The organism is Streptomyces sp. NPDC059002 (assembly GCF_042740435.1).
GTDB lineage: Bacteria > Actinomycetota > Actinomycetes > Streptomycetales > Streptomycetaceae > Streptomyces.
The window spans coordinates 170516-226686 of sequence record NZ_JBHYJI010000003.1; the positions used below are offsets into that span (position 1 = coordinate 170516).

Consider the following 56171-nt stretch of genomic DNA (forward strand, 5'->3'; position numbering starts at 1 on the left):
CATCAGCAACGCACTCCACCCTCTTCCCGCAGGTCCCGGACTCTGCCGACGCGGTGCTCGCCGGGCTCGACCCGGAGCAGCGCGAGGTGGCCACCGCCCTGCACGGGCCGGTGTGCGTCCTCGCGGGTGCCGGCACGGGCAAGACACGGGCGATCACGCACCGGATCGCCTATGGCGTGCGCGCGGGGATCCTCCAGCCCGCCAGCGTCCTGGCCGTCACCTTCACCAACCGCGCGGCCGGTGAGATGCGCGGTCGCCTGCGCCAGCTCGGCGCCTCCGGCGTGCAGGCCCGCACCTTCCACTCGGCGGCCCTGCGCCAGCTCCAGTTCTTCTGGCCGAAAGCAGTCGGCGGCTCGCTGCCCCGCATCGTCGACCGCAAGATCAAACTCGTCGCCGACGCGGCCGCCGCCTGCCGCATCCGCCTCGACCGCAATGAACTGCGGGACCTGACCAGCGAGATCGAGTGGTCCAAGGTCACCCAGACTGTCCCCGCGGACTATGCGGCGGCCGCCGCCAAGTCCGGCCGCCTCGTCCCCCGCGATCCGGCCGAGATCGCCCAGCTCTATGCGGCGTACGAGGACCTCAAGCGCGACCGCGCCGTCATCGACTTCGAGGACGTCCTGCTGCTCGCCGTCGGCATCCTCCAGGACCGGCACGACATCGCGGAGCAGGTCCGCGCCCAGTACCAGCACTTCGTGGTCGACGAGTACCAGGACGTGAGCCCGCTCCAGCAGCGCCTCCTGGAGCTGTGGCTCGGCGACCGGGACAGCCTCTGCGTCGTCGGCGACGCCAGCCAGACGATCTACTCCTTCACCGGCGCGACCCCCGACCACCTGCTGAACTTCCGCACCCGCCACCCGGGGGCGACGGTCGTCAAGCTGGTCCGTGACTACCGCTCCACGCCCCAGGTGGTCCACCTCGCCAACGGCCTGCTCTCCCAGGCCCGCGGCCGCGCCGCCGACCACCGCCTGGAACTGATCTCGCAGCGCGACCCGGGCACCGAGCCGGTCTACGTCGAGTACGCGGACGAGCCGGCCGAGGCGGAAGGCGCCGCCCGCCGCATCCGCGGCCTCCTCGCCGACGGCGTCCCCGCCAGCGAGATCGCGGTCCTCTTCCGCACGAACTCGCAGTCGGAGATCTACGAACAGGCCCTCGCCGACGCCGGAGTGCCCTACCAGCTGCGCGGCGCCGAGCGGTTCTTCGAGCGCACCGAGGTGCGGGAAGCGGGCGCTGCCCTGCGCGGCGCGGCCCGCTTCGGCGGGAACGACGCCCTCCTCGACGACGTGGTCGACCTGCCCTCCCAGGTGCGGGCCGTGCTCTCCACCAAGGGCTGGACGTCCCAGCCCCCCGCGGGCTCCGGCGCGGCCCGGGACCGGTGGGAGTCCCTTGCGGCGCTCGTGCGCCTCTCCGAGGACTTCGCGCGGGCCAAGCCGGAGGCAACCCTCGCGGACCTCGTGGCCGAGCTGGACGAGCGGGCGAGCGCCCAGCACGCCCCCACTGTGGAAGGCGTCACACTGGCCTCGCTGCACGCGGCCAAGGGCCTGGAGTGGGACGCCGTGTTCCTGGTCGGCCTCGCCGAGGGCATGATGCCGATCACCTACGCCAAGACCGACGAGCAGATCGAGGAGGAGCGCAGGCTCCTGTACGTCGGCGTGACCCGCGCCCGCGTCCACCTCTCCCTCTCCTGGGCCCTGTCCCGCTCACCGGGCGGCCGGCCGAACCGCCGCCCCAGCCGCTTCCTCGACGGCCTGCGCCCGGGCTCAGGGGCGGGTGCGGCGGCCCGCGCCGCGGGCGGCGGCCCCGGCGGTGTCGAGCGCGGCAGCGGCGGCGAGGGGACCGCCGCTGCGTCGGGCCGCCGTCAGCGGAAGAACCGCACCCCGGCGCGCTGCCGCGTCTGCGGCCGGACGCTGACCGAGGCGGGCGAGATGAAGCTCATGCGGTGCGAAGACTGTCCGTCCGACATGGACGAAGGGCTCTACGAGCGTCTTCGGGAGTGGCGATCGGGCCAGGCGAGCCTGCTGGGACAGCCCGCCTACTGCGTCTTCACGGACAAAACCTTGATCGCCATCGCGGAGGCCGTGCCCGACGACGAGGGTGAGCTGGCTCGCATCCCCGGGGTCGGCGTGCGCAAGTTCAACCGGTTCGGCGCCGACGTCCTTGCTATTTGTGCAGGTCAGGAGCCTGTAAGGGGCGCCGATGAAGAATGATTCAAACTCGTCGAAAAAATAGTTTGCGCATGCGCAAGGAAGACCCATAGGTTCTTAGCACGGAAACAGCGGCTTCTCCGAAGCCCTGGTTCCGTGCTGTACTTGACAGTCCGCAGGATCGGTTCCGGCCGATCCCCTAGACGCCGAGAGGAGGCGAATTCCAGTGATCAGCATCAACGAGAGCTTCATCAGCACCGCCAAAATGACCGATCGCTCGGTCGTCGCTTCCTGCCTGCTCGGCTTCTCGAACCAGGGCACCGGTCTGTCCGGCGGCATCTCCGCCGTGCGTCCGATGCCTGCCTCCCTGCCTCTCGCCGGTCTTCCGATCGTCGAGGCCAATGAGGGCAATGAGCGACCGACCAAGGCACCGGAAGCAGCAGTAGCGAAGGGACAGGCCCAGGCCTATGCCTTTGCGGCAGCCGGTGCCGGATTCCGGAAGCAGACGACGCAGCACCACACGATGTGGGCCTTCCGTGGGCTCGAACCCTGGAGTGATCCAGTCTGATCCTCGATCAGACCGGCGCCTTCAGGGCCGCGGAACCCCACCCGGGATCCGCGGCCCTTCTGTTTTCCCCAGAACAGGGAGAACAGAGCGAAGGGGCCAAGAGAAAGACCCGGTACCAGCCGCCAACCGGCCGACCCAGGCCGGCACGACCAGACGAGGAAAACACCACCGTGCAACTCGAAGCGCACGCCCCGTCCGTACCGCCTTCACAGACGCTCCCCCCGCCCGCACCCACGGAGGACCCGACCTTGACTCCCCTCACCGCGCTCACCGCGCTCGACGACGCCATCGAGAACCTCGGCGTACCCGTCCCCTGCCGTGCCTACGACCCGGAGGTCTTCTTCGCGGAGTCCCCGGCCGACGTCGAGTACGCCAAGTCGCTCTGCCGTACCTGCCCGCTGATGGAGGCCTGCCTCGCCGGCGCCAAGGAGCGGCGTGAGCCGTGGGGCGTCTGGGGCGGCGAGCTCTTCGTCCAGGGCGTGGTCGTCGCTCGCAAGCGGCCCCGTGGCCGTCCGCGCAAGAACCCGGTCGCCGCATGAGCACCGCCGGAACGATCGATCGCCCCCTGACGCACGACCCCAAGAAGCAGGCCCCGATGAAGGCAGCCACCAGCGAGCCCGCAGGCTCCGCGACCACAGACTTCACCACCACCGGCGCGAACACCTCGCGCCAGAACAGGACCCGAGAGATGCAACTCATCCCAGAAGCCCTGGCTCGTGCGCATATGCACGAACGCCTGCGTGAGGCCGAGGCTCAACGCCCGGTCGAGCGCCTCCTGGCGGCCCGCCGCATGCAGCGCCGCGCGGAGCGCGCGTCGATGCGTGCCCGGCGCGCGCTCGCCATAGCGGTCATGCAGTAAGACCCGCTCACGAGGCGCAACGCGATGACAGAACCAGGCGGGGGCCGGTCCGAACGGACCGGCCCCCGCGGTGCGTTGTGCTCACCGATCTTCCCCGCACGGCGATATGGTCGCCGGGTGGACCAGCAGAATCCTCAGCCCGCGGGCACGGAGAATGCGGGCACGGAGAATCTCGTGTGCTCCCGCTGCGGCACCATCGCCGAAGGCGCGCCGCCAACCTGGACCTGCTCCGTGGAGAACGGCACCCGTCACTACTTCTGCGACTCCTGCGCGCGCGACAACATCAGAGCCATCGAGGGCCGCCTCGACTCGGCCTGGTGGTGAGCCGCACCACCCAATGGGCGCGGCCCGTCAGAACTCAGGCCTCGGCAGAACTCAGGCCTCGGCCGCGGCGTCGCTCTCCGCCGTCTCCACCTCCTCCTCCATGTCCTGCGCCGCCTCCACGGCGAAGCCGGGCAGCCACTCCTCCAATTCGTCCCGCATCCGCACCGTCGAGCCCAACTGGCACAGCACCCCGATCGTGCTCAGCGTCACGCGGTGTATCAGCAGATACGACGGCGGCAGGTTCAGCTGCTTGCCCAACTGGTAGGCGGGGGAGCGCGGGTCGGCCACTCGGGCCGCCTGGCTGCGCATCCAGCCACGCGTGAACGTGAACTCCTCGACCAGCATGGGCTCGATGATCGGCAGCAGATAGTCGAGCACCGCGTCCGGCTGCAGCTCGACGGACTCCTTGACGAAGCCCTCCTCGCACAACATCTCGTAGACCGCGTCGGCCTCGCCCTCGAGCGTCATCCGCAGTGACTCGCCGATGGTCACGGGCAGCCCGCCGGGCAGCCGGTCCACCGTGCCGAAATCGAGGACCCCGAGCCGCCAGCCGCTCTTCTCGTCGGGCAGCAGCCGGAAGTTGCCGGGGTGCGGATCGGCGTGCAGCAGGCCGGTACGCGCCGGGCCCGAGAAGAGGAAGCGGGCAAGGAGCTGCCCCGCCCGGTCGCGCTGCTCCTGAGTGCCGTCCGCGATCACCTCCGACAGAGGCGTCCCATCGATCCACTCGGTCACCAGAACCTGCTCGCTCTGGTGCACCACCTGGGGCACCACCACATCGGGGTCGTCCGCGAACTCCTCCGCATGCGCCTGCTGGGCCTGGGCCTCCAAGCCGTAGTCGAGCTCCTCCGACACCCGGTCGCGCAGCTCCGCGATCAGCGGCTTGATGTCCATCCCCGGGATCAGCGGCCCCAGGAGCCGGGCGAACCGGCTGAGTTGATTGAGATCGGACAGCAGCGCCTCGCCCGCGCCCGGGTACTGGACCTTGACCGCGACCTCGCGGCCGTCCGCCCAGACCGCCCGGTGCACCTGGCCGATCGACGCGGCCGCCGCGGGCTTGTCCTCGAACTCCAGGAAACGGTCGCGCCAGTCCTCGCCGAGGCGCTCCGCGAGAACGGAGTGCACCGTGCGGGTCGGCATCGGTGGCGCCGCTTCCTGCAACTTCGTCAGCGCCGCCCGATAGGGACCCGCGACCTCCTCCGGCAGCGCCGACTCGAAGACGGACAGCGCCTGCCCGAACTTCATGGCCCCGCCCTTCAGCTCGCCGAGGACCTTGAACAGCTGCTCCGCCGTGCGCTGTTGCAGCTCGCGCCCGACGATCTCCGCGGACTTGCCCCCAATCCGCTTGCCGAGCCCCCAGGTCGCGCGCCCCGCGAAACCGAGCGGGAGCGCGGCCAGTTTGGCGGTACGGGTGACCGCCTTCCGGGGAAGATCAGACATGCGCCCCTCCAAGTCCCAGACAGCCGCGCCTTGTCAGGCGGTTACCCGGCCATTGTGTCGTGCGGCTCCTGGCCCACGGTGACCTGATCCCCCTTAACTTGCGCACCCGCTCCGCAGGGGCACGCGGGATGCGGCCAAACCGGGCGCGCGTGCCACTCGAAACCCGGCACGGACGCCTCCCAGCGCGCGCCCGCACAGGCCGAGGAGACTCCGTCCAGAAACGCGAGCGCATGCCCTGCGGCCAGCCCGGCGACAGCGGTTGAGAGGGCCAGATCGCAGGCGGGCACATGCCGGGCGTGCCCCGAGCGCCACTGCGCCAGCATGCGGGGCCAGGTGGGGTCGCGGTCCGTGCGCTGCTGGAAGAGACAGCCCGCACATGCAGTCGCCCCGGGCAGGACCAGGGGGCCCACCACGCCGGTGCCCTCGATCACCCCGGCGTACAGATGGGGTGTGCCCGAGGCGAGCAGGTCTTCGACGGTGGCGGGATCGGGGGCATACGCGGCAAGGCCGTCCCGTGGGGCGATGATCACGAGCGAGAGCCCCGCCTCTCCCTCCCGCGTCCCGGGCACAGCGGTGACGGCGCCGGGTGACGACGGTGCGACCGGTGCCGAACGGCTCGGCCGGGGCGGGCGGTCGGGTGCCCATTGCCGCACGAACCGGCGCGCGGTCGTGTCCCTGCGCTCCCCGATCGACTCGATGGGCAGTCCGCACGGCGCGACGTCCCACGGCTCGACCTGTCCGCCGTCCATCACATCGACCCGGCCCACCCCCGCCCCCGCGAGCACCGAGGCCAACGCCGCGCCCACCCGTCCCGCGCCCTGGACCCGCACGCGCATGGCCCGGCGCGCCGCCAGCTTGTCGATCGCCTCGCCCGGTCCGGGGGACAGCAGCGACAACGAGGCCAGGTCGGGCCGCAACCGGTCCATCACCGTGCCCCGCTTGCGCAAGGAATCGGCCGCGGGACCGCCGCCTGTCGAATCGTCCAGCAGACCGGCCCGGGACAGTTCGCCGAGGAGCTTGTCCACGTGCCCGTCGGGCAGACCCATCCGCTGCGCCTCCGCACGCAGCATCGGCAGCCCGCGGGTCCCGTCGAGGAGGGTCAGAAAGCTGCTCGTCGCCGTGTCCATCGGGCCGAGCGTCAAGGCGTGTGCCGGTGCGACGCCGAACTGCACGGTGCTCAGGTCACGCCAGCCGCGCCGCAGCGCGGGCTTCAACATCGGATGCATGGTCGTCCCCCGTAGGCCGGTCGCCGCGGCCCCGTCCGCCGCGTCGATCGAATGCCAGAATGCCCGTCCTGCCGAACGGCCGCTTCGCGTTGTCCACAGGCGGTGGATGCTTGTCGTACTAATCAAGCGCACGGGGATCGGAACAGCGCCGAACCGTCCCGGAGGCGGGACTTCCCCCACGTCCAGCGGGTAACGTCGGGGCGTGCCCGCCGACCCGTCCCCTCGCGTCGCTGGGGAGACCTCGGCGCGTCGCGCCGGAACTCCGCAGCGCAGCACGACCAGTCCGCCGCCGTCCGGCGCGGTTGCCAGCGCGGTCGAGGTGAGACGGAGCGCCCGCCGTCGCAGAACGGTCTCCGCCTATCGCGAGGGCGATCGCACCGTCGTCCTCATCCCCGCCCGCATGTCCGAGGCGGAGGAGCAGCGCTGGGTCAACGTGATGCTGGACAAGCTCGCGGCGCAGGAGAGCAAGCGGCTCCTCGGTGACGCGGAGCTCGCCGAGCGCGCCGGGCAACTGTCCGAGCAGTACTTCGAGGGCCGGGCCAGGCCCGCCTCGGTTCGCTGGGTCACGAACCAGAACACCCGCTGGGGTTCCTGCACCCCGTCGGAGGGCAGCATCCGTCTTTCGCACCGCCTGCAGGGCATGCCCGAGTACGTCGTCGATTACGTCCTCGTCCATGAACTCGCGCATCTCCTCGTACCCGGACACGGGCCCCGGTTCTGGCGCCTGCTCGAGGCCTACCCCCGTACGGAGCGGGCCCGGGGGTACCTCGAAGGGGTGGTCGCCGCCGACCGGCTGCCCCACCTGCCCGCCGCCCGCGAGGAGTGAACGTCCGCCGGATCCCGCGGTTGTGTAGCGGGTCTGTACCGGCTTCGCTCGCTGTCGGACTTTGCGGTTAGCCTGACGCGACGCATTCACATTCGGGATGGGGGACGGTCGTTACGTATGGCCAGGGAATTCCAACGCGGCCACAAGGCCAAGATCAGTGACCTCACCGCGGGCACCGATCTGTACGTCGGCGTACAGATCTCGGCCCCCGGGCTGACCTTCGACATCAGCTGCTTCGGCCTGGACGCGAGCGAACGGCTCTCGGACGACCGGTACTTCATTTTCTTCAACCAGCCCAAGTCGCCCGAGGAGTCGATCCAGCTCCTGGGCGCGCAGGCGGGCGACACCGAGTCCTTCCGCGTCACGCTCGACCGCATCCCGCAGCAGATCCAGCGGCTTTCGTTCACCGCGACGATCGACGGTGCCGGGCAGATGTCGCAGGTGGCCTCCGGGTACATCCGCATCGTCGCGGGCGGCGAGGAAGTGGCGCGCTACGCCTTCAACGGCGCGGAGTTCTCCACGGAGCGCGCCGTCATGCTGGGCGACTTCTACCTGAAGGACGTCTGGCGGTTCGCCGCGATCGGACAGGGCTTCGACGGCGGGCTCGACGCGCTCCTGCGCAACTTCGGCGGCGAGGTCGCCGAGGAGGAGCCCGCGGCTCCGCAGCAGCAGTCCGCCGCGCCCTCCTTCGCGCCGCCCGCGCAGGCCGCCGCGCCGCCCGCCTTCGGCGCCCCGGCGGCGGCCGCGCCTCCGCAGGCACCTGCCCCGGCCCCCGCTCCCGCTCCCGCTCCCGCGCAGAATTTCGCGCCGCCGCAGGGCGCCACCCCGCCGCCCGCCCCCGCTCCCGCGGACCCCTCGGTGCACGCGGCGCAGACCATCGTGGCCCCGATGAACCAGCCGCCCGGCGGCGCCGTGCCGCCCCCGCCGGCCCCCGCCCCGTACGGCCAGCCGGGCCAGCAGCCCCCGCAGCAGCCGCAGTTCGGCCAGGTCCCCGGCCAGCAGCAGGCGCCGGGCCAGACCGCGCCGCTGCCGCCGGGATACGGCCAGCAGCCGCAGGCCCCGATGCCTCCGGGGTACGGCCAGCAGCCCGCCGCCCCGATGCCGCCCGGCTACGGACAGCAGCCGAGCGGCCAGTTCCCCGGTCAGGCCCCGGCCCCGCAGGGTGCACCGCAGGGCGCCGCTCCCCAAGGCGCCGGTGTGGCAGCAGCCCTCCAGAAGTACCGCGAGGCCCCCACCGGACAGCGCTGGACGCAGCAGAACGAGAAGCTGATCCGCGTCGATCTGGGCGTCGCCGACCAGCCGATCCTCGCCCGCCAGGGCAGCATGGTGCTCTACCAGGGCAAGGTCGAGTTCAGCTACAAGGGCGCGGGCTTCGCGGGCCGCATCGTGGGCAACGCCACCGGCCAGGAGATGCAGCTGATGCGCTGCTCCGGCCGCGGCCAGGTCTTCCTCGCCGAGGAGGGCACGCACCTGCACCCGATCGAGCTCCAGGGCGACGCGATCTGCGTCTCCGCGGAGAACGTCCTCGCCTTCGACGAGTCGCTGCAGCACGAGGTGCGCAGGATCGAGGGCCACGGGATCCCCGGCGGCGCGCTGTTCGTCATGCAGTTCCAGGGCACCGGCACGGTCATCCTGAAGACCCACGGTGTGCCCGTCGTGCTGCCCGTCACGCCGACGACGTTCGCCGACTGCCACGCAGTCGTCGCCTGGTCGGCCGCCGCACAGGCGATCGTTTCCAGCCAGGTCCGGATGCGCAGCAACGCCTACGCGGGCTCCACGGGGGAGAGCGTGAACCTCCAGTTCCGTGGCGCGCCCGGCAATTTCATCGTCGTCCAGCCGTACGAGGTCTGAGGGAGCCCGTCATGAATCAGCAGCTCGCGGGCTTTGCTCCCGCACCCGTCGCCGCCCGCATGGAGAACCACGGCCACCACATGGTCAAGGTGGCCATGCAGACCGGCAACGACCTCTTCGCGCGCGTGGGCTCGATGGTCGCCTACGAAGGGTTCGTGCAGTACGAGCCGAATCCGCCCGCCGTCCGTCAGGTCGCGCGCGAGTGGATGACCGGTGAGGGCGCGCCCCTGATGAAGTGCTCCGGAGACGGCCTTCTCTACCTCGCCGACTACGGAGCGGACGTCGTCGTCATCAACCTGGCGGGCGACTCCCTCTCGGTGAACGGCACCAACCTGCTCGCCTTCGACGCGTCCCTCCAGTGGGGCGTCGAGCGGGTCAAGGGCATGGCCAAGTTCGCCGGACAGGGCCTGTGGAACATCAAGATCTCCGGTCAGGGCTGGGTCGCGCTGACCTCCCGCGGCACCCCGATCGTCGTTGACTGCGGCCGCGGTGACGACGAGACGTACGTCGACCCGGACGCCCTGATCGCCTGGTCCCCGAACCTCAAGGTGAAGGGCAAGCGCAGCTTCAAGGCCGGCTCGCTCATCGGGCGCGGCAGCGGCGAGGCCTATCAGATGGGCTTCTCCGGAGAGGGCATCGTCGTCGTACAGCCCAGCGAGGACAGCACCGACCGTCTCCGAGCACGGGGCTGAGGGGGAGCAACACACCATGCAGAGCCCACTTTTCGCGCATGCCGAGCAGCAGACGCAGGAGCGCTACTCCGTGCAGAACCCGCAGATGCTGCGGGTCGCCCTGGAGGGCCACGACGACGTCCTGGCCCGCAAGGGCGCCATGGTCGCCTACCAGGGTCTTATGGAGTTCGACGCCGAGTACCAGAGTCAGGGCAACCAGCGTGCCCGCGCGCACACCGGCGAGGGCCTCGACCTGATGCGCTGCCACGGGCAGGGCACGGTCTACCTCGCCAACCTCGCCCAGTACATCCACGTGGTGGACGTGGACCAGGACGGCCTGACTGTGGACAGCAGCTATGTCCTCGCGATGGACTCGTCGCTGACCCACCAAGTCATCGCCGTGGACAGCCAGTACGGGATCTCCGGCTCCGGCAAGTACCAGCTCAACATCTCCGGGCGCGGCAAGGTCGCCCTGATGACGTCGGGCCAGCCGCTGATGCTGCAGGTCACTCCGGACCGGTACGTCAACGCGGACGCCGACGCGATCGTCGCCTGGTCCAACGGCCTGCGCGTCCAGATGCAGGCCCAGACCCACTCCTCGGGCGTCTGGCGGCGCCGCGGCAACACCGGTGAGGGCTGGGAGCTCAGCTTCATGGGACAGGGCTACGCGCTCGTCCAGCCCAGCGAGATGCTGCCGCCGCAGAACGCGAACATCGGGCAGGGTGCCCGGGCGCAGTTCGGGATGGGCCAGCAAGGTGCCCGGGGGCAGAACCAGGGCAACGTCTGGAGCTAGTCGCTCTCGCGAGGACGAGCAGAAAAAAGAGGCGCGGGGATCTGTGTGCGGGCCGTATGTGGCTTGTCGCGCAGTTCCCCGCGCCCCTTTCAAGGGCGTGCCTTCACCTAGAGGCGTGCCCTTGTTGCCTCTACGAGGCGTACGACCGATTCGTCGGCCACGTCCGCCACCTCGTCGTATGCGAACCAGCGCAGGTCCAGTGACTCGTCGCTGATCGCCTCGACGGCGTCGGCCGGGGCCAGCGCGGCGTACTGGACGTCGAGGTGCTGGGTGCAGGGGCCCGGGATCGAGTGCCGGTCCAGGCGGACGGGGCCGCCGGGGAGCAGGGTCAGGCCGGGTACGCCGGACTCCTCGGTGGCCTCGCGCAGTGCGGCCGCGGTCAGCGTGGCGTCACCCGGCTCGCAGTGGCCGCCCATCTGGAGCCACATGCGCAGCTTCTTGTGCAGGGTCAGCAGCACGCGCCCGCGGGGCGGGTCGATCACCAGGGCGCTGGCCGTCACATGGCCGTCCGTGCAGGACTTCCACATGCCGTCCGCGGGGTGCGCGGCGAGGTGGTCCAGGTAGTACTGGCGCAGTTCGTCCTGGTCCTCGTAGCCCTTCAGCACGAGGACCGCGTCGTCGTACAGAGTCACTTGCCGTCGTCGTCCTTGGCGTCGTCGCCCTCGTCCTTGGTGAGGTCGGGCTTCGCGGCGCCGCCGCCCGCCGCCTCGCCGAGCATCTTGTCCAGCTCGGAGAAGTCCAGCTGCTCGCGGTGCACGAAGCCGTCGGGGTCGTCCAGGTCGGAGGCCGTCGGCAGCATGTCCGGGTGCTCCCACAGGCCGTCGCGGCCGTCGACGCCGCGCGCGTCGGTGAGCGAGGCCCACAGGCGCGAGGCGTCCCGCAGGCGGCGCGGGCGCAGCTCGAGGCCGATCAGGGTGGCGAAGGTCTGCTCCGCGGGGCCGCCCGTGGCGCGGCGGCGGCGCAGCGTCTCGCGGAGGGCGTCGGCGGAGGCCAGCCGCGGCTTGGCGGCGGCGTGCACCACGGCGTCCACCCAGCCCTCGACGAGAGCGAGAGCCGTCTCGAGGCGGGCCAGGGCGGCCTTCTGCGCGGGGGTGTCCTCCGGCTGGAACATGCCCTGCTGGAGTGCCTCCTGCAGCTGCTCCGGGTTCTGCGGGTCGAGCTGGCCGACGACGTCCTCCAGCTTGGACGTGTCGACCTTGATCCCGCGCGCGTACCCCTCGACCGCGCCGAACAGGTGCGAGCGCAGCCACGGGACGTGGGCGAAGAGCCGCTGGTGGGCGGCCTCGCGCAGCGCCAGGTAGAGCCGCACCTCGTTCTTGTCGATGCCCAGGTCCTTGCCGAAGGCCTCGATGTTCACCGGGAGCAGCGCGGCCTTGCCGGACGGGCCGAGCGGCAGGCCGATGTCGGTGGAGCCGACGACCTCGCCCGCGAGCACGCCCACGGCCTGGCCGATCTGCTGGCCGAACATGGCGCCGCCCATGGAGCGCATCATGCCGATCAGCGGGCCGGCCATGGCCTGCATCTCCTCGGGCAGCACATCGCCCATGGCGAGGCCGACGCGCTCGGCGACCGGGTCGACGAGCTCCTTCCACACCGGCAGGGTCGCCTCGACCCACTCGGCGCGGCTCCACGCCACGGCCGTCCCGGACCCGGAGGGCAGCGACGTCGCGTCGTCCAGCCACAGGTCTGCCAGGCGCACGGCCTCCTCGACGGCGGAGCGCTCGGCGGGGCCGACGCTGGCGTCCTTGACGCCGTCCGACGTGCCCTGGGACACGGTCTGGCGCGCGATGTCCTTGGCCATGTCCCAGTTCACCGGGCCGCCCTCGTACGAGAGCATCTGGCCGAGCTGCTGGAACGCGGCACCCAGGTCGTTCGGGTTCATCGAACCGAACATCGCGGCGAACGGATTGTCACCGCCGCCGGGGCCGCCCGCTCCGGGGAACCCCCCGAAACCGAACGGATTGGCAGGTCCACCGGACCCCTGCCCGCCCTGTCCTCCCCCTCCGGGGGTGTCCTTCTTCTTGCCCTCGTCGCCGTCTTCCGGCTCCTCCGGCGGAAGGCCGAATCCGAATGGGGTGTCACTCACGGGATTCCTCGGCTCGTCAGGCCGCCGGTATCGTTCCGGCGGCGGCGCTACAACACCACCCAGCGTAGACACCGTGACGGGATCGGGCCTCGGTGCTTCGCCGACTCATGGCCTGCGGCAGGATGGATGCCACCTGGTACGTACGCGTCATTCGCGTACGTACTGAAGACAACCGCTGGAGACGCCCGGTGAGTTCCCCAGATCCACAGGTTCGCGCAGCGCGAAACCCCTCAACCCCGTCGCCTGTCCGAGGGCCCGTAGTCGCCGTCACCGGCGCCGCCTCCGGCGTGGGCGCCCTGCTCACCGAGCGCCTCGCGGCCTCGGAGGAGATCAAGCAGGTCATCGCCATCGACGAGCGCCGGGGCGACTGCTCCCAGGCGCAGTGGCACATCCTGGACGTCCGGGACCCGGCGATCGCCGAGAAGCTGCGCGGCGCCGACGTCGTGGTGCACCTCGCGCTCGATCTCGACCTGGAGACCGACGGCGCGGCCCGCACCGCGTACAACGTGCGCGGCACCCAGACCGTGCTCACCGCGGCCGCGGCCGCGGGCGTGCACCGCGTCGTGCTCTGCACGTCGGCGATGGTCTACGGAGCGCTGCCCGACAACGAACTGCCCCTCTCCGAAGACGCCGAACTGCGTGCCACCGCCGAGGCCACCGGCGTCGGGGACCTCCTCGAGGTCGAGCGGCTCGCCCGCAGGGCGCCCCGCGCGCACCCCGGCCTCAACGTCACCGTCGTACGCCCTGCGACGCTGGTCGGTGGCACGGACACGGCCCTGACCCGTTACTTCGAGTCGCCTCGCCTCCTGGTCGTGGCGGGCTCCCGCCCCGCCTGGCAGTTCTGCCACGTCGAGGACCTGTGCAGCGCCCTGGAGTACGCCGTCCTGGAGAAGGTCGAAGGCGAGCTGGCCGTCGGCTGCGAGGGCTGGCTCGAGCAGGAGGAGGTCGAGGAGCTCAGCGGGATCCGGCGCATGGAACTGCCCTCCACGGTCGCGCTCGGCGCCGCGGCCCGGCTGCACCGCATCGGTCTCACTCCGTCCCCGGCCGGTGACCTCGCGTACACGATGTACCCCTGGGTGGTCAGCGTCAGCAGGCTGCACGACGCGGGGTGGCGGCCGCAGTGGACCAACGAGGAGGTCCTCGCGGAGCTGCTCGAAGAGGTCTCCGGACGGCGCACGGTGGCCGGGCGCAGGCTCGGGCGCAAGGACGCGACGGCCGCGGGTGCCGCGGGTGCGACGGTCGCGCTGCTGGGCGCGGCGGCGGTGGTGCGCAGGGCCCGGAAGGCGCGGCGGCGGATCTGACGAGGCGCGCGCAAGGCACCTCCCTGTACGGAAGGCACCGCCCTGTAGGGAACTCCAAGGCCCCACGCGCGCGTGCCGGTCGAAAGGTCTATTCCGTGTCGGGCGCCGGGTGCGGCACCATGGCCGCATGGCAAGCACCACGATGGACCACCCCGGCGAGCAGGCCGCCCAGGACCCGATCCGCCTCCTCGAGATCCGTGAGACACCGCTCTCCCTGGACGAGGTATTCCGGGCGGTCGGTGACGACGCGGCGGGCGGCACGGCGCTCTTCGTGGGGACCGTGCGCAACCACGACGGCGGCGCGGACGTCGACGAGCTCGGCTACTCGACGCACCCCACCGCCGAGGCCGAGATGCGCCGGGTGGCCGAGAAGGTCGTCGCCGAATATCCGGTGCGCGCGCTTGCCGCCGTCCACCGCGTCGGTGACCTGGGCGTCGGCGATCTCGCGGTGATCGTGGCCGTCTCCTGCCCGCACCGTGCCGAGGCCTTCGCCGCCTGCCGCAAGCTGATCGACGACCTCAAGCACGAGGTGCCGATCTGGAAGCACCAGCGGTTCTCCGATGGCAAGGAGGAGTGGGTCGGCGCCTGTTGAGGTGCGGCGCTGCCAGTGGGGCGCGATTGACCCGGGTGGCTCCGGTTGCGTAACCCGACCCCTGCCGCGAGCGTTGACCATGCGGATGGTTAATCTGCTGATCAGTCAGTTGTGGTCGCGCATGGGGTCGGGAGGTCGACGTGGCATCACTTGCCTGGTTGCTGATTCCGCTTCTGGCGGCGGTCGGCGCGGGTCTGTGGGGCAGCTGGGCCGCCCGCAACCGCAAGTCGGGACGGACGGGCGACGTCACCGAACTCAACGGCTACGCGGCGTTCCGCGAGGCCATGGAGAAGTCGCACTCCGGCACGTGAGGCCGCACCGCTCCGGTACGTGATCTCCCCGTACGGACTGGCCCCAGGGGTGCACTCACAGGCCCGTCCCGTACTGTCGTTCCATGCCACGCCGCACCACGACGATGCTTGCGTCCACCCTGATGCTGATCGCGCTGCTCTGCGCGGGAGTGCTCATCAAGGTGCCCTATTCGGAGATGTCCCCGGGCCCCACGGTGAACACCCTCGGCGACCACGACGGCGAGCCGGTGCTGCAGATCTCGGGGCACAAGACCTATCCCACGACCGGCAACCTCAACATGACGACGGTCAGCGTCACCAGCGCCGACTACCGGATGAACCTCGCCGAGGCCGTGTACGGCTGGCTGGCCCACGACAACATCGTGGTGCCGCACGACACGCTCTACCCGAACGGCAAGACGGAGCAGCAGTCCTCCCAGGAGAACGCCGAGGAGTTCAGCCAGTCCCAGGAGAGCGCCAAGGTCGCGGCCCTCAAGGAGCTGGACATCCCGGTGAAGACGCAGGTCATCGTCAACACCGTCTACAAGGACAGCCCCGCTGAAGGCAGGCTGCACGCGGGCGACGTCATCAAGAAGGTCGACGGCAAGCCCGTGAAGGAACTGACGGACGTGGCCAAGCTCGTCACCCAGCGCAAGGCGGGCCAGGACGTCGTCTTCACCGTCGTCCCGGTCAAGGAGGCGGCCGCGGCCGAGAAGGCGCACAAGGAGCCGACCAGGACCGAGGACGTCAAGATGACCACGGAGAAGGCGAAGGACGGCCGCGCGATCGTCGGCATCGAGGCCGGGACCGACCACACCTTCCCGTTCACCATCGACATCAAGCTGGCCGACGTCGGCGGGCCCAGCGCGGGTCTGATGTTCGCGCTCGGCATCGTCGACAAGCTGACCCCGGAGGACCTGACCGGCGGCAAGTTCGTGGCCGGCACGGGCACCATCACCGACAAGGGCAAGGTCGGGCCGATCGGCGGCATCGAGATGAAGACGGTCGGCGCGCGCGAGAAGGGCGCCGAGTACTTCCTCACGCCGAAGGACAACTGCGCGACCGCCGCGAAGGACGTCCCCGACGGGCTCACCCTGATCAAGGTGGACACCATCGACGACGCGGTGAAGTCCCTCGAGTCCCTGCGCAAGGGCGACACCGCCGACCTGCCCAAGTGCACCGCGAAGTAGCCGCAGGACCCGCGGAGACGTAGCCCCGGGGCGCGCGGGCGGGAGTACGCGGGTGGGATCGCCCCCACCCGCGTACGGGACGTACGAGGGGCCGTTACGCGAACGTCGCGGCCAGTGCGTCCGCCAGACCCGGCACCAGGTCCGAACCGGTGAGGACCTCGGTCGGCGAGTCCTTCTCGCGCAGCCGCAGCGCCGACTCGCGGGCGCCGTCGCGCAGCACCGCGACCGTCATGCGGACCTCCTGGCGGTCCGGGTGCTGGGCCACCCACTTCGCGAGCTGGGCCTCGCTGAGACCGTCGGGGACGGACGTCTCCGCGGACGGCGGCAGCATCAGGCGCTCCACGGTGAGGGCGCAGCCCGCCACCGCGTCCGGCCAGGCGATGGTGCCGAGGAACTCGTCCAGCGGCTTGTCCGCGGGGATCTCCTCCTGCTCGATGGGGGTCAATCCGGCGTGTTCCACGCCGTCGTCGAGGCCGAGCTGGGAGGCGAGGCCGGGTTCTTGGGTGCGCAGTCGCGCCGTGTCGACGAGCGCGAAGAGGCGGGCGGGCCGGTCCCAGCCGAGGCCGGATGCGTACTCGTCGATCTCGAGCACGGCCCGGGTGAGGGGGCTCGCTGCCATGGGAGTGTTGGACATGGTCACAATCCTGCCTCGTTAGTCCCGGGAAACGGGAACCGAGTAAAGCGTAGGTAAGTTGCATAGGTGTGGGTCCGCGATCTCGGGGGCCTGACGGACCAACAGAGAATCAACAGCGAACTTCGAGGTGCGCACCTTGGCTTTCCAGATGCCGGACCGCGGCGGAGGCCCGACGGGGCCACGGATCAGAGTGGGCCGACCATCCCGGCGGGTCCGGACCCTGCTCATGACGCTGGGCGTCCTGGCCGTGCTGGCCATGGCCTTCGTCATGTTCGCGGGGTTCTGGACGGACTGGCTGTGGTACCGCTCGGTCCACTATTCATCGGTCTTCACGACGACCCTGTGGACCAAGATCGGCCTGTTCTTCGTCTTCGGCCTCCTCATGGCGGCCGCGGTCGGCGTGAACATCTGGCTGGCGCACCGGCTGCGCCCGCCGCTCAGTGCCATGTCGATGGAGCAGCAGAGCCTCGACCGGTACCGCATGGGCATCGCCCCGTACAAGAAGTGGCTGCTGATCGGGATCACCGCCCTGGTGGGCCTGATCGCGGGCGCGTCGGCCGCGGGGCAGTGGCGCACCTGGCTGCTGTGGGTCAATGGGGTGCCGTTCGGCCAGAAGGACCCCCAGTTCCACATGGACGTGTCCTTCTTCGCGTTCGACTTGCCCTGGTACCGCTTCCTGCTCGGCTTCGGCTTCGCGGCCGCGGTGCTCTCCCTGGTCGCCGCCGCCCTGACGCACTACCTGTACGGCGGGCTGCGGATCACCAGCCCCGGAGCGCGCGCGACCGCCGCGGCGACGGGACACCTTTCCGTGCTGCTCGGCGTCTTCGTCTCGCTCAAGGCCATCGCGTACTGGCTCGACCGGTACGGCCTCGCGGTGAAGTCCAGTGACTTCAAGGCGACGGACAACTGGACCGGCCTGAAGTACGTCGACGCGAACGCGTACCTGCCGGCGAAGACGATCCTGTTCTGCATCGCCGTCATCTGCGCCCTGCTCTTCTTCGCCACGCTGTGGCGGCGCACCTGGCAGCTGCCGGTCATCGGCTTCGGCCTGATGGTGCTCTCGGCGATCCTCATCGGCGGGCTCTACCCCGCGATCGTCCAGAAGTTCCAGGTCCAGCCGAACGAGCAGGCCAAGGAAGCGCCGTACATCGAGAAGAACATCGAGGCCACCCGGAACGCCTACGGGATCAGCGGTGTGAAGCCCGAGGACTACAAGGGCGCGGGCAAGGTCGGTGAGGACGCCAAGAAGAAGCGTGAGGACGCGGACTCGGCGGCCAACTACCGGCTGAACGACCCGAACATCGTCTCGCCGACGTTCCAGCAGCTGGAGCAGGAGCGCAGCTACTACCAGTTCCCGAAGACGCTGGACGTGGACCGCTACAACGGCCAGGACACCATCGTCGGCCTGCGCGAGCTGAACGTGAACAAGCTCGACAAGCGGAACTGGATCAACGACCACTTCGCCTACACCCACGGCTACGGCATGGTCGCCGCCAAGGGCACGGAGACGAAGAAGGGCTCCAAGGGCGCCCCGGACTTCACCGAGTCCGGCCTGCCCACCACCGGCAGCCTCGGTGAGTACGAGCAGCGGATCTACTACGGCGAGAAGACCACGCAGTACTCGATCGTGGGCGGGCCCCAGAAGGAGCTCGACTACGAAGAGGACGGCGGCGGCCAGAAGACCTACAGCTACAAGGGCGACAGCGGGGTCAACCTCTCCAACCCGATCAACCGCGCCGCGTACGCGGTGTCCTTCGGGGAGCCGCAGATCCTGTACTCCGGAGCGATCGGCGAGGGCTCGCGGATCCTGTACAACCGCACGCCCAAGGAGCGCGTCGAGGCGGTGGCTCCCTGGCTGACGATCGACGGCGACGTCTATCCGACCGTGGTCGACGGCCGCATCCAGTGGGTCGTCGACGCGTACACCACGAGCAACGGCTATCCGTACGCCTCGCGGACCACGCTCGGCGACAGCACCGCCGACTCCCTGTCGCAGGCCGACAGCCAGCGCACGGTGATCGCGCAGCAGAACCAGGTCAACTACATCCGGAACTCGGTGAAGGCGACCGTCGACGCGTACACCGGTGACGTCAAGCTCTACACCTGGGACGACAAGGACCCGGTCCTGAAGACCTGGAAGAAGGCGTTCCCGGGCACGGTCAAGGACAAGAGCGAGATCCCGCCGAAGCTGATGGACCACCTGCGCTACCCGCAGGACATGTTCAAGGTGCAGCGCGAACTGCTCACGAAGTACCACGTCACGGACGCCGGACAGTTCTACAACGCGAGTGACGCCTGGCAGGTGCCGAACGACCCGACGAAGAAGGACGACAGTGCGGTCCCGCCGTACTACCTGTCCATGAAGTCGCCGGGACAGTCGCAGCAGCAGTTCTCGCTGACGACGACGTTCACCCCGAGTGAGCGGCCCAACCTACGGGCCTTCATGACGGTCGACGCCGACGCCAGAAGCGACAACTACGGAAAGATGCAGCTCCTGAGAGTCAGGGGCGACGTCGACGGTCCGGAACAGGTGCAGAACAAGCTGAACTCCATGACGGAGGTCGGCAACTTCGTCCGGGACATGAAGGGCGCCGACTCCGATGTCCTCTACGGCAATCTGCTGACCGTGCCACTGGACGACGGATTCCTTTACGTCGAGCCCGTCTATGTCCAGGGACGCAAGTCGGCGTATCCGCTCCTGAAGAAGGTGGCTGTGTCGTACGGCACGGAGACGGCCTTCGCGGACTCCCTGAAGGAGGGCCTCGACCAGGTCTTCGGAGCCGACGGGGGCACCAAACCGCCGGCCGACGACGGGGGCGACACCACGAAGCCGCCGACGACGAACGACCCGACGGTCCAGGACGCCCTCGACGACGCCCAGAAGGCGTTCGAGGACGGCGAGAACGCCATGAAGGACAACGACTGGAAGGCGTACGGCGAGGCGCAGGACCGCCTCCAGGAGGCGCTGGAGCGGGCCGAGGAGGCCTCCTCCAAGGCCGCTAAGAACGACAAGAACGCCGACAAGGGAGCCGACAAGGGCGGCGACAAGAACGCCGACAAGGGCGGCGACCAGGCGGCGGACAAGGGGTCGGACAAGGCCGACTGAGCGAGCGGTCAAGGAGCCACCTCGCGCCGTGGTACGGTTTCAACACAACGGCGCGGGGTGGAGCAGCTCGGTAGCTCGCTGGGCTCATAACCCAGAGGTCGCAGGTTCAAATCCTGTCCCCGCTACTGCAAGGTGAAGGCCCGGATCCTTACGGATCCGGGCCTTCGTCGTGTGCCATGGGGCCTGTCGTGTGCGGGTGTCCTATGCCAAGAAATGCGAACCGTGCTCTGTCGGGGGAGAGTTGGGGGATCTGTGTTTCACTTATCTCTCTGTGGGCATGTCGACAAAACGCTGAAGTGACCTCACTGGCTGCGGTATACCAGGTGTACCCAGGTTGCAGGTGGTGCGACGATGGACGTTATGGGGGACAAGGCAACTCTGTTGGAGACAGGGCGGTTTGTGCAGCCGGCCGACCGGGAGGATCCCGGGGCGGCCGCCGAAGAAATGCGTCATCGGCTGGCCGCCGAGGCCGGAGACGTCGACGCGATGAGCGTCCTCGGCAGCCTGCTGCTGCGCCGCGGTGATCTCGACGGCGCAGAATCGCTGCTGCGCGCCGCGACCGCCGAGGGCGACCGTGCCGCGGCGAACAATCTGGGGGTCCTCCTCCACCAGCGCGGCTACGCGGACGAGGCGGCCGGCTGGTGGCGGGTCGCCGCCGTCGCGGGTTCCGCCGCGGCGGCGCACGCGCTCGGGCGCCACCACCGCGAGCGCGGCGACGAGCCCGCCGCCGAGTACTGGCTGCGGCAGTCCGCCGAGCAGGGCCACACCCTGGGGGCGTACGCGCTCGCCGACCTCCTGGAGCACCGCGGTGACGTCGGGGCCGAGCGTTGGATGCGTACCGCCGCCGAGCGGGGGCACCGCGAGGCCGCGTACCGCCTTGCGCGGGCGCTCGACCGGCGGGCCGACGCGGAGGCGGGCGAGCGGGGCGCCGAGCGCGGCGGACGGGCCGGGGACGGCGCGTCCCGCGCGGGCGACGAGGCCGAGCAGTGGTACCGGCAGGCGGCCGCACGCGGGCACCGGCGGGCCGCCCTGCACCTCGGCGCGATCCTGGAGCAGCGCGGCGACCTCAAGGAGGCCGGGCGCTGGTACCTGAACTCCGCCAAGGACGGCGAGTCCAGGGCGGCCTGCGCGCTCGGGTTCCTGCTGCGTGACGCGGGCGACGAGGAGAGCGCCGCCGTGTGGTGGCTGAAAGCCGCCCAGGACGGCGACGGGAACGCCGCGAACGCGCTCGGCGCGCTGCACGCGGAGCGGGGCGAGACGCAGACCGCCGAGCGGTGGTACCGCGCCGCCATGGACGCGGGCGATGTGAACGGCGCGTACAACCTCGGGCTGCTCTGTGCCGAGCAGGGGCGGACCGCACAGGCCGACCAGTGGTACCGCCGTGCCGCGTACGCCGGGCACCGCGAGGCCGCCAACGCGCTCGCCGTGCTGCTGCTGCAGGGCGGGGACGCGGCGGGGGCCGAGCCGTGGTTCTCCAAGGCCGCCGAGGCGGGCAGCGTCGACGCCGCGTTCAACCTCGGGATCCTCTACGCGAGCCGGGACGACGAGTCGGCCGCCCTGCTCTGGTACGAGCGGGCGGCGGCGGCCGGGCACACCGACGCCGCGCTCCAGGTCGGCACGGCGCGGCTGCGGGACGGGGACGAGCAGGACGCCGAGCGGCATCTGCGGTGCGCGGCAGGGGGCGGCAGCGCCGAGGCGGCGTACCGGCTCGGCACCGTGCTCGACGCGCGCAGCCCGTCCGTCGGGCCGCCGGTCCTCGGTGAGCCCGCGGCGGAGAAGACCGAGTGCGAGGAGTGGTACGAGCGGGCCGCCGAGCAGGGGCACCGGCGCGCCCAGGTCCGGGTCGGGATGCTGGCCGCGGGGCGGGGCGATGTCGTCGAGGCGGCGCGGTGGTACCGGCTCGCGGCGGAGGCCGGAAGCCGGAACGGCGCGTTCAACCTCGGGCTGCTGCTCGCCAGGGAGGGCAGCGAGCCGGAGGCGGCGCTCTGGTGGACGCGGGCCGCGGACGCCGGGCACGGTCGGGCGGCGCTCCGGCTCGCCCTCCTCTACGCGCGGCGCGGGCAGCTGGCGCAGGGGCAGCGGTGGGCCTCGCGGGCGGTGGAGCTCGGGCCCGCGGAGGTCGCGGAGCGGGCCGCCCGGCTCAAGGAGGCGCTTCATCAGGAGCTGACCGCATGATCTGCGCCCCGCGTCGGCGGGTGCGGGGCGCAGGGGGAACAGGAGTGCGGGCCGGAAGCGATTTGCGCTGGTCGTAGCCCTGGCGTAGTGTTGGGTTCATCGACGCGGGGTGGAGCAGCTCGGTAGCTCGCTGGGCTCATAACCCAGAGGTCGCAGGTTCAAATCCTGTCCCCGCTACTGACGGTCGAGGGCCGGAAGCCGATTGGCTTCCGGCCCTCGATTCATTGGTGGCCCACCGCCTCCTCGTACAGCTCGCGGTCGACCGCCTGCGCTTCCGGGATCTTGTCGCCCTTCGAGACGCCCGCCGCGCGGTACGCGTCCTGCAGGCGGTCCGTGGTGCCCGCGCGGATCTCCCAGTCCATCCGGAGCGAGGGCGTCGACTTCAGCACCGCCTCGTCCGTCTTCAGGAGTTTCGCCAGGTCGCCGACGAACGCGGGATCGCGCTTGTAGTCGCCCGCGAAGTACGTGTTGACCGTCCTGATGTACGCGCGCAGCAGGGCGACGCCCGCGTCCGGGTCCTTCGTCAGCAGGTTCGGGCCGAAGAGCAGGCCGCCGAGGGGCTCGCCCTGGGGCTGGCCGCCGAGGAACGCGTACCTCTTGTCGCCGTCGACCTTGCGCCAGACCGGGTCGAGCAGCCAGGCCGAGTCGGTGCCGCCGTTCTGGAGGGCCGTGAGGACGTCCGCCGAGCCGAGCTGCTGGAACTGGATCTCGTCGAGACCGCCGCCGTGCTTCTTCAGGGCCTTGTTCATGGGGTACGCGATGACGGAGCCCTTGCCGATCATCGTGCCGAGCTTGCGGCCCGCCATGGGGACGTGGGACGCGCTCTCGTTCTTCTTCAGCCGCACCCACAGGCCGCTCTTGGAGGTGGGGGCGGGGGAGAAGTTGCCGGCCGTCCACTTGATGTCGAAGCCGCTGGTGATGCCGTTCATCACGGCGGCCTCGGGGGCCGCCCACTGGGCGTCGATGTCGCCCTTGGCCAGCAGGGGGAGGGCCTCGGGGGTGGGCAGCACCTTCAGGTCGACGTCCAGGCCCTCCTTCTTGAACTCGCCCTTGGCCACGGCCATTTGGAGCGGTGCCACATACTCGGCGCTCAGGGTGCCGGTCGCGATCGTCAGGCCGCGTTCCTCGGGGAGGGGCTTGGGGGCGGGCGTGTTCGGGGCACAGCGGGCCGCCCTGCGGTCGGGTGCCAGATCGGCGGGGTCGGTCCAACTGCCCTTGCCGCAGCCGGAGACCGAGGTGACGGTGCGGGGCTTCGCGGGGGTGGAGGGGGCCTCGTCGTCCTCCTTCGCGCAGCTCGTCGTGGCGAGGAGGGCCGCCGCGGCGACGGCCACGAGGGCGGTGGTCGTACGGGTGCGCATGGTGCCTCCGAGCGCTCTGCTACGTACGGAAGGTGCGGTCATGACTGGCTTCGGCCCCGGTCGCGCGGGGCCCAGGGGGTGAGCAACCTGCCCGCGATCCTGACCAGTTCGGAGAAGACGACGCCGAGTACGGCGACGCAGACGATGCCGACGAACATCACGTCGTTCTGGAAGAGCGCGCGCGAGTCGAAGATGAGATGGCCGAGGCCGTCCGCCGCCGCGATCTGCTCGGAGGCGACGATCACCAGGACCGCGACTCCGGCGGCGATGCGGGCGCCGACCAGGACGGCGGGCAGCGAGGCGGGCAGCAGGACGTGGCGGAACATCTGCCACGGCGACGCGCCGAAGACCTGCCCGGCGTCGCGGTGTCCCGACGGCACGGCGAGGACCGCCGCCATCGTCGAGATCCAGACGAAGAAGAAGACCGTGGCGGCGACCAGGGCGATCTGCGGGCCCTCGCCGAGGCCGAACATGTTCAGGAAGACGGGCAGGAGTGCCAGCTTCGGCACGACGTACAAGGCGTCCAGAGTGGGCTCAAGTGCCGCTCGTACGAGGGAGAGTGAGCCCATGAGGAGGCCGAGGGCGTAGCCCGCGACCGTGCCGATCGCGTACCCGGCGAGCACGCGCTTCAGGGTCGCCCAGACGTCCGGCCACAGATCGCCGTCGGCCGCCCGGCCCCAGCCGTCCTCCAGGATGGTCTGCGGCGCGGGGTAGACGCGGTCGTCGATCCAGCCCTGGACGGCGGCGAGTTGCCACAGGAGGATCAGCGCCGCGGGTACGCCGACGGCGAGCGACAGTTCGAGGGCGCGGCGTCTGCGGTGGGTGCGTGTGGGGTGCAGTTCGCGGGGGCCCGGGCTCCTGACCAGTACGTCTTCTTGCTCAGGGGCCTTCGACGTCTTGTTCGTGGCCGTGCTCATGCCGCCGCCTGCGTGCCGACCTCGCCGCGCAGCAGGTCCCACAACTCGCTCTTCAGAGCGGTGAATTCGGGGGCGGCGCGGACCTCGCCGGAGCGGGGGCGGGGGAACGGCGGGCGGCGCTCGGCGATGATCCGGCCGGGGCGGGCCGACATCACCAGGACGCGGTCGCCGAGGACGATCGCCTCTTCGAGGCTGTGGGTGATGAAGAGGGTCGTGGTGCGGGTGGTCTGGGTGAGGGCGAGGAGTTCGTCCTGCAGGATCGTGCGCAGCTGGGCGTCCAGGGCCGCGAACGGCTCGTCCATCAGCAGGATTTCGGGCTCCACGGCCAGCGCGCGGGCGATCGCCACGCGTTGGCGCATGCCGCCGGAGAGGGTGGCGGGGTAGGCGTCGGCGAAATCCGCGAGGCCCAGGCGGGTGAGCCAGTCCGTGGCGCGGGCGTTCGCCTCGCGGCGGGGGACCTTCTGGATGTCCAGGCCGAAGCGGACGTTGGCCTGGACGGTCTTCCAGTCGTAGATGCCGTAGTCCTGGAAGATCATCGCGGCGGGGCGGGGGGTGGTGGTGCGGATCGTCAGCTCGCCCCCGCTGGGGCGGAGGAGGCCTGCGGCTATGCGGAGGAGGGTGGATTTTCCGCAGCCGGAGGGGCCGACCAGGCAGGTGAACTCGCCGGGGGCGATCTTCAGGTCTATGGGGCCCAAGGCGTGTACGGCCTTGGGGGGTCGGCCGAAGGTTCTTGTCACTGCGTGGGCTTGGAGTTTGGGGTGCGGAGCTTCCACGGGCTTCTCCTTGCGGAGGGCAGGCGGATGTGTGGGCGCCGCCGACGATATGACGCACCGTCAGATTCCGGAAGGGGTGTGGCCTGGCTGAGATTCGCTGTTGGGTGCGGGTCGTGAGTGGTTTGTGCCCACCTGTTCCGCCGTGCGGAACGCCTGCCCACAAACCGCGCCTGCCTGCAAGCCGAAGGGCCCGGCACCACTCGGTGCCGGGCCCTTCAGGGGCGTACGAAAAAGGGCTACCCCGTCGCGCAGTCCGGGCAGATGCCCTTGTACGTGACTTCCGCGCCCTCGACCGTGAAGCCGAAGCGTTCGGAGTCGGGGAGGCTGGCCAGGGGGTTGCCCGTGGGGTGGACGTCGCGGATCGCGCCGCAGCGGGCGCAGACCAGGTGCTGGTGGGGGCGGTGGGCGTTCGGGTCGTACCGCTTCGCCCTGCGGTCCGTCGAGACTTCGAGGACCTCGCCGAGGGTCACCAGCTCGCCCAGCGTGTTGTAGACGGTCGCCCGGGAGATCTCGGGCAGCTTGTCGACGGCGCGGGCGTGCACTTCGTCCGCCGTGAGATGGACGTGGTCCCCGTCGAGGACCTCGGCCACGACGCGCCGCTGCGCTGTCATGCGCCAGCCGCGTCCGCGCAGTCGTTCCAGTAGGTCACTCATAAGGGCCAGCCTAACAGGCAAGGGACCTAAGTCCCGAACGAGTGTGACTTTGGAAGCTTACTTGACTTAGACAATGTCCATTGTAGGATCGGGGCCAGCACAAGCCAAGGGACAGGACTCGCAGGCAATGACGCAGGAGGCGCACGTGACGCAGGGACCGCTCACCACGGAGGCCGGGGCGCCGGTCGCGGACAACCAGAACAGCGAGACCGCGGGCGTCGGCGGGCCGATGCTGATCCAGGACCAGCTGCTGCTCGAGAAGCTCGCGCACTTCAACCGCGAGCGGATTCCGGAGCGCATCGTGCACGCCCGCGGCGCCGGTGCGTACGGCACGTTCACGCTCACCCGGGACGTCTCGCAGTGGACGCGCGCGAAGTTCCTCTCCGAGGTCGGCAAGGAGACCGAGACGTTCCTCCGCTTCTCCACCGTGGCGGGCAACCTCGGTGCGGCCGACGCGGTGCGCGACCCGCGCGGTTTCTCGCTGAAGTTCTATACGGAGGAGGGGAATTACGACCTCGTCGGCAACAACACCCCGATCTTCTTCATCAGGGACGCCATCAAGTTCCCGGACTTCATCCACACGCAGAAGCGCGACCCGTACACGGGCTCGCAGGAGGCCGACAACGTGTGGGACTTCTGGGGCCTGAGCCCGGAGACCACCCACCAGGTGACCTGGCTCTTCGGCGACCGCGGCATCCCGGCGTCGTACCGCCACATGGACGGCTTCGGCTCGCACACGTTCCAGTGGAACAACGAGGCGGGCGAGGTCTTCTGGGTCAAGTACCACTTCAAGACCGACCAGGGCATCAAGAACCTCACGGCCGCCGACGCCGAGGTGCTCGCGGGCAAGGACCCCGACTCGCACCAGCGCGATCTGCGCGAGGCCATCGAGCGCGGTGACTTCCCGACCTGGTCCGTGCAGGTGCAGATCATGCCGGCGGCCGACGCGGCGAACTACCGCTTCAACCCGTTCGACCTCACCAAGGTGTGGCCGCACGCGGACTACCCGCCGATCGAGATCGGCAAGCTGGAGCTCAACCGCAACCCGGAGAACATCTTCGCCGAGGTGGAGCAGGCGATCTTCAGCCCCGCGCACTTCGTGCCGGGCATCGGCCCCTCCCCGGACAAGATGCTCCAGGGCCGTCTCTTCGCGTACGGCGACGCCCACCGCTACCGCGTCGGCATCAACGCCGACCACCTGCCGGTGAACCGTCCGCACGCCACCGAGGCGCGCTCGTACGGCCGTGACGGTGTCCTGTACGACGGCCGTCACAAGGGCGCGAAGAACTACGAGCCCAACTCCTTCGGTGGCCCGTACCAGACGGACCGGCCGCTCTGGGTGACCAGCGCCGTCTCCGGCGGCACGGGCAACCACGCGACGCCCTCGCACGCCGAGGACGACGACTTCGTGCAGGCCGGCAACCTCTACCGGCTGATGTCCGAGGACGAGAAGGCGCGTCTGATCGAGAACCTCGCGGGCAACATCGCGGGCGTCTCGCGCGACGACATCGCCGAGCGTGCCATCGACAACTTCCGCAGGGCGGACGACGACTTCGGCAAGCGGCTCGAGGCCGCGGTCCAGGCCCTGCGCGGCTGAACCGCTTGTCGTGGGCAGGGGGCGGGCCGGATTCCTTCGGGGGTCCGGCCCGCCGCCGTGTTCAGCCCGCCATCGTGGCCGTCGCCGCGGTCGACGCGCGCCTGACCGGGGCCCAGCAGCGGATGATGTCCCGGACCGAGACGATCCCGGTCGGATCGTTGCCGTCCATGACGATCAGGTGCCGGAAGCCGCCGTGCGACATGGCGTCCGCGGCGTCCTCCAGGCTCCATGCGGGCGTGGCGAAGACGACGTCCGTCGTGGTGTGCGTGCCCGCGGTCTCCAGGTCGGGGTTCTGGCCGAGGCCGAGGGAGTTGAGGATGTCGCGCTCGGTCAGGATGCCGAGTCCATAGGTGTCGGGGTCGAGGACGACGGCCGCGCCGACGCGGCGCTCCGACATCAGCCGGGCCGCCTGACGGAGGGTGTGGGCGGGACCGATGGTGAGGACCATCGTGCTCATGGCGTCGCGGACGAGCATGGGCGTGAGCCACCTCCTTGGTGAAACCGCGGGCTCCGGGTGGGCGAAGGATTGCCTCCGCTACCCAGCTGGAGAACGGATTCACAAGTTCACAAGTGGGGGGACTCTCAGAGTCGCAGCCATGCGGGATGCCAACAAGGGGGCGCGTGCGGTCAGTTCAGGGCGTACGCCGCGCACTTCGCGCGCCTTGTGGGGCGCGGCGAGAAATGCTCAGTACCGCTGGTTGAGATAGCCGAGCAGCTCGTCGTGGAGCAGGCCGTTCGACGCCGCCGCGTTGCCGCTGTGCGGCCCTGCCCTGCCGTCGAGGCCGGTGAAGCTGCCGCCCGCCTCCGTCACGACGATCGCGTTCGCCGCCATGTCCCACAGCGAGAGCTCCGGCTCCGCGCAGATGTCGACCGAGCCCTCGGCCACCATCATGTACGGCCAGAAGTCGCCGTAGCCGCGGGTGCGCCAGACCGCGCGCGTGAGGTCCATGAAGCCGTCGAGGCGGCCCTGTTCCTCCCAGCCCGAGAGGGAGGAGTACGCGAGTGAGGCGTCCGGGAGCCGCGAGACCTTGGAGACGTGCAGCCGGGTCGCCGAGGTGAGGCTGCGTCCCGTGTAGGCGCCGCCGCCCTTCGCCGCCCACCAGCGGCGGCCGAGCGCGGGCGCGGAGACGACGCCGACCACCGGCTGGTAGCCGCCCTCGCCCGCCTCCATCAGGGAGATGAGCGTGGCCCAGACCGGGACGCCGCGCACGTAGTTCTTGGTGCCGTCGATCGGGTCGATCACCCAGCGGCGCGGGCCCGTTCCCTCGATGCCGTACTCCTCGCCGAGGATCGCGTCGCGCGGCCTTGCGCGCTGCAGCTGGGAGCGGATCAGCTCCTCGGCCGCCTTGTCGGCCTCGCTCACCGGCGTCATGTCCGGCTTGGTCTCGACCTTCAGGTCGAGCGCCTTGAACCGGTCCATGGTCTGGGCGTCGGCGGCGTCCGCGAGGACATGGGCGAGACGCAGATCATCGTGGTAGTCGGGCATGAGTGAACAGTATCGATCCCGTACGGCACGAGCCACAGCGCCCGTGTGCGGGGCGTCCGCGGCCCGCCGCGCGCGGCATCGCCGGTCCTCGCGCCGGAGCTATTGACAGTGCTGCCGAGCGCGTCAACTCTGGCACCGGAGCCGCTTCGGCCCGGGGAGGCGACGATGCCTGCAGCACGGGAATCCTTACTGGACGCGGCGTACACGGCGCTCGCCCGACGACCGTGGCCCGGTGTCCGCATGGTCGACGTCGCGGCCGTCGCCGGGGTGTCACGGCAGACCCTCTACAACGAGTTCGGCAGCAAGGACGGGCTCGCCCGCGCCCTGCTGCGGCGCGAGACGGACGGCTATCTGCACGGCGTCGAGCGCGCACTCGCCGAGGAGCGCGAGCCCGCGGACCGGCTCGCCGCCGTGGCCGCGTGGACGGTGGGCGCCGCGCGCGGCAACGCCCTCGTGCGGGCCGCGCTCACCGGCTGCTGGGGCGAGCGGCTGCCCGCGCCGAGCAGATCGGCGGGGTCCACGTCGCCGGTGCCCGCGCAGCGCCGCGCGGATGCCGGGGTGCCCACGTCGGCGGAGCTGCTCGCGCTGGTGCGGGACCGCGCGGTGCTCGCGCTCGGCGGCCGGGGGCGCTCGGCACGGGATCCGGAGCTGGCCCTCGCCTGCGAGAGCGCGGTCCGGCTCGCCCTGTCGTACGTCGTCGCGCCCGCCGGAAGCGACGACGACCCCGCGGAGCTGGTCCGCGGGGCCATCGGGCGCTGGGTGGGCGCCAAGTGATCCGGTGGGTCAGTGCGCGGAGCCGGACAGCTGGAGGCCGATCACGCCGACGATCACGAAGGAGATCGAGACGAGCTTGAGCGTGGAGACCAGGTCGCCGAGGAAGACCATTCCGTAGATCGCGGTGCCCGCGGCGCCGATGCCCGTCCAGACCGCGTACGCGGGCCCCACGTCGAGCTTCTTCAGCGCGAGGGTCAGCAGACCGAAGCTGCTGAGCGCGAAGCAGGCGAACGCGATCGTGGGCCAGATCCTGGTGAAGCCGTGCGAGAGCTTCAGGCAGACCGCGAAGCCCGTCTCAAGAATCCCCGCCACGATGACCAGCAGCCACGCCATGTCCTTGCCTCCCGTACCCGTATACGTTCCGCGACCGCTTCGTCTGGCTTGAATCCGGCTTGGTGCGATTATGCATTTACCTTTACCCGCGCGGTGCAAACAACGGGCAGTTCAGTCGCCGTCGCGTCGCTCCCGCGTTGCGAGCAGCCTGCGCAGTGAGTAGAGGCGGGCCGGGTCGGCGTGACCGTCGGCGACCCAGGCGTCCAGGGCGCAGTCCTTCTCGTCGTGGCTGCAGCCGCGCGGGCAGTCCACCGTCCCCGGCTCCAGGTCGGGGAAGGCGAGGATGACGCGGGACGGGTCGACGTGGTTGAGCCCGAAGGACCGTACGCCCGGGGTGTCGATCACCCAGCCGTCCGCGCCCGCAAGGGGGAGCGCGAGGGCCGATGTGGTGGTGTGCCTGCCGCGTCCGGTGACCGCGTTGACATGACCGGTCGTACGCCGCCGCTCCTCCGGCACGAGCGCGTTGACCAGCGTCGTCTTGCCCACGCCGGAGTGGCCGACGAACGCGGTGACATGCCCGTCGAGCAGCTCGTGGACCTGCGCGAGCTCGGCGCCGTCGGTGAACTCCTCGCGGCTGGTGACCACATAGGGGATGTCGAGCGCGGCGTACGTCTCGAGGATCTTGTCGGCCGGCGCCAGGTCCGACTTGGTCAGGACGAGGATCGGTTCGAGGCCGCCGTCGTAAGCCGCCACGACGCAGCGGTCGATCAGGCGCGGGCGCGGCTCGGGGTCGGCCAGGGCGGTGACGATGGCGAGCTGGTCGGCGTTGGCGACGACCACGCGCTCGTACGGGTCGTCGTCGTCGGCCGTACGGCGCAGGACCGAGGTGCGCTCCTCGATCCGTACGATCCGCGCGAGGGTGTCCTTCTTGCCGGACAGATCCCCGACGACCGCGACCCTGTCACCCACCACGGCGGCCTTGCGGCCCAGCTCGCGGGCCTTCATGGCCATCACGACCCGGTCGTCGACCAGGACGGTGAGGCGGCCGCGGTCCACGGTGAGGACCATTCCCTCGGCCGCGTCCTCGTGCTTGGGCCTGATGTGGGTGCGGGGGCGGTTGCCCTTGCGGTTGGGGCGGACGCGGATGTCGTCCTCGTCGGGGTTCTTGCCGTAGCGGCGCATGTTCTCGTTCCGCCCGTCAGTTCCCGAGCATTCCGGTCCAGAGGTCGGGGAAGTCCGGGAGGGTCTTCGCCGTCGTCGCCACATTCTCGATCTGTACGCCGTCCACCGCGAGGCCGATGATCGCGCCCGCGGTCGCCATGCGGTGGTCGTCGTAGGTGTGGAAGATGCCGCCGTGCATCCTGCGCGGCCGGATGTGCAGTCCGTCGGCGGTCTCGGTGACGTCGCCGCCCAGTTCGTTGATCTCCTTGGTGAGCGCGGCCAGGCGGTCCGTCTCGTGCAGGCGCAGATGGGCGACGCCGCGCAGCGTGGAGGGGGAGTCGGCGAGCGCCGCGACCGCGGCGATGCCGGGCGTGAGCTCGCCGACCTCGCTGAGGTCCACGTCGATGCCGTGCACGGACCCGGACCCGGTGAACACCAGGCCCTGCTCGGTCAGCTCGCAGGAGCCGCCCATCTCCGTGAAGATCCGGCGCAGCGCGTCGCCGGGCTGTGTGGTGTGCGCGGGCCAGTCGGGGATGGTGACCGTGCCGCCGGTGATCAGGGCCGCGGCGAGGAACGGCTGGGCGTTCGACAGATCGGGCTCGACGGTGAGGTCGCGGCCGAGCAGGGCGCCGGGGGTCACCCGCCACACGTTCGGCTCGCCGCCCGCCTCCGGGGTGTCCACCTGGGCGCCGACCGAGCGCAGCATGTCGACGGTCATCCGGATGTGCGGCATGGACGGCAGCGAACCGCCCACGTGCCGCACCTCCACGCCCTGGTTGAAGCGGGGGCCCGACAGCAGCAGGGCGCTCACGAACTGGGAGGAGGACGAGGCGTCGATCTCGACCCGGCCGCCCTCCAGGGCGCCGCCGCCGTGCACGGTCAGGGGCAGGGCGCCGGGGCTGCCGTACGTGGTGTCGTCGATGCGGGCGCCGAGTACGCGCAGGGCGTCGATCACGCCGTGCAGCGGGCGCTCGTACGAACGGGGGTCGCCGTCGAAGCGGATCGGGCCGTCGGCGAGGGCGGCGACCGGGGGCAGGAAGCGCATGACCGTGCCCGCGTTGCCGACGTCGACCGTGGCCGGGCCGTGCAGGCCGGAGGGGATCACGCGCCAGGCCTCGCCGGAGCCGTCGGGGCCCACGCCCTCCTCGATGCCGACGCCCATGGCGCGCAGGGCGCCGGCCATCAGCAGGGTGTCGCGGGAGCGCAGCGGGCGGCGCAGCCAGCCGGGCTCGGCGGCGAGCGAGGCGAGGACGAGCGCGCGGTTGGTGACCGATTTCGAACCGGGGACGTGGACCGTCGCGGTGACGGCTCCGCTTGCGTGCGGGGCGGGCCAGAGGGCGGTGTGCGCCGGGGTTTCGGTCATGCCTTCACTTTAGTGGCTGCCGGTAACCGGGAATCTTGATCAAATGTGGCGAAATCCAGGCGAAACAGAGAACTGGTAGGAGCCATGGGCCCACCGGCGGCTCATACGTCGAGGAGCCAGCGCGCCCCGCCCATCAGGGAGCACAGCGACACCGCGTGGAAGAGGAAGAGCCACATCCCCGCCGGGACGTTGGTGAGCCGGGACAGCTGGTCCGCGTCCGAGTCGCCCGCCCCTCCGCGCCTGCGCTTGGACTGCAGCTCGAAGGCGGGCCGTACGCCGCCCAGGAGCAGGAACCACACCACCGCGTACGCGAAGGCCGCCTGCACGTCCGTGTTCGCGAGCCAGGAGACGAGCAGGAAGGTGCCGCCTGCGACGACGACCGTCAGGGCGCCGTACGCGTTGCGGATCATCACCAGCATCGCCACGAGCAGCGCGGTCGCGATCCACAGGAACGCCGTGATGCGTCCCGAGGCGAGCAGGGCCGCGCCGCCGAGGCCGAGCAGCGGCGGCGCGGTGTAGCCCGCGGCCGCGGTCAGGATCATGCCGATGCCGGTGGGCCTGCCGCGCGAGACGGTGAGGCCCGAGGTGTCGGAGTGCAGCCGGATGCCGTCGAGGCGGCGCCCGGTGAGCAGGGCGATCAGGCCGTGGCCGCCCTCGTGCGCGATGGTGATGGCGTTGCGGGCGAGGCGCCAGGCGTTGTGCGGGACGACGACGGCGAGGGCGACGACACCGGCCGCGACGACCAGCCACTGCTCGGGCGCGGACTGGGTGCCGAACACGCGGTCCCAGAGGTCGGTCAGGCTGGCGCTGGCGGTGCTTTCCATTACTGGGACCGGCTCCTCGGGTCGTCATCAGGGCTGGCTGCGCGGAGCGCATCGTTGAGGGGTGGTGGTCGGGCGACGGGCGGGCCTGGCAGTCTGGCACGTATGTGCGGACGGTATGCATCCAGTCGTAGGCCCGAGGATCTCGCAGGAATCTTTGAGATCGAGAAGTGGGAGCCGGAGGAGGCGCTCGCCCCCGATTTCAACGTGGCCCCCACCAAGGAGGTCTACGCGGTCCTCGACCGTCCACTGAAAGACGCCGAGGACCCGCGTCCGGTTCGCCAGCTGCGCACGCTGAAGTGGGGCCTCGTGCCCTCCTGGTCCAAGACGCCCGAGGGCGGCGCCCGCATGATCAACGCCCGCGCGGAGACCGTCCACGAGAAGCCGTCCTACCGCAGGGCCTTCGCGACCCGGCGCTGCGTCCTGCCCGCCGACGGCTATTACGAGTGGGTGACCGCCTCCGACGAGCGGCAGCTGGAGGTCGAGGGCAAGAAGAAGCGGCCGCGCAAGCAGCCGTACTTCGTGACGCCCGCCGACGGCTCGGTCTTCGCCATGGCCGGGCTCTACGAGTTCTGGCGGGACAAGACGCTGCCCGACGAGCACCCGCTCGCCTGGTGGGTGACCTGCACGGTGATCACCACGGAGGCGGAGACCACACCGCTCGCGGTCGGCCCCGAGGAGGGCCCGCGCTCGCTCGCCGACATCCACCCGCGGATGCCGCTGATGCTGACGCCGGACCGCTGGGACGCCTGGCTCGACCCGTCCCGCACGGACGTCGAGGACCTGCGCACCCTCCTGGAGCCGCCGCCGCACGGCCTGATGCGCGCCTACCCGGTGTCCACGGCCGTCAGCAACGTACGCAACAACGGCCCGGAGCTGCTGACGGAGCTGGAGGGCCCCGAAGAGGGCACACTCTTCTGACGTGACGCATGTGACACAGAGCGAGATCATCCAGACCGACGCCGGCGAGGCGCGCATCACCTGGCACCCGGCTCCCGCGAAGAGCGCCCGCCTCGTCCTCGCCGTCAGCCACGGCGCGGGCGGCGGCATCGAGGCCCGTGACCTCCAGGGCATCGCCGCCGCGCTGCCCGCGCACGGCGTGACCGTCGCCCTCGTCGAGCAGCCCTGGCGGGTCGCGGGCAAGAAGGTGGCGCCCGCGCCGAAGACCCTGGACGTGGGGTGGCGCGGGATCTGGCCCGCCCTGGAGAAGAAGGGGCTCCCGGTGATCTCCGGCGGGCGCAGCGCGGGGGCCCGTGTCGCCTGCCGCACCGCGACCGAACTGGGCGCCGCGGCCGTGCTCGCGCTCTCCTTCCCGCTGCACCCGCCGGGCAGGCCGGAGAAGTCGCGTGCCCCCGAACTGCTCGGCGCGGGCGTCCCGATGCTCGTCGTGCAGGGCGGCAACGACCCCTTCGGGAAGCCCGCGGAGTTCCCCGAAGGCGTATACGAACTCGTCGAGATCCCTCACGCGGACCACGGGTTCGCCGTGCCGAAGCGGGCGGACATCGGGCAGGACGAGGCCGTGAAGATCATCACGGACGCCGTCACGCGCTGGACGGGAATGTTGGGCGGGTGACCTCTGTTGTGGCGAACAGACGGTGAACGCAGACGGTGCACGCCGTCGCAGAAGATTCGCCGCCGATCGTCGCGAGAGGAAGTCCGCCGCATGGGTTCGACCATCTGCCCGAACCGCTCCAGCGCCTCTGACCTGGAGTGGACGGTCTTGAGCGCACCCAAAACCGCATCTATTCGGGCGGCGCGGGGCACGGATCGTCGTCTATCCTCCGATTCGAGTGGGGCTGCTTTTGGCCTCACCACGTCGTTGGAGGAGGTGGGTCCGGTCACTGGGACCGACGCAGGGACCGAGCACGGCCAGGCGGAGCAGCCCCGAGAGAGTTCGGAGAAGTCCGAGACGGCCGCGGAGCGCACGGCCCGCTTCGAGCGGGACGCGCTGACGTTCCTCGACCAGATGTACTCGGCGGCGCTGCGCATGACGCGCAATCCGGCGGATGCTGAGGACCTGGTGCAGGAGACCTACGCGAAGGCGTACGCGTCGTTCCACCAGTTCCGCGAGGGCACCAACCTCAAGGCGTGGCTGTACCGCATCCTCACGAACACATTCATCAACTCGTACCGCAAGAAGCAGCGCGAGCCCCAGCGCAGCGCCGCCGAGGAGATCGAGGACTGGCAGCTGGCGCGCGCCGAGTCGCACATGTCCACCGGTCTGCGCTCCGCCGAGTCGCAGGCGCTGGACCACCTGCCCGACTCGGACGTGAAGCAGGCGCTCCAGGCCATCCCCGAGGAATTCCGCATCGCCGTCTATCTGGCCGACGTAGAGGGCTTTGCGTACAAGGAGATCGCGGACATTATGGGGACACCCATCGGTACGGTGATGTCCCGACTGCACCGCGGCCGTCGCCAGCTGCGCGGCATGCTGGAGGACTACGCCCGTGAGCGCGGGCTCGTCCCGGCGGGCGCCGGGGAGTCGAACGGAACGAAAGGCTCGGGCTCATGAGCTGCGGAGAGCCGCACGAGACTGACTGCAGTGAAGTCCTGGACCATCTCTATGAGTTCCTGGACCACGAGATGCCGGACAGCGACTGCACCAAGTTCGAGACGCACTTCGAGGAGTGCTCTCCGTGCCTGGAGAAGTACGGCCTCGAGCAGGCGGTCAAGAAGCTGGTGAAGCGCTGCTGCGGCCAGGACGACGTGCCCGTCGACCTGCGGGCCAAGGTCATGGGGCGCATCGACCTCATCCGCTCGGGGCAGGCCGTGCCCGAGCGTGACGTCACGCAGGACGTGGCGGCGGGCGAAGCCTGAACTGCCGCACCACCGGCGTGAGTTGACCGGCAGAGTCACCCTTCGAGGGCGGGCCGCGACGTTTTCTGTCGCGGCCCGCCCTCGTTGCACCCCCGTTTCCCCTTCCGTCACTCGAACGTGCTAATTCGCGGCCGCCGGGCGCTGGCCGGGAGGCCGCCGTTCTAGTCTCCGGAGCTGGAACGGGGAGGAGAACTCCATGCGGTCGGTGCCGGTGCGGGCCCGCGTCTACATCCTGGGTGTCGCCCTGGCCGGCGCCGCCTGCGCCGCGCCCGCGTTCGGCGCGCGCACGCCGTGGCCCGCCGTCGCCCTCCTCGCGGTGCTCTTCGCCGCGTGCGAGCAGGTCACCCGGTGCCGCTTCGTCGGCCGCCGGGCCCCGCGCGGCCTCGGCACCTTCTTCCCCGTGCTGCTCGCCGGGGTGTTCCTGCTGCCGCCGTCGGCCGCCGCGCTCGTCGCCGTGCCCGGCGCGCTGCTCGCCCGCGTCGACCGGCACCCCCGCTGGGTGCGGCGCCTGTGGCGCGCGGCCCAACTCGCCGTCGCCGCCTGGGTGTCGGCCCGTACGTACGGGGCGCTCGGCGGGGCCGCGGCCTGTGCGGCGCCCGACTTTCCGTACGTCCTGTGGCCCGCAGGAGCCGCCGTGCTCGCGTTCTCCGCGGTGCTCACCGTCCTGGACGGCGGGATCCTCGTGACCGCCGAGCGGGTGCCGCCGCGCGCCGCGTGGCGCGGGGTCTTCCTGCGCTCGCTGGCGCCGGTCGCGGTGCACGGGCTCGCCGGGCTGATGATGGCGGTCCTGTGGACCAGTCCGTACGGGCCCGCGGCCGGGCTGCTCGTGCTGCTCCCGATGGGCGTCTCCTGCTGGGTGTTCGCGCAGTACCACCGCGAGCGGGCCGCCCACCAGGCCACCATCAGGGCGCTCGTCCAGGCCGTCGACATCAAGGACAAGTACACCCGCGGACACAGCGAACGGGTCGGCCGCGCCTCGGTGCTCATCGCACGCGAACTGGGCATGGACGACGAGCGCGTGGAGGTGCTGCGGTTCGCGGGCATCCTGCACGACGTCGGCAAACTCGGCGTCCCCACACGGCTGTTGCGCAAGGACGGACCCCTGACGCCGGAGGAGCGGCGCGTCATCGAGCTGCACCCCGAGTACGGACACGAGATGGTGCGCGGCATCGGATTCCTCGGCGACGCGCGGGCGGCGATCCTGCACCACCACGAGCGGATCGACGGGAGCGGCTACCCGTACGGCCTCGCCGGGGCGCAGATCCCCGAGTCCGCGCGGGTGGTGGCCGTCGCGGACGCCTTCGACGCGATGACGTCCACACGGTCCTACCGGCGGGCCCGGCCGGTGCCGGTGGCCCTCGAGGAGCTCTCCCGGTGTGCCGGGGCGCAGTTCGACCCGGCGATGGTCGACGCGCTGGCGCGGGCGCTTCAGCGGTACGGGTGGCATGCGGAGGTCACGTCCGACGTGCCGGACCCGGGCGGGCCCGTGCCGCCCCCCGGTCCGGTCCTGCCCGCGCCCGCGGTGCCTGGCTCGGTGCCGGGGTGAGCGCCTCCGCCCCGGCACCCGGCACCGGGGGCCGCGCCCGCCTGCCCACGGCAGTGAACGCCCTTGCCTCGCTGCTCGCCCTGCTCTCCCTCGGGTGGACCCTCTGGCACGGGGTCACCGAAGGGCGGGTCGCGCTGGCCTTCGGGGTGCTCGTCGCGCTCGGGGAGCTGGCGCGGTGGGGGAGTGCGCGGGAGCGGGAGCCCGCGCCGCTGGGGGCCGCGGCAGCCCTGTCGTACGCCCTGCTCGGGGAGAACGCGGAGCAGGCCACGCACCACGGCGTGCTCCAGGTGATCGCCGTGGTCGTCGCGGCCGCGCTCGTCGGCGCGGTGCCGCACGTGGCGCTCGGCCAAGGGCCCTCGCGCGATCACATGGCCCGGCGCGTGCTGACCGTCGGATTCGCCGCCGTGTGCTTCCAACCCCTGTACAACTCGGGGAAGTTGAAGGACTGGGTCGGTCACGGGCCGTACTTCGCGCTCGTCATCGTCGCGGTGCTCGTCCTCACCGCGCTCTGCGACGCCGTGCTCGCCGCGACGACGGCGCACGCCCGCACCGGATGGCCGTTCGGGCCGCTCCTGCGCGACGAGCTGCGGGCCATGCTCGGCATCGGGTCCGCGGTGTGCGCGACGGGGGCCGTGATGGCGCTCGCGGTGGCCGTGGCGGGGCTCTGGGCGCTGCCCGTGTTCAGCCTCCCGCTGCTGCTCACCCAGCTGTCCTTCCGGCGGTACGCGGCCGTGCGGGCGACCTACCGGCAGACCATCGCCTCCCTGGCCAGGGCCACGGAGATCGCCGGATACACCCCGCAGGGGCATGCCCGCAGGGTCGCGGGGCTCAGCCGGGACGTGGGGCGAGACCTGGGGCTCTCCGAGCCGGACCTCACCGTCCTCGAGCATGCGGCGCTGATGCACGACATCGGCCAGCTCTCCCTCGTCGACCCGGTGCCCGCGGGCGCCACCGCGGCCCTGCCCGAGCCGGAACAACGGCGAATAGCCCTGCTCGGCGGCGCCGTCGTACGCCAGACAGGGGTGGACTCCGCGGTCGCCGTGGTCGTCGAGCGCCAGGCGGACCCCTACCGTGACCAGCCGCTCACCGCACGGATTGTGCGCACCGCGAACGCGTACGACGAGATGGCGCGGGGAGAAGGACCATCGGGGTCGCTCGGCGGCCCCCTGGAGGCCCTGGAGCGCCTGCGCCTCGGCACCGGCCGCGACTACCAGCCGGAGGTCGTGGAGTCCCTCGCGCGGGTCCTTTCGCGAAGGGGCGGGCCCTAGGGCCTGTCCGGCGGATCAGGTCGCGTGCGGGTGGCGTCCACTGTGCGGTGCTGGTGAGCGGGGTCTGGTGCGTGCAGCTGCAAGGCGGAGGAGGGCGACAACGCAGTGGGGTCTCCCCTGCTCGAGCGGAGCCGAGAGCTTGGGGAAGTTGGCAACCGACGACAACGCGGCAGATGCGCGTGCCAGGGCCCGCGACCCGCGGCATGATCCGCCGGACAGGCCCTAGGGGCCTCTGACCGGCGTCGGGGCGGGGGGCGGGCGGGCCTTAGGCGGTCCCCGGCTGGGTAACCCATGGGTAATGAGCGGCCGTCCGACCGTACGTGGTTGGATGCGAAGAAGAGGGTGCACGGGGGCACGGACCCGACGCCGCGCCTTCTGAGAATGTGTCTTCCAGAAATCGTGACAGGCGGGAATCAGGCGGGAATCGTGAGGATCTTCGGCAAGGGACGGCACCGGCCCTCCGCCTCATGGCGGCAGGCGACCGACCGCGCGTTCACGCTGATCGGCGACGGCCGGTACGAGGACGCGGGGGCACTGCTCACGCGCGCGGCGGATCTCGAACCCTGGTTGTCCGAGTCCTGGTTCAATCTCGCGCTCCTGCACAAGTTCCGGCACGACTGGGAGCAGGCGCGGGCCGCGGGGCTGCGTGCCGTCGCGCTCCTCGACCGGTCGGCGGGCGCCCCCGACTGGTGGAACGTGGGCATCGCGGCGACCGCCCTGCAGGACTGGCCGCTGGCCCGGCGCGCCTGGCAGGCGTACGGACTGCGGGTGCCCGGCGGGGTCGCCGCGTCCGGTGAACCGTCCGGCATGGAGCTCGGCAGCGCGGCCGTGCGGCTCTCACCGGAGGGCGAGGCCGAGGTCGTGTGGGGCCGCAGGCTCGACCCGGCCCGCATCGAGGTCCTGTCCATCCCGCTGCCCTCGTCGGGGCGCCGCTGGGGCGAGGTCGTGCTGCACGACGGCGTCCCGCACGGCGAGCGGACGACGGCGGCCGGACACTCGTACCCCGTCTTCGACGAGATCGAGCTCTGGGCGCCCTCCCCCGTGCCGACCTGGGTGGTCCTCCTGGAGGCCGCCACCGAGGACGACAGGGACGCCCTGGAGCGGCTCGCGGCCGACGCGGGCTTCGCCGCCGAGGACTGGTCGTCCTCCGTGCGGCTGCTCTGCCGGATGTGCTCCGAGTCCCGGATGCCCAGCGACGAGGGCGACGGAGAGCACCTCGACCCGCACGACCACAGCGAGCCCGGCCACCCCGGCCCGCTCGGCCACCGCAGCCCCGGAGCGGTCTGGGTGCCCGAGCGCGAGTGCGGCATCGCGGCGCCCGCCGCCCTGGTGCGCGGGCTGCTCGACGGCTGGGTGGCGGACAGCCCGGACTCCCGCGACTGGCGGGACCTCGAAGAGGTCTGCTGAGCCGGCCCCGGCAGGTTCGCGGACCCGAGGAGGTCCGTCGGCACTTCGCCGTAGGCTGTACCGGCACAAACTCTTGAGGGTTTCCAAGGAAGGCGTACGGCGGACATGGCGCAGGACACTGAGCAGCAGACCTCCGGCGGGGTGCTCCCCGTCGACGACGAGGGCTTCGTCATCGACACGGAGGACTGCGAGGAGCGCGAGACGGCCTACCGCGAGCGCGGCACGTACCGGCCGATCACGGTCGTCGGCAACCCGGTCCTGCACAAGGAGTGCAAGGACGTCACGGACTTCGACGACGAGCTGGCGAAGCTCATCGACGACATGTTCGTGAGCCAGCGCGTCGCGCAGGGCGTGGGCGTGGCCGCCAACCAGGTCGGCGTCGACCTGAAGGTCTTCGTCTACGACTGCATGGACGACGAGGGCGTGCGGCACGTGGGCGTGGTGTGCAACCCGGTCCTGCAGGAGCTGCCCGCCGAGCGGCGCCACCTCGACGACTCGGGCGAGGGCTGCCTGTCCGTCCCCACCGCCTACGCCCCGCTGGCCCGCCCGGACTACGCGGAGGTGACCGGGCAGGACGAGAAGGGCAACCCCATCAAGGTGCGCGGCAGTGGTTACTTCGCGCGCTGCCTGCAGCACGAGACGGACCACCTGTACGGCCACCTGTACATCGACCGCCTCTCCAAGCGGGAGCGCAAGGACGCGTTGCGGCAGATGGAGGAGGGCACCCCGCGCTACCCGGTGGTGCCGAATGACTGACCCACGCGACGCCTGAGAGGCGTGGGAACCGCGTGACGTGAGCGGCCCCTGGTCGGGAACTACTTCCTGACCAGGGGCCGTTGGCGTGAGCCGATCGGGTGTGCGATCGAAACAAGCTGCTGGTGATCCATATTCAGTCACGTAAGGGGAGGTTCTCGGCACTGGGGGGTAGTGAATGGCGCAAATCTGTTCCCTGAACGGTCAGTTGTGGTGCTGAATGGAAAGCGCGGGGATACGCAACGGCGCGCGCCCGGCACGGCGGGAGGGGCGTGGGTCATCAGGCGGCTGAAAGGGGTTTGTTCGTGCCTGCATATTCCGGGAGCACTTCACAGACACAGCAACGCACACAGCCACACACACAGCCAGTATCGGTACCACCGGCACTGGCCGTTCCGGTGATCGAGGCAGCGTTTCCTCGCCGTCTGCACCCGTATTGGCCAAAGCTTCAGGAGAAGTCCAGGACCTGGCTCCGCGAAATGCGGCTCATGCCCCCGGACAAGGTCGAACGGTACGCGGACAGCCTGTGCTACACCGACCTGGTGGCGGGCTACTACATTGGTGCGCCGGACGAGTTGCTCACCGCGATAGCGGACCTCAGCAGCTGGTTCTTCGCATGGGACGACCGGCACGATCGGGACTCGGTGCACGGCAGGGCGGCACAGTGGCGGCGGCTGTGCCGGGGCCTGCACGGGGCCCTCAACGAACCCCGGCAGTACCTGCACCACAGAGACCCGTTGGTCGCGGGGTTCGCGGACTGCGTCCTGCGGCTCTACGCGTTCCTCGGCCCCAGCTGGAACGCCAGGTTCGCCCGGCACTTCCACCCGGTGATCGAGGCGTACGACCAGGAGTTCAGGAACCGGCGCACGGGCACGGTGCCCACCGTCGAGGCCTACATCGAACTGCGCCGCCTCACGTTCGCGCACTGGGCGTGGATCGACCTGCTGGAGCCCACCGCGCGGTACGAACTGCCGCGCCTCATAAGGAAACACCCCGCATACCGGCGGGCGGCACTCGCGACCCAGGATTTCTCTGCCTGGTACAACGACCTGTGCTCGCTCCCGAAAGAACTCGCGGGGGACGAACTGCACAATCTCGGGATCAGCCTCATTCAGCACGAGGGAATGAAGCTCGAAGAGGCCGTGGTGGAGGTGCACAGGCGCGTCACGCGATGCGTCAATGAATTCCTCATGGCCGAGCAGGAAGTGTACGCACTCGCCGAGCAATTGGCGGACGGCAGCGTGGCAGGAAAGGAGCTCGCGGCCGCGGTGGAATCGTGCGTCTTCAATATGCGGAACTGGTTCTCTTCCGTCTATTGGTTCCACCACGAATCCGGCCGCTATCGCGTAGACAGCTGGGACGACCGGTCCATGCCCCCTTACGTCACGGAAGGCACCGTGGCGGAAAACGAACTGGTAGGTGAGGAATGAGCGTCGGTTCCGCGATATCCGCGTCCGCAGCGTCAGGACAGGGCCCGCTGCGCACCCCGCCACTGGTCCGCGGGGGAGCACCCCTGCTGGGCCACGCCTGGAACCTGGTGCGCGACCCGCTCGGCTTCCTCGCCGCGCTGCGTGACCATGGGGATCTAGTCAGGATCAGGCTGGGGCCCAAGACCGCGTACGCGGTCTGCGACCCGGAGCTCGTCGGCGCCATGCTGAAGAACCCCGAGTACATCGTCGGCGGACCGCTCTGGGACACCCTCGAAGTGCTCCTCGGCAAGGGCGTGGCGACCAGCAACGGCAAGCTGCACCGGCGTCAACGGCGCATGATGCAGCCCGCGTTCAGGCCCGAGCGGATCGCGGACTACGCGAAGGTGATGGAGGAGGAGGCGCGCGCCACGGCCGACCGCTGGCAGCCGGGGAGCACGGTCGACGTCGGCGCGGAGATGTTCCGCACGGCCGTGCGCATCGTCTCCCGCTCGCTCCTGGAGGTCGACTCCATCGGCGAGAAGGCGGACCGCATCAGCGAGTCGCTGCACACGGTCTTCGAGGGGCTCTACCGCAGGATGGTGCTCTCGGTCGGGCCCCTCTACCGCGTGCCGACCCCCGCCAACCGGCGCTTCGAGCGCGCGCTCGCCGATCTGCACGCGCTCGTCGACGAGATCGTCGCGGAGCGCCGCGCGGCGGGACCCGAAGGGCCCGACGACCTGCTCGCACAATTGCTGCGGGCCAGGGACGAATCCGGAGAGCTCCTGACCGATCAGGAGATCCACGACCATGTGGTTTCCCTGGTCGTCGCCGGGGCCGAGAATGTGGCCTCGACACTGGCGTGGGCGTTCCATCTGCTGACCGAACACCCGGAGCAGGAAAGGCGGTTGGTTGAAGAGGTAAATTCCGTGGCGCAGGGCCGGGCGATCACATTCGCCGATCTGGGCCGACTGCGTCACCTCCGCAATGTCGTCACGGAGGCCATGCGTATACGACCGGCGGCCTGGATATTCACCCGCAGGTCCGTGGCCGAAACCGAACTGGGCGGCTATCGCATTCCGGCGGACGCCGACATCGTCTACAGCGTGTACGCGATGCAGCGCGACCCGCGTTCCTTCGAGCGGCACTTGGAGTTCGACCCGGACCGCTGGAATCCGGAACGCGCGGCGGATGTGCCGGAGTTCGCGATGATGCCGTTCAGCGTCGGCAACCGAAAGTGCCCGGGCGACCACTTCAGCCTGGCAGAACTCGCCCTGATCCTCGGGACGGTGGCCCCGAAGTGGCGTCTGACGCCGGTCGGGGAGACCGACAGCGGCACCAAGATCGGCATCACGCTGCACCCCAAGCGGCTCGTCCTGCGGGCCGAACCCCGCTGACCGAGCGGTGTGCCCGCCCCACCCCCCCGTGACGGGGCGGGCACACCGGGACCGCGGAGCGCCAGACTCAGAACCCGTCGTCGAGACGGGCTCAGAACTCGTCGTCGAAGGAGACCGAACCCTCGACCGCGACCTGGTACGCGGAAGGCCGCCGCTCGAAGAAGTTGGTCAGCTCCTGCACGCCCTGCAGCTCCATGAAGGAGAACGGGTTCTCCGAGCCGTAGACCGGCGCGAAGCCGAGGCGCTGCAGACGCTGGTCGGCGACGCACTGGAGGTACTCGCGCATCGAGTCGGTGTTCATGCCGGGCAGACCGTCGCCGCACAGGTCGCGGGCGAACTGCAGCTCGGCCTCCACGGCCTCCTTCAGCATGTCCGTGACCTGCGTCTGGAGCGCGTCGTCGAAGAGCTCGGGCTCCTCCTTGCGGACCGTGTCCACCACGTCGAAGGCGAAGCTCATGTGCATCGTCTCGTCACGGAACACCCAGTTGGTGCCGGTGGCGAGGCCGTGCAGCAGACCGCGGCTGCGGAACCAGTAGACGTACGCGAAGGCGCCGTAGAAGAACAGGCCCTCGATGCACGCGGCGAAGCAGATCAGGTTCAGCAGGAAGCGGCGCCGGTCGGCCTGCGTCTCCAGGCGCTCCAGCTTCTCGACCGAGTCCATCCACTTGAAGCAGAACTCGGCCTTCTCGCGGATCGAGGGGATCTCCTCGACCGCGTCGAAGGCGGCGGCGCGGTCCTCAGGGTCGGGCAGATAGGTGTCGAGCAGCGTCAGATAGAACTGGACGTGCACGGCCTCCTCGAAGAGCTGACGGCTCAAGTAGAGCCGCGCCTCGGGGGAGTTGATGTGCTTGTAGAGCGTGAGCACCAGGTTGTTGGAGACGATCGAGTCACCCGTCGCGAAGAACGCGACGAGGCGGCCGATCATGTGCTGCTCACCCGGGGACAGCTTCGCCAGGTCGGCGACGTCCGAGTGGAGGTCGACCTCCTCGACGGTCCAGGTGTTCTTGATCGCGTCCCGGTAGCGCTCGTAGAAGTCCGGGTAGCGCATGGGGCGAAGCGTCAGTTCGAAGCCCGGGTCGAGCAGGTTCTTCTCGGAGTTGGTGGTGCTGGACATTACTGGCAGGCCTCGCAGGACTCGGGGTTTTCCAGGGAGCAGGCGACGGCGTCGGGATCGGTCACCTGCTGGGGGACGGGGGCGGCGGTGGCGTTCGAGCCGCCGGCCGCGCGGGCGATGCGCGTCGCCGGGCGCGAGCGCAGGTAGTACGTGGTCTTCAGGCCCCGCTGCCAGGCGTACGCGTACATCGAGGAGAGCTTGCCGATGGTCGGCGTCTCCAGGAACAGGTTCAGGGACTGCGCCTGGTCGAGGAACGGCGTACGGTCGGCCGCCATGTCGATCAGGCCGCGCTGCGGGATCTCCCACGCGGTGCGGTACAGCGCGCGGACCTCCTCGGGCACCCAGGTGAAGCCCTGCACCGAGCCGTTGGACTCGCGCAGCGCCTCACGGGTCTGCGCGTCCCACACGCCGAGCCGCTTCAGCTCCTCCACCAGGTAGGAGTTGACCTGGAGGAACTCGCCGGAGAGCGTCTCGCGCTTGAAGAGGTTGGAGACCTGCGGCTCGATGCACTCGTAGACGCCCGCGATGGACGCGATGGTGGCGGTCGGCGCGATCGCGAGGAGGAGCGAGTTGCGCATGCCGGTGGTGGCGATGCGCTCCCGGAGGGCCGCCCAGCGCTCCGGCCAGGTCAGCTCGACGCCGTAGTGGTCCGGGTGCAGGACGCCGCGCGCGGTGCGGGTCTTCTCCCAGGCGGGCAGCGGGCCGTTGCGCTCGGCGAGGTCCGCGGACGCCTCGTACGAAGCGAGCATGATGCGCTCGGCGATGCGGGTGGAGAGCGCGCGGGCCTCGGGGGAGTCGAACGGCAGCTTCAGCTGGAAGAAGACGTCCTGGAGGCCCATCGCGCCGAGGCCCACCGGGCGCCACTTGGCGTTGGAGCGTCCGGCCTGCTCGGTCGGGTAGAAGTTGATGTCGACGACGCGGTCGAGGAAGGTGACGGCGGTGCGGACGGTCTCGTCGAGCCGCTCCCAGTCGATGTCGCCGTTGTCGACGAACGCGCCGAGGTTGACCGACCCGAGGTTGCAGACGGCCGTCTCCCCGTCGTCCGTCACCTCCAGGATCTCCGTGCAGAGGTTGGAGGAGTGGACGGTGTGGCCGGGCTCCGCCGTCTGGTTGGCGGTGCGGTTGGCGGCGTCCTTGAAGGTCATCCAGCCGTTGCCGGTCTGCGCGAGGGTGCGCATCATGCGGCCGTACAGATCGCGGGCCGGCATGGTCTTCTTGGCGAGCCCGGCGGCCTCCGCCTTGCGGTAGGCGGCGTCGAACTCCTCGCCCCACAGGTCCACGAACCCGGGCACGTCGGCCGGTGAGAACAGCGACCAGTCCTGGTCGGCGGCGACCCGGCGCATGAACTCGTCCGGGATCCAGTGCGCGAGGTTGAGGTTGTGCGTGCGGCGCGCGTCCTCACCGGTGTTGTCGCGCAGCTCCAGGAACTCCTCGATGTCGGAGTGCCAGGTCTCCAGGTAGACCGCGGCCGCGCCCTTGCGGCGCCCGCCCTGGTTCACGGCGGCGACCGAGGCGTCCAGGGTCTTCAGGAACGGCACGATGCCGTTGGAGTGCCCGTTCGTGCCGCGGATCAGCGAACCGCGGGAGCGGATGCGGGAGTACGAGAGGCCGATGCCGCCCGCGTGCTTGGAGAGCCGCGCGACCTGGTGGTAGCGGTCGTAGATCGAGTCGAGCTCGTCCAGCGGGGAGTCGAGGAGGTAGCAGGAGGACATCTGCGGGTGGCGGGTGCCGGAGTTGAAGAGCGTCGGCGAGGACGGGAGGTAGTCCAGGCGGCTCATCAGGCCGTACAGGGCGGCGACTTCGTCGAGCGCGCGGGCGCTCCCGTCCTCCGCGAGACCGGCCGCGACACGCAGCATGAAGTGCTGCGGGGTCTCGATGACCTGCCGGGTGATCGGGTGGCGCAGGAGGTAGCGGCTGTGCAGGGTGCGCAGGCCGAAGTAGCCGAAGCGGAAGTCGGCGCCGTCCGCGAGCGCGGTGTCCACCAGCGTGTTCAGGCGGGCCGCGTGCTCGGTGACGAAGTCCGCCGTGCGGTCGGCGATCAGGCCCTCGCGGTGGCCGACCGCGATGGAGTCGGTGAAGGAGCGCACGCCCTGCGTGGCGGCTTCCTCGCGGATGCCGATCGACAGGAGCCTGGCGGCGAGCTTGGAGTACGCGGGGTCCTCGGAGATGAGCCCCGCGGCCGCCTCCGTCGCAAGCTCCCGCAGCTCGGCCTCGTCGGCCTTGGCGGACCGGCCGCGCAGCGCGGCGCCGGCGACCCGGCCCGGGTCGGCGTCGGGGAGGTCGGCGGTGAGGTCGGTCAGGGTGCGCAGCAGCGCGGTCCCTGGCCCGTCGGTACCCTCGGCGGTCGGCGTGGTCGTCGCTGACGCAGGTTCGGCAGGCGCGATGGTCACGTGGAGCTCTCCCTCGCTCGGCTCTGGGCCTGGGGGAGGGAAGGGCGACGCACGGGCGCACCCGGGCAGGGCGGCGCACCGCGTCCACCGGCCCACTCCACGAGGCCCGGACGGTCGGCACCCGGGCCGGACGGCTCGGGTGCGCTGCCGGCAGGTCCTCGGACTCGCGGGTACGACAAAGACGTACACATACACCGTTGCGGGACAGTTCCGGACTTGCACCGGATTCCCCTGCGGCGACAGCGAGCACGAGCATACATCTTGTGCCGCGTTTCTGAAGCAGGCCCACATCTTGTGTCGGCGCCGAAGGGGTGCCGTGCGTCGGATGCCCTAGAACGTCAACTCGTAGGTGAGCAGCGTCAGGTCCGCGATCGGCTTCCAGTCCCGCTCGGGGGTCCGTACGAAGCCGAGGCGTTCGTAGAGCCGGTGGGCGGCGCGCATCGAGGGCTGCGTGGACAGGACGAGCCCGGAGCGGCCCGCGTCCCTGGACCGCTGGAGGCACTCCCGCACCAGCGTCTCACCCGCGCCCCTGCCGCGCGCAGCGGAGGAGACGGCCAGCATCCGGATCTCCGCCTGGCCGTCCCGCGCGATGTCGGCCATCGGCCCGCCGGACGGGACGAAGGTCACGCAGCCGAGCAACTCCTCGTCGGCCACGGCGACCAGGACCTCGGCGCGGGCGTCGCGCGCGGCCACGTCGCGCAGCACCGTGAGGTAGGTGTCCGAGCTCCCGAAGGTCAGATGTCCGTCGTCGAGATAAGCCTGCGCAGTGAGGTCGCCCAGTGTCTCGTACTCGGTGGGGTGCGCGCGTCTGATGATGATGTCCATGCGGCGAAGTGTGCAACAGGGGTACGCGGTGGGCCGCCGGTTTTCCGGAACGCGGATACGGCAATGGGCCGCCGGTTTTCCGGCGGCCCATCGTCAGGTGTGGAGCGGGCGGATCAGCGGCTCAATGTCCCGCGCCCGCCGTCGCCTTCGGCAGTTCCTGGACGACGCCGGGGTCGCCCGCGTCCGCCGTGTAGTCCTCCGGGGACGTCTCGTCGATGCCGTCGGGGGCGTTCAGCGCCTTCAGGACGAAGGTGAGGACGACGGTCACGACCACGTTCAGGACGAACGCGGTGAGGCCGATGTAGCCGATCTCGCCGATGCCGGGGATGGTGTCGGACGAGCCGCCGAAGTGCTTCTGCGTCGGCGACGCGACACCGTACGCCGCGAGCGTGCCGTAGACCATGCCGACCGCCCAGCCCGCGAGCAGCGCCCAGCGGTGGAACCAGCGGGTGAACAGGCCGCCGACGAGCGCGGGCATCGTCTGCAGGATCCAGATGCCGCCGAGCAGCTGGAAGTTGATCGCGACGGTCTTGTCCATGCCGAGGACGAAGACCAGCGCGCCCACCTTCACCAGGAGCGAGACCAGCTTGGAGACCTTGGTCTCCTGCTCGGGCGTCGCGTCGGGCTTGAGGAAGTCCTTGTAGATGTTCCGGGTGAAGAGATTCGCGGCCGCGATGGACATGATGGCGGCGGGCACGAGCGCGCCGATGCCGATCGCGGCGAAGGCGACGCCGGTGAACCAGTCGGGGAACATCTCCTCGAAGAGCTGCGGGATCGCCAACTGGCCGTTGTCGACCTTGATCCCGGCCGCGATCGCCATGAAGCCGAGCAGCGCGAGCAGGCCGAGCATCAGCGAATACAGCGGCAGGATCGTGGTGTTGCGGCGGATCACGTTGCGGCTCTTGGACGAGAGCGTCGCGGTGATCGAGTGCGGATACATGAACAGCGCGAGAGCCGAGCCGAGCGCCAGCGTCGCGTACGTCCACTGTCCCGCCTCGGGCGGCGCGAGCGCGCCCCGCGGTTTGCCGGTCGCCGGGTTGGTCTGCGCGAAGGCGTCACCGGCCTTGGCGAAGATGTCGTCGAAGCCGCCCAGCTTGATCGGGATGTAGATGATGGCGACGACGATGACGAGGTAGATCAGGCCGTCCTTCACGAATGCGATCAGGGCGGGGGCGCGCAGGCCCGAGGAGTACGTGTACGCGGCGAGCACCGCGAACGCGATCAGCAGCGGCAGGTCCTTGATGAACCAGTTCGTGTCCGGACCGCCGCCGACGCCCATCACGTCGAGAACGGCCTGGATGCCGACGAGTTGGAGCGCGATGTACGGCATCGTGGCGAGGATGCCGGTGACCGCGACGGCCAGCGAGAGCCCCTTGGAGCCGAACCGGCCGCGGACGAAGTCCGACGTGGTCACGTACCCGTGCTTGTGCGAGACCGACCACAGGCGCGGCAGGAAGGTGAAGATCAGCGGGTAGACGAGGATCGTGTACGGAACGGCGAAGAAGCCCGCCGCGCCCGCCGCGTAGATCGCCGCGGGGACGGCCACGAAGGTGTACGCCGTGTACAGGTCGCCGCCGAGCAGGAACCAGGTGACCCAGGTGCCGAACGACCGTCCGCCCAGGCCCCATTCGTCCAGGCTCTGCTCGTTCTCCGCCTTGCGCCAGCGGGCGGCCAGGAAGCCCATGACCGTGACCGCGATGAAGAAGAAGATGAAGACGGCGAGCGCGACACCGTTCACGCCGCCGGTTCCCGACGCGAGCACGTTCATCGTCCGGCACCTTCCGTCAGCTGCCGGGCCTCGGCCTTGCGGGCGCGCTGGTCACGCTGCCACAGCTTGTACGCGATCATCGTGAGAACCGTGGAGATGAGCACCCACAGCATCTGGTACCAGTAGAAGAACGGGATGCCGATGAAGGTCGGTTCGACCTTCGCGTAGGAACTCACCCAGAGCATCGCCACGAACGGCGCGACGAGACAGAGGGCGATGACCACGCGGACCGGCGTGACCACCGGTCGGCTCACTTCAGGCGCATCTGACATGTCATGGCTCCGCTCCCTCGCTCATCCCACGTTTAACGTGCGGGAAATCTAAGCGAGAGTCTTGATCTATGGAACCCCCGTCCGGATAACGGACGGGTCAACATGCCTGCTCAGCAGCAGCGGAACCCCTGCCGGGGATCCGACTCCTGCCGGTCCGTCCGCATTCGCTCGAACTCCCTCCGGGACGGAACGGACGCTCCCGGATGCACCTTCCTGGTGTGCGCGACATGCCGGTCGTACGCCGACTCGTCGGTCAACTCCCGTGCGTACCAACGGATCCAGCGCATCCCGCGCAGCACCCAGGTCATGGGGTGAGCCTCCGCTCCGCCACGAGCTCCCGCTTCTCCTCGCGTGTCGGGATGAGGCCCGCCGGTGCCGTCAACTTCGACTCCACGTACGGCGCTTCGCTCAGGCGCGAGGCCGCCGGATTGCGGATGTGCTTGACGCAGATCCGGGCCGCGTCGGCGATCACGATGACGATGAGCAGGGCGAGCGCGGCCGAAAGGACGCCGTCCACGGTGGAGTTGGTGACGACGGTGTGCATGTCGTCCATGGTCTTGGCGGGCGGCAGGATCTTGCCGTCGTCGATGGCGTCCCGGTAGATCGAGCGCTGCTTGAAGAAGCCCACGCGCGGGTCGCTGGAGAACACCTTCTGCCAGCTCGCGGTGAGCGTGACCGTGGCGTCCCAGACCAGTGGAATCCCGGTGATCCAGGCCCACTTGAGGCGTCCGGACTTCACGAGCAGCGTCGTGCAGACGGCGAGCGCGACGGCCGCGAGAAGCTGGTTGGCGATGCCGAAGATCGGGAAGAGCTGGTTGATCCCGCCGAGCGGCTCGTGCACGCCGACCCACAGGAAGTACCCCCACAGGCCGGTGACGACGGCGCTGGTGAGGACGAGTCCAGGTTTCCAACTCACCTTCTTGAAGGGCTTGTAGACGTTCCCGAGCATGTCCTGGAGCATGAAGCGGCCCACGCGCGTGCCCGCGTCGAGCGCGGTGAGGATGAACAGCGCCTCGAACATGATCGCGAAGTGGTACCAGAAGGCCCGCATCGAGCCGCCGGTGACCTTCGAGAAGATCTCGGAGACGCCGATGGCGAGGGTGGGCGCCCCGCCGGTGCGCGAGAGCAGGGAGCTCTCCTCCACATTCTTCGCGGCCTGCGCGAGGTCGGCCGGCGAGATGGAGTACCCGAAGCCCGCGACGGCCTTCGACGCCTCCTGGACGGTGTCGCCGATGACGCCCGCAGGCGCGTTCATCGCGAAGTACAGACCGGGGTCGATGATCGACGCCGCGACGAGCGCCATGATCGCGACGGACGACTCCATCAGCATGGAGCCGTAGCCGATCATCCGGACCTGCGTCTCCTTCTGGATCATCTTCGGCGTCGTGCCCGACGAGATCAGCGCGTGGAAGCCCGAGAGGGCCCCGCAGGCGATGGTGATGAAGACGAAGGGGAAGAGCGAGCCCGCGAAGACGGGGCCGTCGCCGCGCGACGCGAAGTCGGTCACCGGGTCCATCTTCAGCGTGGGCAGGGCGATCACGACGCCGAGCGCGAGCAGCAGGATGGTGCCGATCTTCATGAACGTGGACAGATAGTCGCGCGGCGCGAGCAGCATCCACACCGGCAGGATCGAGGCGATGAAGCCGTACGCCACCAGCCAGATGACCAGCGTCGACGGCGCGAGCGTAAAGGTGTCCGCGAGCGAGGACTCGGCGACCCAGCGCCCGGAGACCAGCGCGAGCAGCAGCAGCGCGATGCCGATGAGGGAGACCTCGCTGACCCGGCCCGGGCGCAGGACCCGCAGATAGAAGCCCATGAGCAGCGCGATCGGGATGGTCATCGCGATCGAGAAGGTGCCCCACGGCGACTCGGCGAGCGCGTTGACGATGACAAGGGCCAGCACCCCGAGCAGGATGATCATGATGGTGAAGGTGGCGAGCAGCGCGGCGGCCCCGCCGAACGGGCCGATCTCCTCGCGGGCCATCTGCCCGAGCGACTTGCCGTCGCGCCGCGTCGAGAAGAACAGCACGACCATGTCCTGCACGGCACCCGCGAAGATCACGCCGACGATGATCCAGATGGTGCCGGGCAAGTACCCCATCTGCGCGGCGAGCACGGGCCCCACCAGCGGTCCCGCGCCCGCGATCGCGGCGAAGTGGTGGCCGAGCAGCACCCGGCGGTCGGTCGGATGGAAGTCGATGCCGTTGTCGAGCCGCTCGGCAGGGGTGGCCCTCGTCTTGTCGACCTTGAGGACCTTGTACGCGATGAACTTGGAGTAGAAGCGGTACGCGATGGCGTACGTGCCGAGGGCCGCGGCCACCATCCAGGCGGCCGACACCTCCTCGTCGCGGGCGAGTGCCAGGACGGTCCAGCCCGCGGCGCCGGTCAGGGCGACGAGGGACCAGATGAGGATGGATCGAGGATGGGCTGTGCGCACCGGGTCGTCCTCCCGTTCATCATGCGATGACGGGAGGACCGTAGAGCAGCGACGTGATCCGCGCCAGACCTCGGAAGGGTGTCGGTGCGCGGGACGTCCGGGATTAGCCCGTCGGACGTCCCGGATCGGCCGGTGGGGCGTCCCGGGTCAGTCCGTGGGGCGCTTGAGGCGGGCCACGAACTTGTACCGGTCGCCGCGGTAGACCGAGCGCACCCACTCCACCGGCTGGCCCGAGCCGTCGAGGGAGTGGCGGGACAGGAGCAGCATCGGCAGGCCGACGTCGGTGCCGAGCAGGCCCGCCTCGCGCGGGGTGGCCAGGGAGGTCTCGATGGTCTCCTCGGCCTCCGCGAGATGGACGTCGTACACCTCGGCGAGGGCGGTGTAGAGCGAGGTGTACTTGACCAGGGAGCGGCGCAGCGCGGGGAAGCGCTTGGCGGACAAATGGGTCGTCTCGATCGCCATGGCCTCGCCGTTGGCCAGACGCAGCCGCTCGATCCTGAGCACCCGGCCGCCCGCGCTGATGTCGAGCAGGCCCGCGAGGGTGTCGTCCGCGGTGATGTAGCCGATGTCCAGGAGCTGCGAGGTCGGCTCAAGGCCCTGGGCCCTCATGTCCTCGGTGTACGAGGTGAGTTGGAGGGCCTGCGAGACCTTCGGCTTGGCGACGAACGTGCCCTTGCCCTGGATGCGTTCCAGGCGGCCCTCGACGACCAGCTCCTGGAGGGCCTGGCGCACCGTCGTGCGGGAGGTGTCGAACTCGGCGGCGAGCGTGCGCTCCGGCGGGACGGGGGTGCCGGGCGGCAGCGTCTCCGTCATGTCGAGCAAGTGCCGCTTCAGGCGGTAGTACTTGGGCACGCGTGCGGTGCGGCCGACGGCTGCGCCCTCCGAAGGCGCCCCCACCTCGGTCCCTGTGCCCCCCGCTTCGGTGCCCATCCGCTGCCTTTCCGGCTCCTGTGCTGCTGCCGTCACCGGCTCCTCCGTCTGTCGCGGCTCACATCGTGGCACGGTACGGGCCGAGCAGACTCTGCCTGCTCAGGTGTCGGTCCGATAACGGACGCGACAGCCCTTCTTATACACCCTTGACACCCCTAAAGGTCTAGGCCAAGCTCCCCCGTACTGGTCTACACCATTAAAGACCAGGTTCCAGTCCCACGGGCAGATCTCGGTCCATTCGGTCGCTGCGGGTGGGGGGTTGACTGGCATCCCTTGAGGAGGGTGACGTGAAGCGCAAGCTCATAGCGGCCATCGGTGTCGCGGGCATGTTGGTCTCGGTCGCGGCCTGCGGCAGTGACGACGACAAGAAGTCCGGCGGAGCCGACGGCTTCAAGGGCGAGACCCTGACGCTCTGGGCGATGGACGGTTCGACGCCGGACAAGTGGCAGAAGGACCTGAAGGCCGCGTTCGAGAAGAAGACCGGCGCCAAGCTGAAGATCGAAATCCAGAAGTGGGACGGTATCCAGGAGAAGCTGACCACGGCTCTCTCCGAGGAGAACCCTCCGGACGTCTTCGAGATCGGCAACACGATGACGTCCGCCTACGCCAAGAGCGGCGGTCTCGCCGACCTCAGCGATCTCAAGTCCTCGATCGGTGCCGACTGGACGAAGTCCATCAACGCTTCCTCCGTTGTCGACGGCAAGCAGTACGCCGCCCCGTGGTTCGTGCTCAACCGAGTCGTGGTCTACAACAAGAAGATCTGGGCGGACGCCGGGATCAAGGGCACCCCCAAGACACGCGATGAGTTCTACGCCGACTTGAAGAAGATCGGTTCCAAGACTGATGCCGAACCGATCTACCTGCCCGGCCAGAACTGGTACCACTTCGTCGGCCTGACTATCGGCGAGGGCGCCGAGCTGGTCAAGAAGGACGGCGACAAGTACGTCTCCAACCTCTCCGACCCCAAGGTCGCCAAGGCCATGGAGACCTACAAGAAGTTCGCGGAGCTGTCCGAGGCGCCCAAGGACAAGGACGAGGCCACCCCTCAGCAGGGTGAGATCTTCGGCAAGGGCAAGACCGGCGCCTTCATCGGTATGGGCTGGGAGGCCGGCACCGCGATCAAGGCCAGCAAGGACAAGGACTTCGCGAAGGACGTCGGCTACTTCACCATCCCCGGCGCCACCGCGGCCAAGCCCGAGGGTGTCTTCCTCGGTGGCTCGAACCTCGCTGTCGCCGCGACCAGCAAGAAGCAGGAGCTCGCCAAGGAGTTCCTGAAGCTGGCGCTCTCCGACAAGTTCGAGGGACAGCTCGCCAAGGAAGGCAGCGTCATCCCGAACAAGGAGTCGCTGAAGTCCAACCTCGAAGGCAACCCGGCTGCGGAAGCCATGGCCCCAGCCACCTCCGATGGTGGCACGACCCCGCTGATCCCTGAGTGGGCCGCGGTGGAGAACGCACCGAACCCGGTCAAGAGCTACATGACCGCGGTGCTGAACGGCAAGTCCCCGGCCGACGCTGCCAAGCAGGTCGAGGGCGAGTTCAACAAGCGCCTTTCGCAGAAGCAGTAAGGACGCGTTCCTGTCGGGGGCGGCGGGGCCTCCACGCCCGCCGCCCCCGACGCGTCCATGCGTCTTGTATGGCCGACGAGAGAGATGGCAAGCATGACCGTGCAGACCGAACGGCCGCCCTCCGGCCCGACGGAGGTACTGAAATCGGATGGGGGAGGAGCACGAGGGCCGCGCAGTTCCCGCAGAGCCGGAGCCCTCACGCCCTATCTACTGCTGCTTCCCGCAGTCGCGGCCACGCTGCTGCTGCTCGGCTGGCCGTTGATCAGCAACGGGCTGCTGTCGTTCCAGAACCTCAACATGAGGCAGTTCATTCTGCATCTCACCGAGTGGAATGGCATCGACAACTTCAAGGAGGTCCTCAGCGGCGAGGACTTCTGGCGGGTCACCGGACGTTCCATCGTCTTCACCGCCGCCAACGTCGTACTGATCATGTTGCTCGGAACGCTGATCGGGCTGCTGATCGCTCGCCTCGGCAAGCGAATGCGGACCTTTCTGCTTGTGGGCCTCGTGCTCGCCTGGGCCATGCCGGTCATCGCGGCAACCACTGTCTACCAGTGGCTCTTCGCGCAGCGCTTCGGTGTCGTCAACTGGGTGCTGGCGAAGATCGGTTTCGACTCGATGGCCGATTACAACTGGACCGGCAGCCAGTACTCCACGTTCTTCGTGGTTCTCGTCCTGATCGTCTGGCAGTCGATCCCCTTCGTGGCGATCAACCTGTACGCCGCCACGACTACGATCCCCAAGGAGCTGTACGAGGCCGCAGCCCTCGACGGCGCTGGCGCGTGGAAGCAGTTCACCCAGGTCACGCTGCCGTTCCTGCGGCCCTTTCTCTACGCGACGACCTTCCTGGAAGTCATCTGGGTCTTCAAGGCGTTCGCACAGGTCTTCGCGCTCAACGAGGGCGGTCCTGACCGGCTCACCGAGATCCTGCCCGTGTACGCGTACATCGAAGGCATCGGCAACCAGCACTTCGGCATGGGCGCGGCGATCTCCCTGCTCACCATCCTCGTGCTGCTCGGCGTGACCT

The 56171-nt window shown here is 70.0% G+C and carries 52 protein-coding genes, 2 tRNA genes and 1 riboswitch (2 of these 55 running past the window's edge); of the genes, 31 read left to right on the forward strand and 23 right to left on the reverse strand.

Annotated features, from left to right (window positions below):
- The 5 genes from ACFWZ2_RS04470 to ACFWZ2_RS04490 all read left to right on the forward strand — a co-directional run.
- On the forward strand, window positions 1-2207 hold the 3' portion of the coding sequence (locus tag ACFWZ2_RS04470; protein WP_384542159.1) for an ATP-dependent DNA helicase UvrD2. 85 nt of this gene lie to the left of the window's left edge; only the last 2207 of its 2292 coding nucleotides appear in the window; the start codon falls outside the window, past its left edge; it ends in the stop codon at window positions 2205-2207.
- Between the two features lie 163 nt (window positions 2208-2370).
- Window positions 2371-2712, forward strand: coding sequence for a hypothetical protein (locus ACFWZ2_RS04475; protein WP_384541656.1), 342 nt, complete (start codon window positions 2371-2373; stop codon window positions 2710-2712).
- A gap of 170 nt (window positions 2713-2882) precedes the next feature.
- Window positions 2883-3251 carry a WhiB family transcriptional regulator gene (locus tag ACFWZ2_RS04480; protein WP_055555173.1) on the forward strand — a complete coding sequence of 123 codons (369 nt, stop codon included), beginning with the start codon at window positions 2883-2885 and terminating at the stop codon, window positions 3249-3251.
- On the forward strand, window positions 3248-3571 hold the full coding sequence (locus tag ACFWZ2_RS04485; protein ID WP_384541659.1) for a hypothetical protein: 324 nt from the start codon (window positions 3248-3250) through the stop codon (window positions 3569-3571). Before ACFWZ2_RS04480 ends, ACFWZ2_RS04485 begins: the two co-directional genes overlap by 4 nt.
- 117 nt (window positions 3572-3688) lie before the next feature.
- Window positions 3689-3895 carry a hypothetical protein gene (locus ACFWZ2_RS04490; protein ID WP_384541662.1) on the forward strand — a complete coding sequence of 69 codons (207 nt, stop codon included), beginning with the start codon at window positions 3689-3691 and terminating at the stop codon, window positions 3893-3895.
- Window positions 3896-3946: 51 nt separating this feature from the next.
- Here ACFWZ2_RS04490 and ACFWZ2_RS04495 read toward each other — a convergent pair whose 3' ends face one another.
- Together ACFWZ2_RS04495 and ACFWZ2_RS04500 are read right to left on the reverse strand one after the other, a co-directional pair.
- Window positions 3947-5332, reverse strand: a complete 1386-nt coding sequence (locus tag ACFWZ2_RS04495) for an ABC1 kinase family protein (RefSeq protein WP_384541665.1) — start codon at window positions 5330-5332, stop codon at window positions 3947-3949.
- 41 nt (window positions 5333-5373) lie between these two features.
- Window positions 5374-6558: a TOMM precursor leader peptide-binding protein gene (locus ACFWZ2_RS04500; RefSeq protein ID WP_384541668.1), complete on the reverse strand. Its 1185-nt coding sequence runs from the start codon at window positions 6556-6558 to the stop codon at window positions 5374-5376.
- Window positions 6559-6760: 202 nt separating this feature from the next.
- Between ACFWZ2_RS04500 and ACFWZ2_RS04505 the strand changes: the two genes are divergently transcribed.
- The 4 genes from ACFWZ2_RS04505 to ACFWZ2_RS04520 all read left to right on the forward strand — a co-directional run bounded on the left by ACFWZ2_RS04505 (window position 6761) and on the right by ACFWZ2_RS04520 (window position 10699).
- On the forward strand, window positions 6761-7384 hold the full coding sequence (locus tag ACFWZ2_RS04505; protein ID WP_384541671.1) for a M48 family metallopeptidase: 624 nt from the start codon (window positions 6761-6763) through the stop codon (window positions 7382-7384).
- 117 nt (window positions 7385-7501) lie between these two features.
- The gene (locus ACFWZ2_RS04510) at window positions 7502-9235 is read left to right on the forward strand and encodes a TerD family protein (protein ID WP_384541674.1); all 1734 of its coding nucleotides are present in this window, start codon (window positions 7502-7504) and stop codon (window positions 9233-9235) included.
- Window positions 9236-9246: 11 nt separating this feature from the next.
- Window positions 9247-9927, forward strand: a complete 681-nt coding sequence (locus ACFWZ2_RS04515; RefSeq protein WP_384541677.1) for an AIM24 family protein — start codon at window positions 9247-9249, stop codon at window positions 9925-9927.
- 16 nt (window positions 9928-9943) lie between these two features.
- A complete protein-coding gene (locus ACFWZ2_RS04520; RefSeq protein ID WP_384541680.1) occupies window positions 9944-10699 on the forward strand; it encodes an AIM24 family protein in 756 nt (251 codons plus the stop codon).
- Window positions 10700-10806: 107 nt separating this feature from the next.
- On the opposite strand, the gene ACFWZ2_RS04525 is transcribed toward ACFWZ2_RS04520, so the two are convergent.
- The gene (locus ACFWZ2_RS04525) at window positions 10807-11331 is read right to left on the reverse strand and encodes an NUDIX hydrolase (RefSeq protein ID WP_384541683.1); all 525 of its coding nucleotides are present in this window, start codon (window positions 11329-11331) and stop codon (window positions 10807-10809) included.
- Window positions 11328-12785: a zinc-dependent metalloprotease gene (locus ACFWZ2_RS04530; protein WP_384541686.1), complete on the reverse strand. Its 1458-nt coding sequence runs from the start codon at window positions 12783-12785 to the stop codon at window positions 11328-11330. Before ACFWZ2_RS04530 ends, ACFWZ2_RS04525 begins: the two co-directional genes overlap by 4 nt.
- 188 nt (window positions 12786-12973) lie before the next feature.
- Here ACFWZ2_RS04530 and ACFWZ2_RS04535 point away from each other — a divergent pair, with 188 nt between their 5' ends.
- The 4 genes from ACFWZ2_RS04535 (at window position 12974) to ACFWZ2_RS04550 (ending at window position 16158) form a co-directional block, all read left to right on the forward strand.
- A complete protein-coding gene (locus tag ACFWZ2_RS04535) occupies window positions 12974-14086 on the forward strand; it encodes an SDR family oxidoreductase (RefSeq protein ID WP_384541689.1) in 1113 nt (370 codons plus the stop codon).
- Window positions 14087-14213: 127 nt separating this feature from the next.
- A complete protein-coding gene (locus ACFWZ2_RS04540) occupies window positions 14214-14678 on the forward strand; it encodes a molybdenum cofactor biosynthesis protein MoaE (RefSeq protein ID WP_384541692.1) in 465 nt (154 codons plus the stop codon).
- Between the two features lie 140 nt (window positions 14679-14818).
- Window positions 14819-14989 (forward strand): hypothetical protein, encoded by a 171-nt coding sequence (locus ACFWZ2_RS04545; RefSeq protein WP_169801310.1) that lies wholly within the window; start codon window positions 14819-14821, stop codon window positions 14987-14989.
- Between the two features lie 83 nt (window positions 14990-15072).
- Window positions 15073-16158 (forward strand): PDZ domain-containing protein, encoded by a 1086-nt coding sequence (locus ACFWZ2_RS04550; protein WP_384541695.1) that lies wholly within the window; start codon window positions 15073-15075, stop codon window positions 16156-16158.
- 94 nt (window positions 16159-16252) lie between these two features.
- On the opposite strand, the gene ACFWZ2_RS04555 is transcribed toward ACFWZ2_RS04550, so the two are convergent.
- Window positions 16253-16792 carry a PPA1309 family protein gene (locus ACFWZ2_RS04555; protein ID WP_384541698.1) on the reverse strand — a complete coding sequence of 180 codons (540 nt, stop codon included), beginning with the start codon at window positions 16790-16792 and terminating at the stop codon, window positions 16253-16255.
- Between the two features lie 148 nt (window positions 16793-16940).
- On the opposite strand from ACFWZ2_RS04555, the gene ACFWZ2_RS04560 reads away from it, so the two are divergent.
- From ACFWZ2_RS04560 to ACFWZ2_RS04575, 4 genes are all read left to right on the forward strand, one after another.
- Entirely contained in the window at window positions 16941-19898 is a 2958-nt protein-coding gene (locus ACFWZ2_RS04560) for a UPF0182 family protein (protein WP_384542161.1), read from the forward strand.
- A 51-nt stretch (window positions 19899-19949) separates the two neighbouring features.
- Window positions 19950-20023: transfer RNA gene (locus ACFWZ2_RS04565), tRNA-Met, on the forward strand.
- A 226-nt stretch (window positions 20024-20249) separates the two neighbouring features.
- Window positions 20250-22073, forward strand: coding sequence for a sel1 repeat family protein (locus tag ACFWZ2_RS04570; RefSeq protein ID WP_384541701.1), 1824 nt, complete (start codon window positions 20250-20252; stop codon window positions 22071-22073).
- 103 nt (window positions 22074-22176) lie between these two features.
- A tRNA-Met gene (locus ACFWZ2_RS04575) sits at window positions 22177-22250 on the forward strand.
- Window positions 22251-22294: 44 nt separating this feature from the next.
- On the opposite strand, the gene ACFWZ2_RS04580 is transcribed toward ACFWZ2_RS04575, so the two are convergent.
- From ACFWZ2_RS04580 to ACFWZ2_RS04595, 4 genes are all read right to left on the reverse strand, one after another.
- Window positions 22295-23431 (reverse strand): ABC transporter substrate-binding protein, encoded by a 1137-nt coding sequence (locus ACFWZ2_RS04580; protein WP_384541705.1) that lies wholly within the window; start codon window positions 23429-23431, stop codon window positions 22295-22297.
- Window positions 23432-23469: 38 nt separating this feature from the next.
- On the reverse strand, window positions 23470-24348 hold the full coding sequence (locus tag ACFWZ2_RS04585) for an ABC transporter permease (protein ID WP_384541708.1): 879 nt from the start codon (window positions 24346-24348) through the stop codon (window positions 23470-23472).
- Window positions 24345-25121 carry an ABC transporter ATP-binding protein gene (locus tag ACFWZ2_RS04590; protein ID WP_384541711.1) on the reverse strand — a complete coding sequence of 259 codons (777 nt, stop codon included), beginning with the start codon at window positions 25119-25121 and terminating at the stop codon, window positions 24345-24347. The genes ACFWZ2_RS04585 and ACFWZ2_RS04590 overlap by 4 nt, the downstream gene beginning before the upstream one ends.
- A 236-nt stretch (window positions 25122-25357) precedes the next feature.
- The gene (locus ACFWZ2_RS04595; RefSeq protein ID WP_384541714.1) at window positions 25358-25774 is read right to left on the reverse strand and encodes a Fur family transcriptional regulator; all 417 of its coding nucleotides are present in this window, start codon (window positions 25772-25774) and stop codon (window positions 25358-25360) included.
- A gap of 127 nt (window positions 25775-25901) precedes the next feature.
- Here ACFWZ2_RS04595 and ACFWZ2_RS04600 point away from each other — a divergent pair, with 127 nt between their 5' ends.
- Window positions 25902-27371 carry a catalase gene (locus tag ACFWZ2_RS04600; protein ID WP_384541717.1) on the forward strand — a complete coding sequence of 490 codons (1470 nt, stop codon included), beginning with the start codon at window positions 25902-25904 and terminating at the stop codon, window positions 27369-27371.
- 61 nt (window positions 27372-27432) lie between these two features.
- Here the strand turns inward: ACFWZ2_RS04600 and ACFWZ2_RS04605 are convergent, their stop codons facing one another.
- Together ACFWZ2_RS04605 and hisN are read right to left on the reverse strand one after the other, a co-directional pair.
- Window positions 27433-27846: a cyclic nucleotide-binding/CBS domain-containing protein gene (locus tag ACFWZ2_RS04605; protein WP_384541720.1), complete on the reverse strand. Its 414-nt coding sequence runs from the start codon at window positions 27844-27846 to the stop codon at window positions 27433-27435.
- A gap of 210 nt (window positions 27847-28056) precedes the next feature.
- Window positions 28057-28857, reverse strand: coding sequence for a histidinol-phosphatase (gene hisN, locus ACFWZ2_RS04610; protein ID WP_384541723.1), 801 nt, complete (start codon window positions 28855-28857; stop codon window positions 28057-28059).
- Window positions 28858-29022: 165 nt separating this feature from the next.
- On the opposite strand from hisN, the gene ACFWZ2_RS04615 reads away from it, so the two are divergent.
- Complete coding sequence (locus ACFWZ2_RS04615; RefSeq protein ID WP_384541726.1) at window positions 29023-29631, forward strand: TetR/AcrR family transcriptional regulator; 609 nt, start codon at window positions 29023-29025, stop codon at window positions 29629-29631.
- 9 nt (window positions 29632-29640) lie between these two features.
- On the opposite strand, the gene ACFWZ2_RS04620 is transcribed toward ACFWZ2_RS04615, so the two are convergent.
- The 4 genes from ACFWZ2_RS04620 to ACFWZ2_RS04635 form a co-directional block, all read right to left on the reverse strand.
- Complete coding sequence (locus tag ACFWZ2_RS04620) at window positions 29641-29964, reverse strand: DMT family transporter (protein ID WP_384541729.1); 324 nt, start codon at window positions 29962-29964, stop codon at window positions 29641-29643.
- Window positions 29965-30075: 111 nt separating this feature from the next.
- Window positions 30076-31086: a ribosome small subunit-dependent GTPase A gene (rsgA, locus tag ACFWZ2_RS04625; RefSeq protein ID WP_384541732.1), complete on the reverse strand. Its 1011-nt coding sequence runs from the start codon at window positions 31084-31086 to the stop codon at window positions 30076-30078.
- Window positions 31087-31102: 16 nt separating this feature from the next.
- Complete coding sequence (gene aroA, locus ACFWZ2_RS04630; protein ID WP_384541735.1) at window positions 31103-32428, reverse strand: 3-phosphoshikimate 1-carboxyvinyltransferase; 1326 nt, start codon at window positions 32426-32428, stop codon at window positions 31103-31105.
- Between the two features lie 101 nt (window positions 32429-32529).
- A complete protein-coding gene (locus ACFWZ2_RS04635; protein WP_384541738.1) occupies window positions 32530-33252 on the reverse strand; it encodes a M50 family metallopeptidase in 723 nt (240 codons plus the stop codon).
- 102 nt (window positions 33253-33354) lie between these two features.
- Between ACFWZ2_RS04635 and ACFWZ2_RS04640 the strand changes: the two genes are divergently transcribed.
- The 10 genes from ACFWZ2_RS04640 to ACFWZ2_RS04685 all read left to right on the forward strand — a co-directional run bounded on the left by ACFWZ2_RS04640 (window position 33355) and on the right by ACFWZ2_RS04685 (window position 43843).
- Window positions 33355-34170 (forward strand): SOS response-associated peptidase, encoded by an 816-nt coding sequence (locus ACFWZ2_RS04640; RefSeq protein ID WP_384541741.1) that lies wholly within the window; start codon window positions 33355-33357, stop codon window positions 34168-34170.
- Window position 34171: 1 nt separating this feature from the next.
- Window positions 34172-34822 carry an alpha/beta family hydrolase gene (locus ACFWZ2_RS04645; RefSeq protein ID WP_384541743.1) on the forward strand — a complete coding sequence of 217 codons (651 nt, stop codon included), beginning with the start codon at window positions 34172-34174 and terminating at the stop codon, window positions 34820-34822.
- A 255-nt stretch (window positions 34823-35077) separates the two neighbouring features.
- Window positions 35078-35761, forward strand: coding sequence for a sigma-70 family RNA polymerase sigma factor (locus ACFWZ2_RS04650; RefSeq protein ID WP_384541746.1), 684 nt, complete (start codon window positions 35078-35080; stop codon window positions 35759-35761).
- Window positions 35758-36066, forward strand: a complete 309-nt coding sequence (rsrA, locus tag ACFWZ2_RS04655; RefSeq protein WP_384541749.1) for a mycothiol system anti-sigma-R factor — start codon at window positions 35758-35760, stop codon at window positions 36064-36066. The genes ACFWZ2_RS04650 and rsrA overlap by 4 nt, the downstream gene beginning before the upstream one ends.
- A gap of 196 nt (window positions 36067-36262) precedes the next feature.
- Window positions 36263-37612 (forward strand): HD-GYP domain-containing protein, encoded by a 1350-nt coding sequence (locus ACFWZ2_RS04660; protein ID WP_384541752.1) that lies wholly within the window; start codon window positions 36263-36265, stop codon window positions 37610-37612.
- Window positions 37609-38880, forward strand: a complete 1272-nt coding sequence (locus tag ACFWZ2_RS04665; RefSeq protein WP_384541755.1) for an HD-GYP domain-containing protein — start codon at window positions 37609-37611, stop codon at window positions 38878-38880. Before ACFWZ2_RS04660 ends, ACFWZ2_RS04665 begins: the two co-directional genes overlap by 4 nt.
- Window positions 38881-39306: 426 nt before the next feature.
- Window positions 39307-40287 (forward strand): tetratricopeptide repeat protein, encoded by a 981-nt coding sequence (locus tag ACFWZ2_RS04670; RefSeq protein WP_384541758.1) that lies wholly within the window; start codon window positions 39307-39309, stop codon window positions 40285-40287.
- Between the two features lie 105 nt (window positions 40288-40392).
- Window positions 40393-41043 carry a peptide deformylase gene (def, locus tag ACFWZ2_RS04675; RefSeq protein ID WP_384541761.1) on the forward strand — a complete coding sequence of 217 codons (651 nt, stop codon included), beginning with the start codon at window positions 40393-40395 and terminating at the stop codon, window positions 41041-41043.
- 302 nt (window positions 41044-41345) lie between these two features.
- The gene (cyc1, locus tag ACFWZ2_RS04680; RefSeq protein WP_384541764.1) at window positions 41346-42470 is read left to right on the forward strand and encodes an epi-isozizaene synthase; all 1125 of its coding nucleotides are present in this window, start codon (window positions 41346-41348) and stop codon (window positions 42468-42470) included.
- A complete protein-coding gene (locus ACFWZ2_RS04685) occupies window positions 42467-43843 on the forward strand; it encodes a cytochrome P450 (protein WP_384541767.1) in 1377 nt (458 codons plus the stop codon). Before cyc1 ends, ACFWZ2_RS04685 begins: the two co-directional genes overlap by 4 nt.
- A 91-nt stretch (window positions 43844-43934) precedes the next feature.
- Here ACFWZ2_RS04685 and ACFWZ2_RS04690 read toward each other — a convergent pair whose 3' ends face one another.
- From ACFWZ2_RS04690 to ACFWZ2_RS04725, 8 genes are all read right to left on the reverse strand, one after another.
- The gene (locus tag ACFWZ2_RS04690) at window positions 43935-44957 is read right to left on the reverse strand and encodes a ribonucleotide-diphosphate reductase subunit beta (RefSeq protein WP_384541770.1); all 1023 of its coding nucleotides are present in this window, start codon (window positions 44955-44957) and stop codon (window positions 43935-43937) included.
- Window positions 44957-47347 carry a ribonucleoside-diphosphate reductase subunit alpha gene (locus ACFWZ2_RS04695; protein ID WP_384541773.1) on the reverse strand — a complete coding sequence of 797 codons (2391 nt, stop codon included), beginning with the start codon at window positions 47345-47347 and terminating at the stop codon, window positions 44957-44959. Before ACFWZ2_RS04695 ends, ACFWZ2_RS04690 begins: the two co-directional genes overlap by 1 nt.
- 131 nt (window positions 47348-47478) lie before the next feature.
- Window positions 47479-47616, reverse strand: a riboswitch (cobalamin riboswitch).
- Between the two features lie 61 nt (window positions 47617-47677).
- On the reverse strand, window positions 47678-48172 hold the full coding sequence (locus ACFWZ2_RS04700) for a GNAT family N-acetyltransferase (RefSeq protein WP_384541775.1): 495 nt from the start codon (window positions 48170-48172) through the stop codon (window positions 47678-47680).
- A 121-nt stretch (window positions 48173-48293) separates the two neighbouring features.
- Window positions 48294-49940, reverse strand: a complete 1647-nt coding sequence (gene mctP / locus ACFWZ2_RS04705) for a monocarboxylate uptake permease MctP (RefSeq protein WP_384541778.1) — start codon at window positions 49938-49940, stop codon at window positions 48294-48296.
- Complete coding sequence (locus ACFWZ2_RS04710; protein WP_384541781.1) at window positions 49937-50212, reverse strand: DUF3311 domain-containing protein; 276 nt, start codon at window positions 50210-50212, stop codon at window positions 49937-49939. The genes mctP and ACFWZ2_RS04710 overlap by 4 nt, the downstream gene beginning before the upstream one ends.
- Window positions 50213-50322: 110 nt before the next feature.
- On the reverse strand, window positions 50323-50520 hold the full coding sequence (locus tag ACFWZ2_RS04715; protein WP_384541783.1) for a YbdD/YjiX family protein: 198 nt from the start codon (window positions 50518-50520) through the stop codon (window positions 50323-50325).
- Complete coding sequence (locus ACFWZ2_RS04720; protein WP_384541785.1) at window positions 50517-52649, reverse strand: carbon starvation CstA family protein; 2133 nt, start codon at window positions 52647-52649, stop codon at window positions 50517-50519. Before ACFWZ2_RS04720 ends, ACFWZ2_RS04715 begins: the two co-directional genes overlap by 4 nt.
- A 147-nt stretch (window positions 52650-52796) precedes the next feature.
- On the reverse strand, window positions 52797-53579 hold the full coding sequence (locus tag ACFWZ2_RS04725) for a GntR family transcriptional regulator (protein ID WP_384542164.1): 783 nt from the start codon (window positions 53577-53579) through the stop codon (window positions 52797-52799).
- A gap of 287 nt (window positions 53580-53866) precedes the next feature.
- Between ACFWZ2_RS04725 and ACFWZ2_RS04730 the strand changes: the two genes are divergently transcribed.
- Window positions 53867-55144, forward strand: a complete 1278-nt coding sequence (locus ACFWZ2_RS04730) for an extracellular solute-binding protein (RefSeq protein ID WP_384541788.1) — start codon at window positions 53867-53869, stop codon at window positions 55142-55144.
- A 93-nt stretch (window positions 55145-55237) separates the two neighbouring features.
- Window positions 55238-56171, forward strand: the 5' portion of a protein-coding gene (locus ACFWZ2_RS04735) for a carbohydrate ABC transporter permease (RefSeq protein WP_384541791.1). It continues 47 nt past the right edge of the window; the window shows 934 of its 981 coding nt (coding positions 1-934); the start codon lies at window positions 55238-55240; the stop codon falls past the right edge of the window.

Bases quoted from the DNA above. Each gene is read 5' to 3' on its own strand.
- ACFWZ2_RS04685 (WP_384541767.1), top strand. From the start codon at position 42,467: ATGAGCGTCGGTTCCGCGATATCCGCGTCCGCAGCGTCAGGACAGGGC.
- ACFWZ2_RS04560 (WP_384542161.1), top strand. From the start codon at position 16,941: ATGCCGGACCGCGGCGGAGGCCCGACGGGGCCACGGATCAGAGTGGGC.
- ACFWZ2_RS04550 (WP_384541695.1), top strand. From the start codon at position 15,073: ATGCCACGCCGCACCACGACGATGCTTGCGTCCACCCTGATGCTGATC.
- rsgA (WP_384541732.1), bottom strand. From the start codon at position 31,086: ATGCGCCGCTACGGCAAGAACCCCGACGAGGACGACATCCGCGTCCGC.
- ACFWZ2_RS04495 (WP_384541665.1), bottom strand. From the start codon at position 5,332: ATGTCTGATCTTCCCCGGAAGGCGGTCACCCGTACCGCCAAACTGGCC.
- mctP (WP_384541778.1), bottom strand. From the start codon at position 49,940: ATGAACGTGCTCGCGTCGGGAACCGGCGGCGTGAACGGTGTCGCGCTC.
- ACFWZ2_RS04510 (WP_384541674.1), top strand. From the start codon at position 7,502: ATGGCCAGGGAATTCCAACGCGGCCACAAGGCCAAGATCAGTGACCTC.
- ACFWZ2_RS04515 (WP_384541677.1), top strand. From the start codon at position 9,247: ATGAATCAGCAGCTCGCGGGCTTTGCTCCCGCACCCGTCGCCGCCCGC.
- ACFWZ2_RS04520 (WP_384541680.1), top strand. From the start codon at position 9,944: ATGCAGAGCCCACTTTTCGCGCATGCCGAGCAGCAGACGCAGGAGCGC.
- ACFWZ2_RS04585 (WP_384541708.1), bottom strand. From the start codon at position 24,348: ATGAGCACGGCCACGAACAAGACGTCGAAGGCCCCTGAGCAAGAAGAC.
- ACFWZ2_RS04660 (WP_384541752.1), top strand. From the start codon at position 36,263: ATGCGGTCGGTGCCGGTGCGGGCCCGCGTCTACATCCTGGGTGTCGCC.
- rsrA (WP_384541749.1), top strand. From the start codon at position 35,758: ATGAGCTGCGGAGAGCCGCACGAGACTGACTGCAGTGAAGTCCTGGAC.
- hisN (WP_384541723.1), bottom strand. From the start codon at position 28,857: ATGCCCGACTACCACGATGATCTGCGTCTCGCCCATGTCCTCGCGGAC.
- aroA (WP_384541735.1), bottom strand. From the start codon at position 32,428: ATGACCGAAACCCCGGCGCACACCGCCCTCTGGCCCGCCCCGCACGCA.
- ACFWZ2_RS04635 (WP_384541738.1), bottom strand. From the start codon at position 33,252: ATGGAAAGCACCGCCAGCGCCAGCCTGACCGACCTCTGGGACCGCGTG.
- ACFWZ2_RS04715 (WP_384541783.1), bottom strand. From the start codon at position 50,520: ATGACCTGGGTGCTGCGCGGGATGCGCTGGATCCGTTGGTACGCACGG.
- ACFWZ2_RS04615 (WP_384541726.1), top strand. From the start codon at position 29,023: ATGCCTGCAGCACGGGAATCCTTACTGGACGCGGCGTACACGGCGCTC.
- ACFWZ2_RS04710 (WP_384541781.1), bottom strand. From the start codon at position 50,212: ATGTCAGATGCGCCTGAAGTGAGCCGACCGGTGGTCACGCCGGTCCGC.
- ACFWZ2_RS04580 (WP_384541705.1), bottom strand. From the start codon at position 23,431: ATGCGCACCCGTACGACCACCGCCCTCGTGGCCGTCGCCGCGGCGGCC.
- ACFWZ2_RS04700 (WP_384541775.1), bottom strand. From the start codon at position 48,172: ATGGACATCATCATCAGACGCGCGCACCCCACCGAGTACGAGACACTG.
- ACFWZ2_RS04725 (WP_384542164.1), bottom strand. From the start codon at position 53,579: ATGGGCACCGAAGCGGGGGGCACAGGGACCGAGGTGGGGGCGCCTTCG.
- def (WP_384541761.1), top strand. From the start codon at position 40,393: ATGGCGCAGGACACTGAGCAGCAGACCTCCGGCGGGGTGCTCCCCGTC.
- ACFWZ2_RS04555 (WP_384541698.1), bottom strand. From the start codon at position 16,792: ATGTCCAACACTCCCATGGCAGCGAGCCCCCTCACCCGGGCCGTGCTC.
- ACFWZ2_RS04640 (WP_384541741.1), top strand. From the start codon at position 33,355: ATGTGCGGACGGTATGCATCCAGTCGTAGGCCCGAGGATCTCGCAGGA.
- ACFWZ2_RS04485 (WP_384541659.1), top strand. From the start codon at position 3,248: ATGAGCACCGCCGGAACGATCGATCGCCCCCTGACGCACGACCCCAAG.
- ACFWZ2_RS04595 (WP_384541714.1), bottom strand. From the start codon at position 25,774: ATGAGTGACCTACTGGAACGACTGCGCGGACGCGGCTGGCGCATGACA.
- ACFWZ2_RS04570 (WP_384541701.1), top strand. From the start codon at position 20,250: ATGGACGTTATGGGGGACAAGGCAACTCTGTTGGAGACAGGGCGGTTT.
- ACFWZ2_RS04600 (WP_384541717.1), top strand. From the start codon at position 25,902: ATGACGCAGGAGGCGCACGTGACGCAGGGACCGCTCACCACGGAGGCC.
- ACFWZ2_RS04690 (WP_384541770.1), bottom strand. From the start codon at position 44,957: ATGTCCAGCACCACCAACTCCGAGAAGAACCTGCTCGACCCGGGCTTC.
- ACFWZ2_RS04540 (WP_384541692.1), top strand. From the start codon at position 14,214: ATGGCAAGCACCACGATGGACCACCCCGGCGAGCAGGCCGCCCAGGAC.
- ACFWZ2_RS04500 (WP_384541668.1), bottom strand. From the start codon at position 6,558: ATGCATCCGATGTTGAAGCCCGCGCTGCGGCGCGGCTGGCGTGACCTG.
- ACFWZ2_RS04605 (WP_384541720.1), bottom strand. From the start codon at position 27,846: ATGCTCGTCCGCGACGCCATGAGCACGATGGTCCTCACCATCGGTCCC.
- ACFWZ2_RS04620 (WP_384541729.1), bottom strand. From the start codon at position 29,964: ATGGCGTGGCTGCTGGTCATCGTGGCGGGGATTCTTGAGACGGGCTTC.